General features: G+C 70.0%; 56 protein-coding genes and 3 tRNA genes (1 of these 59 running past the window's edge). 30 read left to right on the top strand and 29 right to left on the bottom strand.

Features of this window, described 5'->3' with window-relative positions; all coding sequences use genetic code 11:
- Both ABZU52_RS05085 and ABZU52_RS05080 read right to left on the bottom strand, forming a co-directional pair.
- Nucleotides 1-304: the 5' end (the start) of a HAMP domain-containing sensor histidine kinase gene (locus ABZU52_RS05085; RefSeq protein ID WP_354969870.1), read on the bottom strand. 698 nt of this gene lie to the left of the window's left edge; only the first 304 of its 1002 coding nucleotides appear in the window; the start codon lies at nt 302-304; the stop codon falls past the left edge of the window.
- Between the two features lie 68 nt (nt 305-372).
- The gene (locus ABZU52_RS05080; protein WP_354969795.1) at nt 373-1050 is read right to left on the bottom strand and encodes a response regulator transcription factor; all 678 of its coding nucleotides are present in this window, start codon (nt 1048-1050) and stop codon (nt 373-375) included.
- Between the two features lie 183 nt (nt 1051-1233).
- Here ABZU52_RS05080 and ABZU52_RS05075 point away from each other — a divergent pair, with 183 nt between their 5' ends.
- From ABZU52_RS05075 to ABZU52_RS05065, 3 genes are all read left to right on the top strand, one after another.
- A complete protein-coding gene (locus ABZU52_RS05075; protein WP_354969794.1) occupies nt 1234-1785 on the top strand; it encodes a Uma2 family endonuclease in 552 nt (183 codons plus the stop codon).
- A gap of 61 nt (nt 1786-1846) precedes the next feature.
- Nucleotides 1847-2368, top strand: a complete 522-nt coding sequence (locus ABZU52_RS05070) for a sigma-70 family RNA polymerase sigma factor (RefSeq protein WP_354969793.1) — start codon at nt 1847-1849, stop codon at nt 2366-2368.
- A complete protein-coding gene (locus tag ABZU52_RS05065; protein ID WP_354969792.1) occupies nt 2355-3614 on the top strand; it encodes a hypothetical protein in 1260 nt (419 codons plus the stop codon). The genes ABZU52_RS05070 and ABZU52_RS05065 overlap by 14 nt, the downstream gene beginning before the upstream one ends.
- A 70-nt stretch (nt 3615-3684) precedes the next feature.
- Here the strand turns inward: ABZU52_RS05065 and ABZU52_RS05060 are convergent, their stop codons facing one another.
- From ABZU52_RS05060 to ABZU52_RS05025, 8 genes are all read right to left on the bottom strand, one after another.
- On the bottom strand, nt 3685-4347 hold the full coding sequence (locus tag ABZU52_RS05060) for a DUF5701 family protein (RefSeq protein WP_354969791.1): 663 nt from the start codon (nt 4345-4347) through the stop codon (nt 3685-3687).
- 66 nt (nt 4348-4413) lie between these two features.
- The gene (locus ABZU52_RS05055; protein ID WP_030487765.1) at nt 4414-5172 is read right to left on the bottom strand and encodes a LytTR family DNA-binding domain-containing protein; all 759 of its coding nucleotides are present in this window, start codon (nt 5170-5172) and stop codon (nt 4414-4416) included.
- Nucleotides 5169-6395 (bottom strand): histidine kinase, encoded by a 1227-nt coding sequence (locus tag ABZU52_RS05050; RefSeq protein ID WP_354969790.1) that lies wholly within the window; start codon nt 6393-6395, stop codon nt 5169-5171. Before ABZU52_RS05050 ends, ABZU52_RS05055 begins: the two co-directional genes overlap by 4 nt.
- Nucleotides 6396-6465: 70 nt before the next feature.
- Entirely contained in the window at nt 6466-7728 is a 1263-nt protein-coding gene (locus ABZU52_RS05045) for an IS701 family transposase (protein WP_354969869.1), read from the bottom strand.
- A 472-nt stretch (nt 7729-8200) separates the two neighbouring features.
- The gene (locus tag ABZU52_RS05040) at nt 8201-8944 is read right to left on the bottom strand and encodes a hypothetical protein (protein WP_354969789.1); all 744 of its coding nucleotides are present in this window, start codon (nt 8942-8944) and stop codon (nt 8201-8203) included.
- A 532-nt stretch (nt 8945-9476) separates the two neighbouring features.
- The gene (locus tag ABZU52_RS05035; protein ID WP_354969788.1) at nt 9477-10064 is read right to left on the bottom strand and encodes an NYN domain-containing protein; all 588 of its coding nucleotides are present in this window, start codon (nt 10062-10064) and stop codon (nt 9477-9479) included.
- An 83-nt stretch (nt 10065-10147) separates the two neighbouring features.
- Nucleotides 10148-11719, bottom strand: a complete 1572-nt coding sequence (locus ABZU52_RS05030) for a sugar transferase (RefSeq protein ID WP_354969868.1) — start codon at nt 11717-11719, stop codon at nt 10148-10150.
- Between the two features lie 263 nt (nt 11720-11982).
- Nucleotides 11983-12843 (bottom strand): DNA-formamidopyrimidine glycosylase family protein, encoded by an 861-nt coding sequence (locus tag ABZU52_RS05025; RefSeq protein WP_354969787.1) that lies wholly within the window; start codon nt 12841-12843, stop codon nt 11983-11985.
- 24 nt (nt 12844-12867) lie between these two features.
- Between ABZU52_RS05025 and ABZU52_RS05020 the strand changes: the two genes are divergently transcribed.
- A complete protein-coding gene (locus tag ABZU52_RS05020; protein WP_354969786.1) occupies nt 12868-14136 on the top strand; it encodes a glycosyltransferase in 1269 nt (422 codons plus the stop codon).
- A gap of 277 nt (nt 14137-14413) precedes the next feature.
- Here the strand turns inward: ABZU52_RS05020 and ABZU52_RS05015 are convergent, their stop codons facing one another.
- From ABZU52_RS05015 to ABZU52_RS04995, 5 genes are all read right to left on the bottom strand, one after another.
- Nucleotides 14414-15136 (bottom strand): CDP-alcohol phosphatidyltransferase family protein, encoded by a 723-nt coding sequence (locus ABZU52_RS05015; RefSeq protein WP_354969785.1) that lies wholly within the window; start codon nt 15134-15136, stop codon nt 14414-14416.
- Nucleotides 15111-16178 carry an iron-containing alcohol dehydrogenase family protein gene (locus ABZU52_RS05010; RefSeq protein WP_354969784.1) on the bottom strand — a complete coding sequence of 356 codons (1068 nt, stop codon included), beginning with the start codon at nt 16176-16178 and terminating at the stop codon, nt 15111-15113. The genes ABZU52_RS05015 and ABZU52_RS05010 overlap by 26 nt, the downstream gene beginning before the upstream one ends.
- Complete coding sequence (locus ABZU52_RS05005; RefSeq protein WP_354969783.1) at nt 16166-16897, bottom strand: phosphocholine cytidylyltransferase family protein; 732 nt, start codon at nt 16895-16897, stop codon at nt 16166-16168. The genes ABZU52_RS05010 and ABZU52_RS05005 overlap by 13 nt, the downstream gene beginning before the upstream one ends.
- 78 nt (nt 16898-16975) lie before the next feature.
- Nucleotides 16976-17743, bottom strand: a complete 768-nt coding sequence (locus tag ABZU52_RS05000; protein WP_354969782.1) for a hypothetical protein — start codon at nt 17741-17743, stop codon at nt 16976-16978.
- Nucleotides 17740-18192 (bottom strand): NUDIX domain-containing protein, encoded by a 453-nt coding sequence (locus ABZU52_RS04995; protein ID WP_354969781.1) that lies wholly within the window; start codon nt 18190-18192, stop codon nt 17740-17742. The genes ABZU52_RS05000 and ABZU52_RS04995 overlap by 4 nt, the downstream gene beginning before the upstream one ends.
- Before the next feature lie 110 nt (nt 18193-18302).
- Here ABZU52_RS04995 and ABZU52_RS04990 point away from each other — a divergent pair, with 110 nt between their 5' ends.
- The 4 genes from ABZU52_RS04990 to corA all read left to right on the top strand — a co-directional run bounded on the left by ABZU52_RS04990 (nt 18303) and on the right by corA (nt 21901).
- Nucleotides 18303-18695, top strand: a complete 393-nt coding sequence (locus ABZU52_RS04990; protein WP_354969780.1) for a CBS domain-containing protein — start codon at nt 18303-18305, stop codon at nt 18693-18695.
- 84 nt (nt 18696-18779) lie between these two features.
- On the top strand, nt 18780-19238 hold the full coding sequence (locus ABZU52_RS04985) for an ester cyclase (protein WP_354969779.1): 459 nt from the start codon (nt 18780-18782) through the stop codon (nt 19236-19238).
- 107 nt (nt 19239-19345) lie between these two features.
- Nucleotides 19346-20440, top strand: a complete 1095-nt coding sequence (locus tag ABZU52_RS04980; RefSeq protein ID WP_354969778.1) for a PLP-dependent aminotransferase family protein — start codon at nt 19346-19348, stop codon at nt 20438-20440.
- 312 nt (nt 20441-20752) lie between these two features.
- Entirely contained in the window at nt 20753-21901 is a 1149-nt protein-coding gene (gene corA, locus ABZU52_RS04975; RefSeq protein WP_354969777.1) for a magnesium/cobalt transporter CorA, read from the top strand.
- 195 nt (nt 21902-22096) lie between these two features.
- Here the strand turns inward: corA and ABZU52_RS04970 are convergent, their stop codons facing one another.
- The gene (locus tag ABZU52_RS04970; protein WP_354969776.1) at nt 22097-22876 is read right to left on the bottom strand and encodes a hypothetical protein; all 780 of its coding nucleotides are present in this window, start codon (nt 22874-22876) and stop codon (nt 22097-22099) included.
- An 84-nt stretch (nt 22877-22960) separates the two neighbouring features.
- Between ABZU52_RS04970 and ABZU52_RS04965 the strand changes: the two genes are divergently transcribed.
- Nucleotides 22961-23491: a peptidylprolyl isomerase gene (locus ABZU52_RS04965; protein WP_354969775.1), complete on the top strand. Its 531-nt coding sequence runs from the start codon at nt 22961-22963 to the stop codon at nt 23489-23491.
- An 88-nt stretch (nt 23492-23579) separates the two neighbouring features.
- Entirely contained in the window at nt 23580-24491 is a 912-nt protein-coding gene (locus ABZU52_RS04960) for a rhomboid family intramembrane serine protease (RefSeq protein WP_354969774.1), read from the top strand.
- A gap of 67 nt (nt 24492-24558) precedes the next feature.
- On the opposite strand, the gene ABZU52_RS04955 is transcribed toward ABZU52_RS04960, so the two are convergent.
- Entirely contained in the window at nt 24559-24984 is a 426-nt protein-coding gene (locus tag ABZU52_RS04955) for a PH domain-containing protein (protein ID WP_354969773.1), read from the bottom strand.
- A gap of 181 nt (nt 24985-25165) precedes the next feature.
- On the opposite strand from ABZU52_RS04955, the gene ABZU52_RS04950 reads away from it, so the two are divergent.
- The 6 genes from ABZU52_RS04950 (at nt 25166) to ABZU52_RS04925 (ending at nt 30983) form a co-directional block, all read left to right on the top strand.
- Nucleotides 25166-26338 (top strand): acetyl-CoA C-acyltransferase, encoded by a 1173-nt coding sequence (locus tag ABZU52_RS04950; RefSeq protein ID WP_354969772.1) that lies wholly within the window; start codon nt 25166-25168, stop codon nt 26336-26338.
- Nucleotides 26339-26440: 102 nt separating this feature from the next.
- The gene (locus ABZU52_RS04945; protein WP_354969771.1) at nt 26441-27454 is read left to right on the top strand and encodes a phosphotransferase; all 1014 of its coding nucleotides are present in this window, start codon (nt 26441-26443) and stop codon (nt 27452-27454) included.
- A 111-nt stretch (nt 27455-27565) separates the two neighbouring features.
- Nucleotides 27566-28072 carry a hypothetical protein gene (locus tag ABZU52_RS04940; protein WP_354969770.1) on the top strand — a complete coding sequence of 169 codons (507 nt, stop codon included), beginning with the start codon at nt 27566-27568 and terminating at the stop codon, nt 28070-28072.
- Between the two features lie 90 nt (nt 28073-28162).
- Complete coding sequence (locus tag ABZU52_RS04935) at nt 28163-28855, top strand: response regulator transcription factor (RefSeq protein WP_354969769.1); 693 nt, start codon at nt 28163-28165, stop codon at nt 28853-28855.
- Nucleotides 28848-30314, top strand: a complete 1467-nt coding sequence (locus ABZU52_RS04930; RefSeq protein WP_354969768.1) for a HAMP domain-containing sensor histidine kinase — start codon at nt 28848-28850, stop codon at nt 30312-30314. The genes ABZU52_RS04935 and ABZU52_RS04930 overlap by 8 nt, the downstream gene beginning before the upstream one ends.
- Nucleotides 30315-30371: 57 nt before the next feature.
- Nucleotides 30372-30983, top strand: coding sequence for a hypothetical protein (locus tag ABZU52_RS04925; protein WP_354969767.1), 612 nt, complete (start codon nt 30372-30374; stop codon nt 30981-30983).
- 75 nt (nt 30984-31058) lie between these two features.
- Here ABZU52_RS04925 and ABZU52_RS04920 read toward each other — a convergent pair whose 3' ends face one another.
- Together ABZU52_RS04920 and ABZU52_RS04915 are read right to left on the bottom strand one after the other, a co-directional pair.
- Nucleotides 31059-32660 (bottom strand): ricin-type beta-trefoil lectin domain protein, encoded by a 1602-nt coding sequence (locus ABZU52_RS04920; RefSeq protein ID WP_354969766.1) that lies wholly within the window; start codon nt 32658-32660, stop codon nt 31059-31061.
- A gap of 141 nt (nt 32661-32801) precedes the next feature.
- Nucleotides 32802-35045: a hypothetical protein gene (locus tag ABZU52_RS04915; RefSeq protein ID WP_354969765.1), complete on the bottom strand. Its 2244-nt coding sequence runs from the start codon at nt 35043-35045 to the stop codon at nt 32802-32804.
- A 123-nt stretch (nt 35046-35168) separates the two neighbouring features.
- On the opposite strand from ABZU52_RS04915, the gene ABZU52_RS04910 reads away from it, so the two are divergent.
- On the top strand, nt 35169-35876 hold the full coding sequence (locus ABZU52_RS04910; RefSeq protein WP_354969764.1) for a glycosyltransferase family 2 protein: 708 nt from the start codon (nt 35169-35171) through the stop codon (nt 35874-35876).
- Here ABZU52_RS04910 and ABZU52_RS04905 read toward each other — a convergent pair.
- Both ABZU52_RS04905 and ABZU52_RS04900 read right to left on the bottom strand, forming a co-directional pair.
- Nucleotides 35862-36755, bottom strand: coding sequence for a transketolase (locus ABZU52_RS04905; RefSeq protein WP_354969867.1), 894 nt, complete (start codon nt 36753-36755; stop codon nt 35862-35864). The two genes, ABZU52_RS04910 and ABZU52_RS04905, sit on opposite strands and share 15 nt — an antisense overlap.
- Before the next feature lie 5 nt (nt 36756-36760).
- Nucleotides 36761-37456: a transketolase gene (locus ABZU52_RS04900; RefSeq protein ID WP_354969763.1), complete on the bottom strand. Its 696-nt coding sequence runs from the start codon at nt 37454-37456 to the stop codon at nt 36761-36763.
- Between the two features lie 47 nt (nt 37457-37503).
- Here ABZU52_RS04900 and soxR point away from each other — a divergent pair, with 47 nt between their 5' ends.
- Nucleotides 37504-37977, top strand: a complete 474-nt coding sequence (soxR, locus tag ABZU52_RS04895) for a redox-sensitive transcriptional activator SoxR (RefSeq protein ID WP_354969762.1) — start codon at nt 37504-37506, stop codon at nt 37975-37977.
- Between the two features lie 25 nt (nt 37978-38002).
- On the opposite strand, the gene ABZU52_RS04890 is transcribed toward soxR, so the two are convergent.
- The gene (locus tag ABZU52_RS04890; protein WP_354969761.1) at nt 38003-39001 is read right to left on the bottom strand and encodes an NAD(P)H-quinone oxidoreductase; all 999 of its coding nucleotides are present in this window, start codon (nt 38999-39001) and stop codon (nt 38003-38005) included.
- Between the two features lie 163 nt (nt 39002-39164).
- Between ABZU52_RS04890 and ABZU52_RS04885 the strand changes: the two genes are divergently transcribed.
- From ABZU52_RS04885 to ABZU52_RS04875, 3 genes are all read left to right on the top strand, one after another.
- Nucleotides 39165-39254, top strand: a tRNA-Ser gene (locus ABZU52_RS04885).
- A 316-nt stretch (nt 39255-39570) separates the two neighbouring features.
- Nucleotides 39571-40641, top strand: a complete 1071-nt coding sequence (locus tag ABZU52_RS04880; RefSeq protein WP_354969760.1) for a DUF262 domain-containing protein — start codon at nt 39571-39573, stop codon at nt 40639-40641.
- Nucleotides 40634-41290, top strand: a complete 657-nt coding sequence (locus ABZU52_RS04875; protein ID WP_354969759.1) for an MAE_28990/MAE_18760 family HEPN-like nuclease — start codon at nt 40634-40636, stop codon at nt 41288-41290. The genes ABZU52_RS04880 and ABZU52_RS04875 overlap by 8 nt, the downstream gene beginning before the upstream one ends.
- Nucleotides 41291-41629: 339 nt before the next feature.
- Here the strand turns inward: ABZU52_RS04875 and ABZU52_RS04870 are convergent, their stop codons facing one another.
- Complete coding sequence (locus ABZU52_RS04870) at nt 41630-42157, bottom strand: ImmA/IrrE family metallo-endopeptidase (RefSeq protein WP_354969758.1); 528 nt, start codon at nt 42155-42157, stop codon at nt 41630-41632.
- Nucleotides 42154-42522 carry a helix-turn-helix transcriptional regulator gene (locus ABZU52_RS04865; protein ID WP_354969757.1) on the bottom strand — a complete coding sequence of 123 codons (369 nt, stop codon included), beginning with the start codon at nt 42520-42522 and terminating at the stop codon, nt 42154-42156. Before ABZU52_RS04865 ends, ABZU52_RS04870 begins: the two co-directional genes overlap by 4 nt.
- Nucleotides 42523-42767: 245 nt before the next feature.
- Here ABZU52_RS04865 and ABZU52_RS04860 point away from each other — a divergent pair, with 245 nt between their 5' ends.
- The 3 genes from ABZU52_RS04860 (at nt 42768) to ABZU52_RS04850 (ending at nt 45321) form a co-directional block, all read left to right on the top strand.
- Complete coding sequence (locus ABZU52_RS04860; RefSeq protein ID WP_354969756.1) at nt 42768-42989, top strand: DUF2188 domain-containing protein; 222 nt, start codon at nt 42768-42770, stop codon at nt 42987-42989.
- A gap of 485 nt (nt 42990-43474) precedes the next feature.
- Nucleotides 43475-44686, top strand: a complete 1212-nt coding sequence (locus tag ABZU52_RS04855) for a helix-turn-helix transcriptional regulator (protein ID WP_354969755.1) — start codon at nt 43475-43477, stop codon at nt 44684-44686.
- A gap of 317 nt (nt 44687-45003) precedes the next feature.
- Nucleotides 45004-45321 (top strand): hypothetical protein, encoded by a 318-nt coding sequence (locus ABZU52_RS04850; protein WP_354969754.1) that lies wholly within the window; start codon nt 45004-45006, stop codon nt 45319-45321.
- 9 nt (nt 45322-45330) lie between these two features.
- Here ABZU52_RS04850 and ABZU52_RS04845 read toward each other — a convergent pair whose 3' ends face one another.
- Entirely contained in the window at nt 45331-45486 is a 156-nt protein-coding gene (locus ABZU52_RS04845; protein WP_354969753.1) for a hypothetical protein, read from the bottom strand.
- Nucleotides 45487-45629: 143 nt separating this feature from the next.
- Here ABZU52_RS04845 and ABZU52_RS04840 point away from each other — a divergent pair, with 143 nt between their 5' ends.
- Nucleotides 45630-46172 carry a YbhB/YbcL family Raf kinase inhibitor-like protein gene (locus ABZU52_RS04840; protein WP_354969752.1) on the top strand — a complete coding sequence of 181 codons (543 nt, stop codon included), beginning with the start codon at nt 45630-45632 and terminating at the stop codon, nt 46170-46172.
- Between the two features lie 147 nt (nt 46173-46319).
- On the opposite strand, the gene ABZU52_RS04835 is transcribed toward ABZU52_RS04840, so the two are convergent.
- Nucleotides 46320-47030 carry a class I SAM-dependent methyltransferase gene (locus ABZU52_RS04835; protein ID WP_354969751.1) on the bottom strand — a complete coding sequence of 237 codons (711 nt, stop codon included), beginning with the start codon at nt 47028-47030 and terminating at the stop codon, nt 46320-46322.
- A 212-nt stretch (nt 47031-47242) separates the two neighbouring features.
- Between ABZU52_RS04835 and ABZU52_RS04830 the strand changes: the two genes are divergently transcribed.
- Complete coding sequence (locus tag ABZU52_RS04830) at nt 47243-49078, top strand: hypothetical protein (RefSeq protein WP_354969750.1); 1836 nt, start codon at nt 47243-47245, stop codon at nt 49076-49078.
- 20 nt (nt 49079-49098) lie between these two features.
- On the opposite strand, the gene ABZU52_RS04825 is transcribed toward ABZU52_RS04830, so the two are convergent.
- On the bottom strand, nt 49099-49875 hold the full coding sequence (locus tag ABZU52_RS04825; protein ID WP_354969749.1) for a hypothetical protein: 777 nt from the start codon (nt 49873-49875) through the stop codon (nt 49099-49101).
- Nucleotides 49876-50200: 325 nt separating this feature from the next.
- Here ABZU52_RS04825 and ABZU52_RS04820 point away from each other — a divergent pair, with 325 nt between their 5' ends.
- Nucleotides 50201-51730: a peptide deformylase gene (locus tag ABZU52_RS04820; RefSeq protein WP_354969748.1), complete on the top strand. Its 1530-nt coding sequence runs from the start codon at nt 50201-50203 to the stop codon at nt 51728-51730.
- Nucleotides 51731-51799: 69 nt separating this feature from the next.
- Here ABZU52_RS04820 and ABZU52_RS04815 read toward each other — a convergent pair whose 3' ends face one another.
- Nucleotides 51800-52915 (bottom strand): globin domain-containing protein, encoded by a 1116-nt coding sequence (locus ABZU52_RS04815; protein WP_354969747.1) that lies wholly within the window; start codon nt 52913-52915, stop codon nt 51800-51802.
- 144 nt (nt 52916-53059) lie between these two features.
- Here ABZU52_RS04815 and ABZU52_RS04810 point away from each other — a divergent pair, with 144 nt between their 5' ends.
- Nucleotides 53060-53830 carry a CPBP family intramembrane glutamic endopeptidase gene (locus ABZU52_RS04810; protein ID WP_354969746.1) on the top strand — a complete coding sequence of 257 codons (771 nt, stop codon included), beginning with the start codon at nt 53060-53062 and terminating at the stop codon, nt 53828-53830.
- Between the two features lie 4 nt (nt 53831-53834).
- Here ABZU52_RS04810 and ABZU52_RS04805 read toward each other — a convergent pair whose 3' ends face one another.
- Nucleotides 53835-55184, bottom strand: a complete 1350-nt coding sequence (locus ABZU52_RS04805; protein ID WP_354969745.1) for a hypothetical protein — start codon at nt 55182-55184, stop codon at nt 53835-53837.
- 145 nt (nt 55185-55329) lie between these two features.
- Between ABZU52_RS04805 and ABZU52_RS04800 the strand changes: the two genes are divergently transcribed.
- Both ABZU52_RS04800 and ABZU52_RS04795 read left to right on the top strand, forming a co-directional pair.
- Nucleotides 55330-55420, top strand: a tRNA-Ser gene (locus ABZU52_RS04800).
- A 35-nt stretch (nt 55421-55455) separates the two neighbouring features.
- Nucleotides 55456-55528 (top strand) — tRNA-Arg (locus tag ABZU52_RS04795).
- The last annotated feature ends 208 nt before the right edge of the window (nt 55529-55736 follow it).

Raw genomic sequence — 55736 nt, 5'->3', positions numbered from 1 at the left:
CGCGGCGGCGCTGGTCGGCGGCGTGCAGGTCCTCGGCCATCTTGTTGAACGCCTGGGCCAGCTCGCCGACCTCGTCGCGGGAGGTGGCACGCACCCGACGGGTGTAGTCACCCCGGGCCATCGCCCCGGCGGCAGCCGTCATGTCCCGCAACGGCGAGGTCATGCCGTGGGCGAGCACCTGCGAGGTGACCAGAGCGATGCAGATGACCGTGATCGAGGTGCCCGGTGGCAGCCAGCCGATGCCGTACCAGAAGTACCCGATGGCCACGGCCCAGGAGGCGACAAGCAGCACGCCGAGCTTCATCTTGATCGAGCGGACCGGGTCCAGCGGACGGGGCAGCACCCGGTCCAGCCACTCCACCAGCCGACCGGTCACGCGGGCACCTCCAGGGCGTACCCGACGCCGTGGACGGTCCGGATCAGGTCGGCGCCCAGCTTGCGCCGGAGGGCCTTCACGTGGCTGTCGACGGTGCGGGTGCTGGTGCCCTCGGCCCATCCCCAGATGTCGGCGAGCAGCCGTTCCCGGGGTAGAACCGTGCGGGGCCGCCCCGCGAGGTGCACCAGGAGGTCGAATTCGGTGGGCGTGAGGTGCACGTCCGCGCCACCACGGCGAACCCGCCGCTCGGCTTCGTTGATCTCGATGTCGCCGAGGCGGATGGCGGGCCGCGCGGGAGTCGCGGCCCGTTCGACACGACGCAGCAGCACGTGTACGCGGGCAGCCAGTTCCCGCATCGAGAACGGCTTGGTGAGGTAGTCGTCCGCGCCGACGGCCAGCCCCACGAGCAGGTCGGTCTCGTCGTCCCGGGCGGTGAGCATCAGCACCGGCACCGGCCGGTCCGCCTGGATCCGGCGGCACACCTCCAGGCCGTCGAAGCCGGGCAGCATCACGTCGAGGACGACCAGATCGGGCTGTCCGGCGTGGAACTGCGCGACCGCGCTGGGCCCGTCCGCCGCGATCTCCACCGTGAAACCCTCGGCCCGTAGTCGGGCGGCGATGGACTCGGCGATGGTCCGTTCGTCCTCGACCACCAGTACCAGGCGTTCGTTCATGGGTCCTGACTGTAGGGAGCCGCCGTGGAGATCAGTGGTTTGCGTTGTGAATAACCTGTGGAGAACCGCTCACCCCTGTGGATAACTCCGGAACCAGGCCGGCTGGCGTGTGGGAACTCCCGAGGCTCGTTGTGGACAACCGACCGAGCTGTCAGGGTGGTCCGGTAGAGAGGAGGTGTGACGGTGACCAACCCTGCCCGGCCCGGCTGGGGCGACGCCTGGACGGTGGACGACCTCCAGAGCCTCTCCGAGGACGACCAGGTCTACGAGATCTTCGACGGGAGCCTGCTCGTGTCCTCCCATGCGGACGTCTTCCACGGCGCGGTCGCCAACCGCCTCCGCCGGATCCTCGACCGGCAGGCCCCGGACGGCGTGCTCGTCGGTCAGGACATCGGGGTGAGTGCGAATCGCTCGTCGTACTTCGTTCCGGATCTGTTCGTCGCTCGCGAGAGCGCACTGGACAGCGGCGGCGCCGCGCTCGACCCGGCCGATGTGCTCCTCGTCGTCGAGGTGATCTCCCCGAGCAACGCCGGCCGCGACCTGGTGCTCAAACGGCACGAGTACGCGGCCGTCGGCATTCCGCTCTACTGGCTGGTGGAGCCCCGCAAGCAGACCCTGACCGTGCTGGTGAACGGCGCGGGCGGCTACCGCGAGCAGGTCCTCCTTCCGGCCGGCGAGGTCTACCGCACCGACCAGCCGTTTCCCCTGACTCTGTCGCTGGTCGACATCTTCTGACCTGTCGCCCGGAACCTTTCCTTCCGCCCAGGAGTGGGACAGGTGAAGGGAGGTGGTGTTGGTGTCCGACGGGAACCTGATTGTCGAGCTTTACACCGGCTGTTTCCGACGCCTGGTGGTCCAGCTCTACGCGGTGACAGGCGATCTGTCCGAGGCGCAGGAGGCGGTCCAGGAGGCGTTCACCCGAGCGCTGGCGGCACCCGGTCGGCTCGCCCGCCTCGACAACCCGGAGGCGTGGCTGCGTCGGGTCGCGGTGAACGTCGCCCGTAGTCGTCACCGGCGGCGGCGGGTGTTGGACGGTCTGCTGCGTCGGATCGGTCCGCCGCCGGAGGTCGCCGACCGTTCACCGGAGCACCTGGCGCTGCTGGCCGCCCTGCGCGGACTTCCCGAGGGGCAGCGGCACGCATTGGCCCTGCACTACCTGGTCGACCTGCCGATCGGTGAGGTGGCGGCGACACTCGGCGTTTCGCCGGGCACGGTGAAGTCCCGGTTGTCCCGGGGTCGGCAGGCGCTGGCGACGCTGCTCACCGAGTCAGAGATCAGCGAGAGCACGAACATCGGGAGGATCGATGTCCGAACGTAGGTTCACCGGCTTCGACGTCGACACCATCGCCGACGCGGTCCGCCAGCCACCCTTGGACGATATGCGGACGGCTGCGCGAGCCCGCCGCCGACGGCGGGCCAGCGGGGTGGCTCTTGTTTTGGTTGTCACACTGGCCGGCGTGGCGGTGTCGCCACTGTTCGGCAACACCGGCCAGGGTGGATGGACCGGTCCTGACCAGCCGCCGATCAAGCCGGACCGCGGCGGCGAGTTCTTCCTGACCGGGCCGGAGTCGGCCGTCGTAGCGGGCGTGTGGGACGCCGACGCGGGTTGCTCCACGGTGCGGTTCCGGCACACCGACGACGGCGGGCGGAGCTGGACCGATGACGAGACGACCCGTTACCGCACCAGCCAATGCGAACAGGACGAACAGGGACATCCGCAGAGCAGCCCGGAGTTCTCGGTGCTCGGCCAGCGCTCCTACCTGGTCCGGGACGGCGACCAGCTCCGGCTCTCCACCGACTATGGCCGCACCTGGCGGGACGCCGATCAGGCCATGGTGACGGTGCCGTCCTTTCCGGCGAGGGCGCAGCCGGTCTTCTGTCCGTGGGGCCGGGGCTGCGGGGCGCTACGGGAACCGGTGGCGGTCTCGTCGACGGGGACGGTGTACCGGCTCGCCGGCAAGCCGCCGTCGCCCTATCCGCCCGCGAGCATCTATCCGAGTGCGGACGGAACAATCTGGGTGACCTACTGGCCGGGTGACATCGGCGTCATGGTGGTGGCCCGGAGCGTGGACCGGGGAGCCACCTGGACCACCTGGCGGCCGCCCGAGGGAGCGGACGTGATCGCGATAGCCGGGGTCAGTGCACAGGAGGCGTACCTGCTGATCGCGCCGCCACCACCGGCCGGTGCCCAGCCGATGGAGGTCGAGGGCACGTCGCAGTTGCTGCGTACCACGGACGGAGGGCGAACCTGGTTGGACATGGGCACCGACCTGCCGAACTCGTTGGAGACCCGGGTCCTCGTCGTCGGCTCGGGCGGCTCCCTGCTGCTCGTCGAGGCGGGGAACATGCAGCCCTCCAGCAACAGGTCCAAAGCCATGATCGGCCTGGATGCCGGACGACACTTCAAGACGGTCCGCGAGTACGACCGACGCGACGGGGGCGTCGGTGCCGCGCCCGGATACGCCTGGCTCTACGGCCGGGACGACATGACGACCGGCGGTGCGGACCACGTGCAGTTGACCGGCGACGGCACATCCTGGACGCGCTTCCCGCTCCCGGACTGAGCGCCGCCGGACGTGCGACGGGGCCGGTGAACTGCCACCGGCCCCGTCGACAGGGCATGGATCTTGGCCGTCACTCCAGGCCGACGCGCTCCGGGCGGGCCGAGGCGGAGCCGAGCCAGGTGTGCGGGTTGCCGTACCAGCACCAGCCCAGCTTGGGCGCGCCCTGACTGATCCACAGCGCCGGCACCCGCTTGTCGCCGCAGCGGGAGCCGATCAGCGAGAAGCACCTGTTGCTCGCCAACGAGGCCGGGTGCAGCGTGATGAAGGCGAGCCCCTCGTCGATGCTGAGCGGCAACCGGCCCTGCGCGGTGATCCCCTCCATCGCCGTCACCGGGGGCAGGTTGCGGAACTCCTCGCCACGGTCGACGTCGAAGAGCAGGTACGCCGGCCCGGCCGGCACCTCCAGCTCCTTGATCGGGTCGAAGCGGGGCAGGTCGTCCTCGGCGTAGTTCCGGTCGACGACGCCGGGCTTGCGCTTGCCGGCCAGGGTGGTGAGCTGCACCCGTTCCGGCACCCCGATCAGGTCCCGGGTGATGACCAGCAGGAACGGCACCCGGGCGTCGGTGGGGGCGGGCAGCCCGGCGGTGCCCTCGACCGCCCTGGCCCGCAGTGGTGCGACCAGGTCGCGGAAGGCGCTCTCGGTCAGCCCGGCGAGGGTGGGGTAGCCGAGCTGCACCAGGCGGTCGAGTTGGCTGTCGAACTCGGATTCGGCGTCGAACGGGGTCTCGGTCACGGCAGGCCTCCCGGAAGTCGTACGGACTAGCGTACAACGTACGGTAGCGCTGCTTCCATTCCTGGCTCAGCGACTCCAATCCTGCTTCGCGGCCCTGACCAGCTTGTCCTTCAACTCCCGGGTGTGCCGCCGACTCACCGGCAGCTCGGTGGAGTCGATCACCACCACGTAGCCGGAGTTGACCAGCCGCAACTCCGCGATCAACTTCAACTGCACCAGGTACGACCGGTGCACCCGGACGAAACCGGCATCCGCCCAGCGCTCCGCGAGCGTGGCAAGCGAGACCCGCACCAGGTGCGACCCCTCCGCGGTGTGCAGGCGGGCGTAGTCGCCCTGCGCCTCCACCCACCGCACCGCCGAGCGGGGCAGCATCCGGGTGGTCCCGGCCAACTCGATGGGGATGGTCGGGTCCTCCTCCGCGCGGGCCAGCGCCGCCGGGTGCGACGGCACCACCCGTGAGCCGATCACCCGTCGCAGCGACTCGGCCAGCCGATCGGCGCGAACCGGTTTCCGCACGTAGTCGGTGGCGCCCAGATCGAAGGCGTCCACCGCACCGTCGTCGTACGCGGTGACGAACACGATCGCCGGCGGCCGGGCGAAGCGGCGCAGCACCCGGGCCAACTCCATGCCGTCCAGGCCGGGCATCCGGATGTCCAGGAAGACCACGTCCACGTCGCCGTCGCGCAGCAGCCGCAGCGCCTCGGTGGCATCCCCGGCCGTGTGCAGCCGGGCCACCCGGGGGTCGGCCCGCAGGTGGTACGCCAGCTCGTCGAGCGCGGGCGGCTCGTCGTCCACCGCGAGCACCCGCAGGAAGCCGGTGGTCACGACCCTGCCCGTACGCCCGGGTGGAACTTCGGCACCCGCATGCTCACCTTCGTGCCCGAGCCCAGCCCGGTCTCCACGACCAGGCCGAACCGGTCACCGAAGACCGAGCGCAGCCGCTCGTCGACGTTGGAGAGGCCGACGTGCTGGCCCGTGTCGTCGCCCGGGTCGCCGGTGCCGCGGGCCAGCTCGGCGATGCCGGCGGTCAGCGTGGTCGGATCCATTCCCACTCCGTCGTCCTCCACCGTGATGTGGCATTCGGCGCCCGCGTCCCGGGCCTCGATGCTCACCATGCCCGTGCCCGGCTTGCGGGACAACCCGTGGCGAACCGCGTTCTCCACCAACGGCTGGAGGCAGAGGAACGGCAGCGTCACCGGCAGCACCTCCGGGGCGATCTGCAACCGCACCTGCAACCGGTCGCCGAACCGGGCCCGCTCGATGGTCAGGTAACGGTCGATCGACCGCAGCTCCTCGGCGAGGGTGGTGAACTCACCGTGCGCCCGGAACGAGTACCTGGTGAACTCCGCGAACTCCAGGATCAGCTCCCGGGCTCGCTCCGGATCGGTGCGCACGAACGAGCCGATCGCGGTCAGCGCGTTGTAGATGAAGTGCGGGCTGATCTGCGCCCGCAACGCGCGGACCTCGGCGCGGGCCAGCCGCTCCCGCGACGAGTCCAGCTCGGCCAGGGCGAGCTGGTTGCCGGCCCAGTGCGCCGTCTCCAGGGTGGCCTGCACCAACCCCGGGGGTGGTGGACTGTCGGCGACCGCCACCAGCGCGCCCACCACCCGGCCGTCCGCGCCCAGCAACGGCGCGACCACCGCCCCGCGGATCGGGCAGTCGACCCGGTCGCAGTGCAGCTCCTGCTCATCCAGCACCGTCGAGCGGCCGGTGACCACCGTCCGCTGGGCCGCCGCGAGCAGTTGCTCCCCGTGGTGCGTGCCGCGCCCGTCGAGGGCCAGCAGCCGGTCGGCGTCGGTGAGCGCCAGCCCGGCCGCGCCCACCAGCGACCGCAGATGGCGTACGGCCTTCGCCGCGCCCGCCTCGCTCAACCCGGTCCGCAGCGGCTCGGCGGCCAGCCCGGCGGTGTGCAGCACCTCGTAGGTGGCCCGCTGGGTGGCGGTGGCGATGCCACGGCGGGCCCGCAGTCGCAGCACCGCCAACAGGGCGGCGGTCAGCGCGGTGACGAGGGAGACGACGCCGACCACGGCGGAGAGGTTGGCAGCCACGCAGCGATCCTTGCCCCTGCCGGCTCGTCCGCCAAGCCCTCAGGGCTAGTACGACAGCCGCCGTTCGAGATCATGGCTGAAGTTCGAGGTCGAGGCGGCGTGTGTAGTGGGCTTGTCGGGCTCGGGCTTGATGGCGGCGTCGCCAGCCTGACCAGTGCAAACGGTGGGCGAGGTCGCTGATCGGGCGGATGAGGCAGGCGTTGATCAGGCGGCGGATCTCGTTGACGGTCAGCTTGATCAGCCTGGTGTCGCTGGGCTCGTCGTGGGCGTCGGCGGCGCAGATCGTCAGGACGGCGAGGGCGGCCAGTGCGAGGGTGGTGAATCGGTGCCAGGAGTCCCAGCGGCGGACCTGGTGCTGGTCCAGGCCGACTTGGCCCTTGGCGGCTTGGAAGGCTTCTTCGACGGTCCAGCGGATGCCGGCGACCCGGACGAGCTGGGCGAGGGTGGCCGGTCTGGGAGCCCAGCAGCGGTAGAAGGCCAGCTCACCGGTGGTGGTGTTCTTTCTGATCAAGATGCTGTGTCGGCCGCCGTCGTCGGGGTCGGCGTCGGTGCACACGTCGTCCAGCCAGGCCCAGTCGTAGAAGCGCGGGCCCTTGGATCCGGCGCCGGCGCTGCGGCGCTGCCACGCCGAGGCGGGTAAGTCAGCGGCGATGTGGTCGGCGCGGACCCGGGTCTTGCCGCCGTCGATCGGCACCAGGTGACTGCGGGACACGGCCAGGACGTAGCCGATCTCGTGTTCGCGCAGGCCCGCGCGGAAGACACTACTGTTGCCGTAAGCCTCGTCCGCGGCGGCCCAGCTGGCCGGCACTCCGGCGTCGAGGGCCGCGGTGATCATCTGCGCGGCGAGTTCCGGCTTGGTGGCGAACCCGATCTCGTCGGGCACGCCGGCAGCCTGGCAGCGATCCCGGTCCTCGGTCCACGACGCCGGCAGATACACCCGCCGATCGATCAGGGTGTGCCCATCGGCGCCGGCGTAGCCGAGGAACACCCCGACCTGGCTGTTCTCGATCCGCCCCGCCGTGCCGGTGTACTGCCGCTGCACCCCGACCGTGTGCATGCCCTTCTTCAGGTCACCAGTGTCGTCAACGACCAGGACCGCGTCCGGGGCACCGAACCGGCCGGCGATCAACTGCCGTAGGTCGTCGCGGACGGCGTCGGCGTCCCACACCGCCCGGTACAACAGTCGCTGCATCGCATCTGGGCTGGCGTGCCCGGCCTGCTCAGCCAACTGCCAGCACGTCTTCACCTCAAGGTCAGCCAGCAGCCCCGTCGCGAACTGCCGCGCCGCACGACGCGGCTCCACCCGCCCGAACCGGCCCGCGAAGCACCCCAGCACCTCACCCAGCACCCGATCCCACCGAGCAACAGCTACGCTGTGGCACGCGGCCACCGCCAGATCTGAAGTTATGTCCACAACGTACAGACGATCACGCGGTGGCCGCCTCGCGTCCACCGTCAGCGGGGCCGTCGGCTCGGCTGAAATGGACGCTGCACCTGCCAGATTTTACAACGTGTCATACGCCTTATCGGCACTTCGGGCTGCTGCGTTTCCTTGATTTTCTTCTGCGAGGCCCGCCGATAGGAATACGCATCCCGTCGCTGTCACGACCAGGAAGAGCATGGCGACTCCCCAGAGCCGGTGGACGGGCATCGTGAGGAGAGCAATCACTGCAGCGATGAGCAGGAGCAGTAGTCCGCCCCGAGTCTTGGCGTTAGACATAGTGGCGATCATATCACCTGCGAATTAGGGCGACCGAGGGTCAGCGCGCTTGACGCTGACCCTCGGTCTCAGTCTACCGGGTTTGCTACAGGTAACTCGCTGTGGTGGACTTCCTCAGCTTGCTACCGCCGTTCGAGTAGCTAATGCTGAAGAGGCCCCATGCGGCAGAGGCAGAAAAGCCGGGCGAACCGTCCTGGTTGTGCTCGAACTGGAATTGCGCCCCGAGCTTGGTCGAGCCGCACCCACTGGCGCCGGTCTTATTGAACGTCGCCTTAAAGTAGCCGTTATCCGTCAGCAGCTTGAAGCCGCTGACAGTATCACGAATTCCGAAGATGGGGCTTCCGTTCACGCCGCCATCGTCGATATAGGTCGCGCTCGTGTGGTCGGCTCCGGTGTAATCGGCGGCCTTCCTCGTCAGTGCGCCCGTGCGGAAACAGCCGCCGCCGCCGAGGTTGGTCTGGATGGTGGCGACGTCGTCCGGAGCGCTACCGTTGACGTAGTTGTCGCGGAAGTTCCAGGAGCCGGTGACCACGCGGTTGGTGTTCAGATCGTAGTTCAGCGTCATGGCGACGCTGAACGCATCCGTCGGTACCGCGAGCACACCGAAATCAGAAGGCGCTGACTTTGCGGCGGCTTCCCGCGATGCGAGGACCGTCTCGGCTTCAGTCGAGGTGAGGTCTCGATCGATTCCGTTTACACGCACCTGCATCGGCGGAAGGCCGTACTTCGTCAGAAGCTGGTCGATGCCTGTGTAATCCGTTGGGTGCTGACTCTGGTAGGCGTCAATCTCAGCCTGAGCGGCGATTCGCCAGTCTTGGGCGTTTGCCACCGTGTGCCCGGTAGTTGAAACTGCGATTGCACTGAGCACGGCAACGGCAGTCCGCACTCCTACAGAACGGTAATTCACTCCCCAGTCTCCCTACTATTGACGAGACGTAAGGGCTATTCCTGCACGAGACAAGTGCCCGTCTGAGCTCTACGTTAATAGAGTGTGACGTGCCTTGCCTCCGCGCAAATGCCCCCGTTGGAAAGATCTAATCTCATTCACGTAACGCTGTCAACCAGCCACTTTAAGTGATTGTTGGTCGTCACTGACCGTTCCCGAGAGATGTAAGTCGACTTGTCTGGTTTGGTGTTCGTTGGGCAGCAAGCGAAGGCAAATTCCCTAAGAATTTGAGGTTGGCAAACCGTGGCAGGCTTTCACGGATTGTTACATCCGGATCTCGCAAATCACGGATAGTTACTACGGTCAACCCGGTGGTCATCTCTCCGCTAGCTAGTAGGGCAGGGTTGAGGCCCGGGAGTCAGGCGGGACGAGGTGGCGACGCGACCGCCGTGTACGCCGATGTCTTTGCTGGCCCTCAGCTCCACTTGGTGGGGCGGGTGTAGCTGCGTCCGGTCTCGGGGTCCGCGACGATGCTGGGCAGCTGGGCGTCTCGTAGGGCTTGCTCGCGGATGAAGAACTGGCCGAGGTCGCCGATGCTGGTCAAGTGGCTGGATGCCTTGGTGTTGCCGGGCGGCATGGCGAGGTAGATCCGTTGGGCGGGGTTGACCGCCCGCACTGTGGCCAGTGCTGGGGCGAGGTCGGTGTCGGCGCTGACGAGCAGGGTGGTGTCCGCGATGCGCAGGGCAGCGTCGGCGACCATCATCGCGCCGAGTGCGACGTCGGTCCCCTTCTCCTCGTAGCTTCTGTACTGCCGGCCGCAGCCGCAGCTGTAGCTCTGTCCACAGCGGCGGCAATCCTTGATCGTCCGCTCCTTGAATCGCCCGAGGTGCACGGTGAGCAGCCCGCCGTTGCGGATCTTCATGGCCTCGATGTAGCTGGTCTGGTTCTGGGCGGCGGCCGGCTCATTTTTGACGTGTATGGTTGGTCCATACGACGCCGAGAGATACGGCAGGAACGGCCCCCCAACGGGGGCCGTTTTTTTGTCCGGATTGCCGTTCGTCACCTTATCGCTACTGTCCGACGGCCTCGACCCGGCCGGCTATCGGCTGCGTGAATACCGGTGGCTTCGAGCCCCTTGCCGCAGGGCTAGTACGCGCCCTTGCGGGCGAGCACCACCCCGACGGTCCGCCACAGGATGCTCAGGTCGTACGCGAGGGACCAGTTGTCGACGTAGTAGAGGTCCAGGCGGACCGACTCGTCCCAGGACAGGTCGGAGCGGCCGGAGACCTGCCACAGGCCGGTCATGCCGGGGCGGACCAGCAGGCGGCGGCGGACGTCACCGAGGAAGTCGCCGTCGTCGGCCGGCAGCGGGCGGGGCCCGACCAGCGACATCTCGCCCCAGAGCACGTTGATCAGCTGCGGCAGCTCGTCCAGCGAGGTGGCCCGCAGGAAGCGGCCGACCGGGAAGACCCGCGGGTCCTCCTTCATCTTGAACAGCATGCCGTCGGTCTCGTTCCGGTCGACCAGGCTGGCCAGCCGGTCCTCGGCGTCGACGTACATGGTCCGGAACTTCCACACCCGGAAGGTGCGCCCCTCGTGCCCCACCCGGGGCTGCCGGAAGAAGACCGGCCCACGGTCGGAGACCTTGATCGCCACGGCGATGGCCACGAACAGCGGGATCAGCAGCAGCAGGCCGAGACCGGCGGCGACCCGGTCCATCAGGTTCTTGGCCAGCAGCGCCGGCCCGGAGAGGGTCGGTTCCTCGACGTGCAGCAGCGGCAGACCCTCGATCGGGCGGATGTGCACCCGGGGGCCGGCGATGTCGGTCAACTGCGGGGCGACCACCAGGTCGACGCCGGAGCCCTCCAACTGCCAGGCCAGCCGGCGCAGCTCGCCCGGCTCCGCGCTGGCCGACCCGCAGACGGCGATGGTGTCCCCACCGACCTCACGGACCAGGGCCAGCACGTCCCGCCCGGCGTACACCGGAACCGGGGTCGGCATGCCGCGGGCCGCCGCGTACCCGTCGGTGATGTGGATGGCGACGGGCATCAGCCCGGCGGCCGGGCTGCGGGTGACCGCCGCGTAGACCTCCAGGCACTCGGGCAGGGTGCCGACCAGCACCATCCGGTGCGCGGCCTGGCCGGCCCGCCGCCGGATGTAGTGCAGCGCCCACCGGGCCACGAAACGGCCCCACAGGATCAGCAGCAGCGCCCCGAGCAGGGCCGTGCCGACCGTCCAGCGGGACAACTCGGTCTTGGTGGCGAAGGCGAGGAACGAGACACTCGCGGCGACCGTCACCCCGGCCCGGATCACCCGCTTGAACTCGTCCGGGCCGAGCCCCAGATAGCGCCGGTCGTACGCCCGGTTGCTCCAGAGAATGACCACCCAGCCGAGCGGGAGCAGCAGAAAGGAGATCGTGTGGAACCAGGTCGGGTCCTGCTTGGTGCCGGAGAACCCGGAGGCGGCCTGGTCGAAGAGCTGAATCGCGATCCAGCTGGCGAACGCCGCCGCGCCGAAGTCGAGCAGCAGCAGGATCGCCGTGTAGGGGCGGTGCCAACGGGAGACACGGCGTCGCGCCCTGGTCCACGCCGACCGAGGGACACCGTTGTGGGACGGCGGCGTCGGCGGCTGGATCTCGAAGCTGTCGACGTGCCGCACGAGTCTGCTCCGGCCTTCGTTGGTTACCGGGCGCTGGAGGCTTGCCGTCACCTCACCCATGTCCTCCCGCATGACACGGGCCGCTCACTCGGCGTGAGGGCCCGGTCGCCCACCGTCCCAGTCTCCCACGTGGGCTCCGACCGGTCGCCGCCCCGAAGGAGATTGGCGACCGATGGTGCCGGCGGGATCTGGCCGGCTCCGCACCATTTCAGAAGCCGGGGACCGGGCCACTATACCGATGGATGCGCGCGTGGCGAGAACGGCGGACCGGAGCTTCCACTCAGTGAGGGCGATTCCGCTCCGTAGTCACGGAGTGGAATTACTCACCGTACGAGACGGGACAACCGACGGTCAGCGAGCGGCTTGCCGCCGGTCTGGCAGGTCGGGCAGTACTGCAGGCTGGAGTCGGCGAACGACACCTCGCGCACGGTGTCCCCGCACACCGGGCAGGGCAGCCCGGTGCGCGCGTGCACCTTCAGACCGGAGCGCTTCTCGCCCTTCAGCTCCGCGGCCCGCTGACCGAGGGACCGCTCGACCGCGTCGCCCAGGACCTGCCGGGTGGCGGCGTGCAGGGTGGCGATCTGGGCGTCGGTGAGCCGATCGGTGATCGCGAACGGGGACAGCTTCGCGGCGTGCAGGATCTCGTCCGAGTACGCGTTGCCCACCCCGGACAGCACCGACTGGTCGGTCAGCACCCCCTTGACCTGCCCCCGCCGGCCGCGCAGCCGCTCGGCGAAGGTGGGCAGATCCGCGGCGAGCGCATCGGGGCCCAGCTTGGCCACCCCGGGGACCGCCGCGAGGTCGGTGACCAGATACGCGGCCAGCTTCTTCTGGGTGCCCGCCTCGGTGAGATCGAAGCCGGACCCGTCCTCCAGGCGTACCCGCACCGCGATCGGGCCCTTGCCCGGCCGCAACGGGGTGGTGGTGGGGAACCCCTCCCGGTAGTGCAGCCAGCCGGCTCGCGCCAAATGCACCACCAGGTGCAGGTCACCCTCGAAGCGGACATCAAGGAACTTGCCGTGCCGACTGGCGTCGACGACCGCCCGACCGGCGACCTCGGTCGGTGCCGGCTCGTACGTTTTCAGGGCGCTGATCGCGGCGATCTCCAGCCGATCGACGCGCCGCCCCACCGCGCGCTGACGCAGGTAACCCGCGAGCGCCTCAACCTCCGGTAGTTCGGGCACGACACAACGGTAGCCTTCTTTCCCGTGAGAATCGTGGTGGCGCACAACCGGTACCGGGAAGCCCAGCCGTCCGGTGAGAACACGATCGTCGACTCGGAGATCGCTCAGCTCACCGCCGCTGGCGTCGAGGTGCTGCCCTTCATCCGCAGTTCGGACGAGATCCCGTCGATGTCGAAGGCGGCGAAGGCGCTGCTGCCGATCTCGCCGATCTGGGCGCCGCGCGCCCAGCACGACCTGAGCCGGCTGCTCACCGAGCACCGACCGGACGTTCTGCACCTGCACAACCCGTACCCCCTGCTCTCGCCCTGGGTGGTGCGGACCGCGCACCGGCACGGCGTGCCGGTGGTGCAGACGGTGCACAACTACCGGCAGGTCTGCTCGTCGGGGATCTACTTCCGCGACGGCGTGATCTGTCAGGACTGCAAGGGTCGGGCGCTGGGTGTGCCGGCGATCAAGCACCGCTGCTACCGCGACTCGGCGGCGCAGAGCGCGCTGATGGCGACCACCCTGGCCGTGCACCGGGGCACCTGGCGCTCGGTGGATCGGTACGTCGCGCTCACCTCGGCCATCGCCGACCACCTCCGCGACTACGGCATTCCGGACGAACGCATCGTGGTGAAGCCGAACTCGGTACCCGACCCGGGTCGGCCGGCGCCGCTCGGTGACGGGTTCCTCTACATGGCCCGGCTCTCCCCGGAGAAGGGCGTCGACCTGCTGCTGGACGCCTGGCGTCGGCACCCGGCGGGCTCGCTGGGGACGCTGCGGGTGGCCGGCGACGGTGAGCTGCGCCCCCTCGTCGAGGCAGCCGCCGCCGAACGACCCGACGTGGTCTACCTCGGTCAGCTCGACCGGGCCGGCGTGCAGGCCGCGGTCGAGGCGAGCGCGGTGGTGATCGCCGCCGCCATGTGGCATGACGTACTGCCCACCGTGATCATCGAGGCGTTGGCGAGCGGCCGGCCGGTGCTCGGTACGGCGTTGGGCGGCATTCCATACCTGGTCGGGGCCGACGCCCCGCACGAGCCCGCCGGCACCGGGCCCGCCGAGATCGCCTCCGCGGTCGCCGGGGGCGGCGGCTCAGCCATGCCGGCGGGGATCGGTCTGGGCGAGGCCGGTTGGGTGGTCGCCCCGGAACCGGCCGCGCTCGCGGCCGCCCTGCCGGTCGCCCGCGCCGGCGCGCCCGGGCTGACAGTGGCCGCCCGCGCCCGCTACGAGCGCATCTTCCACCCCGACGTCGTCACCAAAAAGCTCATCGAGGTGTACGCGGGCCTGGCCCGCACCCCCAACCACGTCTGACCGCGCGATCGCCGACGCGCCCCGCGCCCGCGTCCCCACGCGTCAGCACCCGCCGTCGCTCCGTGCCCCTCCTTCGGGGCCGACCTTGAGCGGGTGCCGTGCCGTGGGTCCTGGCCGGCCGGGGATCTGCGCGCAAGATCCGCGCAACATCAGGGATGTTGGGGTCTCCCACGGGCCGGAGGCAGCAACTTCAGGGAAGTTGAGCGGATTTTGCGGGCGGGCCGCCGGGCGGACGAGCAAGCGGGCGCGGGGGGACGGGTCTGGGTGGGCGAGGAGGTCAGCGTAGGGAGGCGCGGGCCGAGAAGGCGATGCTCGCGAGCAGGAAGCCGCCGTTGACGATGGTGAAGGCGACCATCACCCAGAGGACCAGCGCGGGGGCCACGGCGAGCACCACTGCGGCCACGAAGACCACCGCGCCGTAGTCGCGGACCAGCTTCACCAGGCGTACCGGCAGCGAGGTCGAGGTGACCATGCTGGCCGCGTTCGGGCCGGCCTGCATCACCGACGTGACCAGGTTGACCATCCAGGTGCCCGCGAAGGTCGCAACGAGCCAGGTCGGCGTGGACGGCTCCTGCGCCACGGCGGTGGCGGCCAGGGCCGCTACCAGGGCGATCTGCGCGGCCACGTCGCAGAGCACGTCGACCCGCGCGCCGGCCGCGCTGCCCTGGCCGGTCACCCGGGCCAGCTGCCCGTCCGCGCAGTCCAGCGAGTACGCCACCTGCCAGCCGATCAGCGCGAGCAGGCCGACCACCCAGGCCGGTACGTCCCCGTCGGCGACCGGGCCGGCGAGCGCCACCACTGTGACCGAGGTGGCCAGCCCGAGCACCAGGTTGGTGATGGTCAACGCGGTCGGTCGCAGCCCGAGCCGCTGGGCGACGAGCGCGAAGACGGCCCCCAGCCACTGGCTGATCGACTCGCTGAACAGGCCGCCGCCCCGGTTCACCCGGTGGAAGTCGGCGACGGTGGGACGGGGGTCAGCCAAGCTGGTCGCGGATTGCACCGGCGTAGTCTGCCAGCCGTTCCCGGGTCTCGGTAGGCGACAGTGCCAGGTGTTCGAGGATGGTGTACCGGTCCGGCCGGGTACGCGGCGCGAACTGCACCGCCTCGACGAACTGGTCGTCGGTGAGCGTCACCTCGGCGGGGAGCCGGGGCAGACCGTGCCGGGCGAGGCAGGCCGACATCTCACCGAAGCGGCGGAGGTCTCCGCGCAGCCAGGTGCAGAACAGCGCACCCAGCCCGGCCAGCTCACCGTGCGAGGCGGTCCCCGGAAAGAGCGCGTCGACCGCGTGCATGATCTCGTGGCAGCCGCCGCTGCACGGACGGCTGGTGCCGTCGACAGCCATCGCCAGGCCGCTGGAGATCAACGCTTCGGCGAGGACGATCACGAAGGCGTCGTCGCTCATGTCACCCGGGTGGTTGAGCACCGCTTCGGCGCCCGCCCGGGAGAGCGAGGCGGCCAGCCCGTCGACCGGCTCACCGCGTACCTGTCGGGACAGCTCCCAGTCGGCCAGCGCGCTGATGTTGCTGACCACGTCGCCGATGCCGGCCCGGTTGTGCCGGTCCGGGCCGCTCTCCACGAAGTCCAGGTCGACGATCACGCCGATCGGGATGTGCACGCCGTAGGAGCCCTTGATCCCGTCGGTGATCAGGCTGGCCACCGGGGAGGCGATCCCGTCGTTGGCGAGGCTGGTCGCCACCGACACCATCGGCAGCCCTCGGCGGGTGGCGGCGTACTTCGCCACGTCGATGGTCTTGCCGCCGCCGATGCCGACGACCGCGTCGTACGACCGGGAGCGCAGTTTGCCGCCCAGGTCGTCGGCGGCGTCAAGCGTCCCGCCGGAGACGGTGAACACGTCCGCCGAGCGCAGCGACGGTCGGATCAGCTCCGCGATCTGCGCGCCCTGACCCGGGCCGACCACCACCGCGACGTCGCCCCCGGAGGAGATCCGCCCGTCGGCCAGGATCGCGCCCAGGTCGGCGACCGCCCCGCGTCGCACGTCGATGTGCAGCGGGGTGAGGACGCTCCGAGCTAGTAGCGGCACGCGATCTCCCGCGCGCGGGCCAGGTCGGCGTGGTTGTCGACCTCGACCCATGGGACGTCACCGATCGGAGCCGCCCGCACCTCCCCGCCCCGGTCGGCGAACTCCTGGTAGCCGTCCTCGTAGTAGAGGTTCGGGTCGCGTCGCCAGGTCGCCTCCAGCGCGTCGGCGAGGGCGTCGGCGACCTGCGGCTCGATCAGCGTCGCGCCGATGTACTCCCCGTACGCCTCGCCCGGGTCCATGATCTTGGTGATCCGGGTGAGCTGGCCGGCGGCGTCGAAGGTGGTCTTCATCTCCTCTTCGGCCAGCGGCTTGAGGGTGTCCACGGCGAGCAGGATGCCCGGCCCACGCTCGGCGAGCAGGGTCTTCTCGATGCTCACCGGGTGCACGGTGTCGCCGTTGACCAGCAGCACCCCGCGCGCGAAGTACTCCCGGGCCAGCCAGAGCGAGTAGGCGTTGTTCCACTCCTCGGCCTTGTCGTTGTGCACCAGGGTGAGCGTGACGCCGTACTTCTTCTCCAGGTCCGCCTGGCGGGAGACGACCGCGTCCGCCGCGTAGCCGACGACGATCACGATGTCGGTGAGCCCGACCTCGGCGAGGTTGCCCAGCGCGATGTCCAGGATCGTCGTCTCGCCGTCCACCGGCACCAACGCCTTGGGCAGGGTGTCGGTGTACGGGCGCAGCCGTCGTCCCGCTCCGGCCGCGAGCACCATTCCGATCATCGCGACATCCTCCCTCGTCCTGCTCCCGTCACCGCTGGAGGATAGCCCCGGCCGGGTGGGCCGCTCCGGCCAACCGGGTCAGCCGGGCAACGCCGCCAGGTCGGCGAGCATCGTCAGGCGCTCCTCCGGGCTGAGCACGGCGTACGGGCCGGCGGCCCGCCGGTCGGTCTCCAGTTCGATAGCGAGCCGCTCGGGACCGGCCGGCAGGGCGGTAATGCTCGACGCGGTGTGCCCGGCGGCGGTCCAGGCGGCGGCGTGCGCGTCGGCCCGGTGGTGGCGCAGCGTGCCGAGCCGGTTGAGCAGCAGCACGCCCGACGGGGTGCCGTCCGGCTCGTACGGGGGCGCCAGCGCGGCGAAGGCCGAGCCGCCCGGGTCCCCCTCCTCGTCGGCCAGCACCAGGGCGTACGACAGCAGTCGGCCGAGCATGGCCACCAGCCGGGCCACCCGGTCGTCGTGCCCGGCCCACAGTTCCTCGGTGACCTCGGCGTGCACCTGGTACAGCTCGGCGAGGAAGGCGGCGCCGCGCTCGGTGGCGGAGAGGGCGCCGTCCGGGCCTCGGTAGATCATCCCGTGTGCCACCTGCTTGTCCACGGTCCGCCGGCAGACGACCGGGTCCTGGTAGCGGGTGATCGCCGCGAACCCCTGCCCGTCGACGGTGCCACCGGGCGCGGCCAGCCGGGTGCGCAGGTCGACCAGGAAGCCGGTCGCGGTGACTCCGCCGTAGCGCTGGGACAGTTCGGCGCCACCACCGTCCCGGCCGGCGAGGATGCCGGCGCGGAAGGTCCGGTCCACGGCCGGTGCGAGCAGCCCGGCGATCCGGTGGGGCGCCAGCGCGACGGTGTTCACAGACCGATCGACCGCAGGACGGCGAAGCCCTCCTCCGCGATCCGTCGGATCAGCCCGTCGTTGACGTCGCGGTGCTCGTCGAGCACTGCCACCTCGTGTTCGGCCAGCCAGCGGTACTCGGTGTGCTTGCCGGCCTCCAGCGTCGGGCGGTCGAGGTCACCGTCGACGCGGACCAGGAAGTCGTACTCGATCCGGGTCAGGCCGTCGTCGCCGACGTAGCTGTACTCGCCCACCTGGCCGAGGACGTGCGAGAGGACCCAGCCGGTCTCCTCGGTGACCTCCCGGCGCAGCGCCTCGTCGATGTCCTCGCCCGGCTCCAGGTGACCGCCGACGATGTCCCAACAGTTGGGAAAGAGGCGTCGGTGTGGTGAGCGGCGCTGGAAGAAGATGCGGCCGTCATGGTCGACGATCAGCGCGCCGGCGCAGCGCAGGGGCTCGGTGGACACCATCCGACAGTAGCCAGCGCCCGCAGCTTGTGCGATGCCGCTCTTGTCCCGGAAACATCCACCCACCACCATGTCCGTACCGAATGCCCACCGTCCCAAAGGGGTGATGCGTGATGCAGGTACGGGATGCGATGTCCAGCCAGGTCCTCGTCGTCGGTCCGGAGCACACGCTCCGCCAGGCGGCCCGGATGATGTCGGCCCGCGGTGTCGGGTCGGCGGTCGTGATCGACCCGGATTCCGAGGGCGTGGGGATCATGACCGAACGCGACGTGTTGAAGGCCATCGGCGCCGGCCTGGACTGCGACGTGGAACGCACCGGCGCCCACCTGACCTGGGACGTGGTCTACGCGGGCCCGGAGTGGACGGTGGCCGAGGCCGCCGCCGCGATGGCCCGGGGCGGGTTCCGGCACCTGGTGGTGCTGGACGGCCGGGAGGTGGCCGGCGTGATCTCCGTGCGGGACATCATGCGGGTCTGGGCGGAGAGCCAGGCGGTCGCCACGACCTGACCGGGGGGTGGTGTGCCGGGCCTGATCGATGGGTAGACATCCCTTGCGGGCGCGGAGGTGCCGTGGCCCGTGGGGGAGGTCCCGATGCGCGACGCGGAGCGGCTGGTCGAGCAGCAGTACGCCATGCTCCTGCGTCGGGACGTGGCCCGTCTGCCGGATCTCTACGCCCCGGAGGCGTTCTACGCCATGCCGGGTGTGACGGTCCGTCCGATCGAGCTGCCCGCGCTCCTGCGCACCTGGACCGGCGCCTTCCCGGACCTGCGGATCGACCCGATGGGCGCGGTCCGCACCGGCGGTGGCGCCGCCATCGAGGTGCGGCTGACCGGCACCCACACCGGCACCCTGCATTCGCCGTACGGCACCGTCGCGCCGACCGGCCGCCTGGTGAGCTGGGAGGTGGCCGACGTGGTCCGGGCCCGCAAGGGTCGGATCACCGCCTGGCGTTCCTACTTCGACTGGAGTCAGCTCCTCGACGCGCTCGGCGTGCAGCTGGAGGGACTTTCCCGGGCCGCGCAGCACGACGCGCTCGCCCTTCCGGTCTGATCTGCCGCCGACCCGGAGGAGTGCTGTCACCCGACCCGGTGGCTCAGGATGCGGACATCGCCGTGCCGACCGCGCGTTCCCCGCCGCCGCCCGTACGCTCAACATCCATGACCGCCGAGCAGTTGATCTCCTTTGCCCGTGGGGCTCCCTCGCTGGACATCGTCGATGTCGAGGGCCTCAAGGCCGCCGCCGTCCGCGCCTTCGACGCCGACCCCGCGGGGGTGACGGCGTACGGCACCTCCGTCGGGTACCTTCCGCTGCGAAAGTGGATCGCCGAGAAGCACGGGGTCGAGGCCGACCAGGTGCTGGTCACCAACGGGTCGCTCCAGGCCGACGCGTTCCTCTTCGACCACCTGGTCCGCCCCGGCGACGCGGTGGTGGTGGAGCGCCCGACGTACGACCGGACGCTGCTCAACCTCCAGCGGATGGGCAGTGAGCTGCACAGCATCACCGTCCAGCCGGATGGCCTGGACACTGCCGAGCTGCGCAAGCTGCTGGAGTCCGGGGTGCGACCCCGGCTCGCGCACGTCATCCCGAACTACCAGAACCCGGCCGGCATGACGCTCTCCCTGGAGAAGCGCCGGGAGCTGCTCGACCTGGCCGCCGAGTACGAGTTCACGATCTTCGAGGACGACCCGTACGCGGACATCCGCTTCCGTGGTGAGGCGCTGCCGTCGATGCTCTCGCTGGACACCCGCAACGTGGTGGTGCACGCGTCGAGCTTCACCAAGACGGTCTGCCCGGGGGTGCGGGTGGGTTACCTGATCGGCCCGGCCGACCTGATCGCCGACATCGCGAAGAACGCGACGAGCCTCTACATCTCCCCCGGCATGGTGGCTCAGGCGATCGTGCACCAGTTCTGCGTCTCCGGTGACATCGACCGCTCGATCGAGACGGTCCGGGCGGCGCTGGGAGAGCGGGCTCGGGTGCTCGCCGAGTCGTTGCGCCGGCACCTGCCGCAGGCGCGGTTCGTGGAGCCCGACGGCGGCTACTTCCTCTGGGTGGAGTTCCCGGAGGACGTGCTCGTCGACCGGCTCGCCCCGGCGGCGGCCGAGCGCGGGGTCGCCGTGGTCAAGGGCAGCGACTTCGTGCTGGACGGTGGGCAGCACGCTCTCCGACTGGCCTTCTCGGCGGTGACCGCCGACCGGATCGACGAGGGTGTCCGCCGGCTCGCGGAGGCCGTCGAGGCGGTCCGGAGCTGAGATATCTGTCGGGTTCCCGACAGAAAGACGATGCCGGCCGTCCCGGGGCTCCCCTCCGGGCGGCCGGCTGGCCCACAATGCTGCGAGCGTCACCCGGTCAGCTGTGAAGATCACCGCCCGGCCTCCGGGCCGGGTTGACGCGGCAGCACAACCTCCCGCCCCCACAGGTGCCGGGTGGGCCGTGTCGTCCCCGCACACCCCCCGATGCGGCCCGGCCCGCCCGGCGCCGCCCCCACGCGACCGCCGTCACACCGGTCCTCGACCGCAGTCGGCGTAGCCTGCAAGCCGCAGCTGAACGCGGGAGGTGACGCGATGACGGATCGGACAGAGCGGGACCGGACGACACCGTCGACCACCGGTCGGGTACTGCGACCTCGGGCGTGGCCCTCCCCGGTCCGGGCGATGACCCGGATCCTCAACGCCGACGGCTCGCCACCCGTCCCGGCCCCGACCGGCACCGACCGCAGCGCGGTGGTCGACTGCGCGCTCTACGTCGACGGCAAGCGGCAGCCCGGCGACTGGACGTACGCGGAGGCGCTGGCCGCGGCCCGCCGCGAGGAGCACGGCTTCGTCTGGATCGGCCTGCACCAGCCGGAGCTGGCCGAGATGACCGCCATCGCGGAGACCTACGGCCTGCACGAGCTGGCCGTCGAGGACGCGGTCAAGGCCGAACAGCGCCCCAAGCTGGAGCGGTTCGGCGACGTCGTCTTCCTGGTGCTGCGCACCGCCCGGTACTGCGAGCACACCGAGCTGACCGAGAACTCCGAGGTGGTGGAGACCGGGCAGGTGATGCTCTTCATCGGCCCGAACTTCGTGATCAGCGTCCGGCACGGGGACGCCTGCCGGCTCGCCCCGATCCGGGCCGACCTGGAGACCAAGCAGGAGTTGCTGCTGCACGGCCCGTGGGCGGTGGCGTACGGGGTGACCGACCGGGTGGTCGACCTCTATCTGGAGGTGGCCGAGCAGATCGAGGACGACCTGGACGTGCTGGAGGCGGAGGTCTTCGACCGGCACGGCCACGGGCGGATCCAGCGGATCTACCAGATGAAGCGGGAGCTGGTGGAGTTCAAGCGGGCGGTGGTGCCGCTGCAACGGCCGCTGATGACGCTCACCTCTCAGGTCAACCGGGACGTGCCCAAGGAGATCCGCAAGTACTTCCGGGACGTGCAGGACCACCTGAGCCGCACCGTGGAGCAGGTGAACTCCTACGACGACCTGCTGAACTCGATCCTCCAGGCGCGGCTGGCCCAGGTCACCGTCGACCAGAACAACGACATGCGCAAGATCGCCGCTTGGGCGGCCATCGCCGCGGTCTGGACCTCCATCGCCGGCGTCGAGGGCATGAACTTCGACAACATGCCCGAGCTGAAGATGACGTACGGCTATCCGGTGGCGCTGGCCCTCATGCTCGGCGTCTCGCTGGCCCTCTACCGCTGGTTCCGCCGCAACGGCTGGCTCTGACGCGCGACGCGGAAGCGCCGCTCACGCGGTAAGCGCGGCTCGCCCGGGAAGGCGCCGCTCACGCGGCAAGCGCCGCTCACGCGGCAAGCGCCGCTCACGCGGCAAGCGCCGCTCACGCGGCAAGCGCCGCTCACGCGGAAGCGCCGACGAGCGGGGGCAACCCGCTCGTCGGCGCCTGACGCACTGCCGCTGACGTCAGCGGCGACCGTTGGTGCGGGCCGTGTCCTTGCCCAGCGCCTTGGTGAGGTCGTCGGTCGGCCGACCGGAGACGTCAGTGGCGCCCTCGGCCACCGACGGGACCTTGTCGGTCGGGCGGACACCGGTCTGCTTGGCCGGGGCGGTGGTGCTGGCGCTGGAGCCGCCGGCCACCGCCGAGCTGCCCGCGCCGGCCATCCCCGTCGCGCCGGACATGGCCGACCCGTCGGAACCCTTGGTGGCGGACGGCGTACGCACCTCGATGGAGTCGACCTCGTCGCGCATCGGCTCCAGGGTGCTGCGGGTCGGGTCGTACTCGGCCCACTCCTGCTGCTCCCGGCGGCGACGCAGCGCGACCGCGCCGGCCAGACCGGCGATGGCACCCGCCGCCAACAGGCCGGTCATCATCGAGCCGCGGCGACGCGGCTGCTTCTTCTTACCGGTGATCCGCATGGTCTTCGACTTGGCCTTCCTGGTCATCGGCCCTGCCTGCGCGGCGCCGTCACGAGCGGCCGTCGCCAGCGGTGCCAGCGTGGTGAGAGTCGTCCCCCAGCCGGTCGACGCGCGGTCGCGTACCTTCGCCGCGGTCGGCCCGACGTAACCCCGGGCCACCTGGACCCGCGGGCCGACGGTCGCGCCAGCGCCCTTCGCGGCGTGGTTGGCTGCCAGCATCAGGTGGCTGATGCTCTGGTTCAGCTCGGCCTTCGCCAACTGCCCCTGGGACTTACGCCGCCCGAATCCAAACACGGTCCTACCTCCTGGGAGTTGTTCCTTCGTCATCCTCCACCTTCGGATGCCTCCGCACTGCCAGATCGGGCACATGGGAGGATCCGCATGGAACTGACCAACAAGTGAGGAGTACCCGTGGCCGAGGCTGTCTACGCCACCCTGCACACCAACGCTGGCCCGATCCGGCTGGAGCTCTTCCCCAACCACGCGCCGAAGACCGTCCGCAACTTCGTCGACCTGGCCGAGGGCAACCGTGAGTACACCGACCCGCGCACCGGTCAGCCGGGCAACGGTCCGTACTACGACGGCACCATCTCGCACCGGGTGATCAGCGGTTTCATGGTCCAGATGGGCGACCCGACCGGCACCGGTCGGGGCGGACCGGGCTACAAGTTCGCCGACGAGTTCCACCCGGAGCTGCGGTTCGACCGTCCCTACCTGCTGGCGATGGCGAATGCCGGACCGGGCACCAACGGTTCGCAGTTCTTCATCACCGTGTCCCCGACGCCGCACCTCAACAACCGGCACACCATCTTCGGCCAGGTCGCCGACGAGGAGTCGGTAAAGGTCGTGGATTCGATCGCGAGCACCCCGACCGGTCCGAGCGACCGTCCGCTCCAGGACGTCGTCATCGAGCGGGTCGAGATCGAGCGGTCCGGTTCCTGAACGACCGGCGAGGTACCTTTGCTCGCATGATTGAGCGCTCCGGAGCACGGCCGGTGGACCGCGCGGTGGTGGACGGAGGGTCGGCCCGGTGAGCGAGTCTCCGCCGACCACCCCGGTCTGCTACCGGCACCCCGGTCGGGAGACCTACGTGCGGTGCACCCGCTGCGACCGGCCGATCTGCCCGGACTGCATGCGGGACGCCTCGGTCGGGCACCAGTGCCCGGAGTGCGTCAACGAGGGACGTCGCAGTGTCCGGCCGGCGCGTACCGCCTTCGGCGGCGGTACGGCCGGCCGGCACGGCTATGTCACCAAGGCGCTGATCGCCGTGAACGTGCTGTTCCTGCTGCTTTCCATCGCCTCCGCCCGGGGCGGGGACGCAGCGGTGGGCGGCTCCGGCTTCGGCGGCCTGATGGGTGGCAGCACGCCGCTGACCGAGTGGGGTGCGGTGCTCGGCCGGGCCTACCTCTCCGACTACACCCTCGGCGGGATCGCCGAGGGGCAGTGGTACCGACTGGTCACGGCGATGTTCCTGCACTACGGCGTGCTGCACCTGCTGCTCAACATGTGGGCGCTGTGGGTGCTCGGCCGGTCGCTGGAGGCCAACCTCGGGCGGGTGCGGTTCGCCGCGCTCTACCTGATCGCGGGCCTCGGCGGCAACGTGGCCGCCTACCTGTTCAGCAGCCCGAGGGCGGCCACCGTCGGCGCGTCGACCGCCGTGTTCGGTCTCTTCGCCGCGCTGATCATCATCGAGCGCCGGTTGGGCCGGGACATCTCCCGGATCATCCCGATCCTGGTGATCAACCTGGTGTTCACGCTGGCCGTGCCGGGCATCTCCATCCCCGGGCACCTGGGCGGGCTGGTGGTCGGCGCGCTGATGGCGTTGGTGCTCGCGTACGCGCCGCGTGATCGGCGGACGTTGGTGCAGGTCGCCGGTGGGGCGATCATCCTGGCGGTGCTGCTCGCGCTGGTGCTCTTCCGCACGGCACAGCTACTCGGCTGACCTCTCGGTCGAGATCTTGGAAGGAAGGTGCCGCCAGAGGGGCGGTTTCCTTCCAAGATCTCGGGTGTCAGGCGCGGCGGGCGGCGCGTAGCGTGGCGGCGACCTCTTCCGGGGTGGTGCCCAGGTCGTACCGGCTGAAGAGGTGCAGTGACTCGCCCGCGTCGATCTCCAGGACCTCGGATGTCAGCCCCAGTCGTGGTCGCCGGTCCACGTTGATCGCCTCGATCGCCGACCAGGGCAGCAGCCGGCGACCAGCGAACCCGCGGATGACGGTGAGTCCTGCCGAATTTACCGCCAGCCGGACCGGTGCGATCAGGTCGCGTACCGCCCAACCGGCCAGCGCGGCGGCGGCCAGGGCGGCTACCGCCAGGCGCACCGGGTCGCCGTCGGCGAAGAGCAGCCCGAGCGCGACGAGCAGGACGGCCCCGGCCAGCTTCGCCGCCGGCAGGCTCGACGGCACTCGCCACTGTCGGACCAGGGAGATCTCATCCACCCGCCCAGCATGCCAGCGGTCCGCCGGATCGTAGCCCCGTGCAAGTCGATCATGGAGTTGTGCTGCCCCGCATATGGTGCGAAGCGGTAACTTCTGCCCACCACAACTCCATGATCGACGCCAAAGGGGTCTGGGGGCAGTGGCGTAGGATCGGGGCAGCCCAAGTTACCGGGGAGTAAACATGAGTGACGCGGTCATCGTCGGCGCGGTACGTACCCCGGTCGGCCGGCGCAAGGGCAGCCTCGCCAGCATCCACCCGGTCGATCTCTCGGCGCACGTGCTGCGCGCCCTCGCCGAGCGCACCGGGCTCGACCCGGCCCAGGTCGACGACGTCTTCTGGGGCTGCGTTTCCCAGGTCGGCGAGCAGTCCTGGAACATCGCCCGCAACAGCGTGCTCGCCGCCGGTTGGCCCGAGTCGGTGCCCGGCACCACACTGGACCGGCAGTGCGGCTCCAGCCAGCAGGCCCTGCACTTCGCCGCCGCGACGGTGCTCTCCGGCCAGGCCGACCTGGTGGTGGCCGGCGGGGTCGAGTCGATGACCCGGGTGCCGATGGGCTCCAGCGTGGCCGACGGCATGCCGTTCAGTGACCAGCTGCGCGCCCGCTACCGGGGCGTCGAGGGCTTCGCCGACGACGCGCCGCTGCCGTTCAACCAGGGGGTCGGGGCCGAGCTGATCGCCCAGCGGTGGCGCCTCTCGCGTACCCAGCTCGACGAGTTCGCGCTGGCCAGCCACGAGAAGGCGGCCGCCGCGCAGGACGCCGGCGCGTTCGACCCGGAGCTGACCCCGGTGCCGCTCGCCGACGGCGGCAAGTTCGCCGCCGACGAGGGCATCCGCCGGGAGACGTCGTTGGAGAAGCTCGGCGAGCTGGCCACCCCGTTCCGCGCCGACGGCGTGGTGACCGCCGGGTCCGCGTCCCAGATCTCCGACGGTGCCGCCGCCCTCGCGGTGACAACCTCCGACTGGGCCAGCCGGCACGGCCTGCGCCCGCTGGCCCGGATCCACACCGCGGTGGTCGCCGCCGACGACCCGGTCACCATGCTCACCGCACCCATCCCGGCCACCGCGAAGGCGCTGCGCCGCGCGGGGCTGGGCATCGAGGAGATCGGGGTGTACGAGGTGAACGAGGCGTTCGCCCCGGTGCCCTTGGCCTGGCTGGCGGAGACCGAGGCGGACCCGGAGCGACTCAACCCGCGCGGCGGGGCGATCGCCCTCGGTCACCCGCTCGGCGGTTCCGGTGCCCGGATCATGACCACCATGCTCCAGCACATGCGGGACAACGGGATCCGCTACGGCCTGCAGACCATGTGCGAGGGCGGCGGCATGGCCAACGCCACAATCGTCGAGCTGGTCTGACGCTGGCGGCGACCGCGGGCAGCCACTCGCAGGGCGTGGCCCAAGCCGCCGGAGCGGGAAAACGCTCGCCTCGACGCGGAAGGGCCGCCTAGGGTGCCCAGCGTGACGACGATCGCCGGTGAGCGTGTCCCCGACTGGTCCAGCGAGCAGTGGCAGCTGCGGGCCCGGTCCTGGGTCGACGTGCAGCTGAGTCGGACCGGCCGACGGGTGACCGGGCTGGTGGAGCCGAGGGTGCGTCCCTGGTCGCTGGTGTGGCGGGTGCCCACTGACGACGGCCCGGTCTGGTTCAAGGCCAACAACCCGGGCACTGTGCACGAGGCGGTCCTGATCGCGGCGCTCGCCGAGTTGACGCCCGACCGGGTGCTGACCCCGATCGCGGTGGACCAGGCGCAGGGCTGGTCGCTGCTGCCCGACGGCGGCGAGTCGTTGCGGGACGTGCTGGCGCGCGACCCCGACCTGGCGCACTGGGAACGGGCGCTGCCCGGGTACGCGGCGCTGCAACTGGCCAGCGCGTCGCGCGCCGAGGAGCTGGTCACCCTGGGTGTGCCGGACCAGCGTCCGGAGGTGCTGGCCGGCCTCTTCGCCGAGCTCCTGGACGATCATGATGCGCTGCTGATCGGTGCCGAGGGCGGGCTCGGTCCGGAGCTGCACGAGCGGCTGCGGGCCGAGCTGCCGTCGTACGCCCAGCGGTGCGGCCGGCTCGCCGAGATCGGCATTCCGGCCGCCGTGCAACACGACGACCTGCACGACGGCAACGTCTTCGCCGGCGACTCCGGGTACCGCTACTTCGACTGGGGCGACGCCTCGGTGGGGCACCCGTTCGGCACGCTGCTGGTGACCCTGCGCTCCATCGGGCACGCCAGAAAGCTCGCCGCCGACGACGGCCAACTGGTTCGGCTGCGCGACGCCTACCTGGAGGCGTGGACCGACCGGTACGACCGGCGGACCCTGGTCGAGGCCGCTGACCTAGCGATCGGCCTGGGGCCGGTGAGCCGGTCGCTGTCCTGGCGTCGGGCACTGGACACCGCCGAGGAGTCCCGCGCCGAGTACGCCGACGCGGTCCCGGGCTGGCTGGAGGAGCTGTTCGCCGCCAGTCCCCTTCAATCCAACTCCTGACCATGATCCGTCAGAGTCGGAAGTCGGACAGGCAGTGCGACAGGCGGCGTGGAACTTCCAAAAAAGCCCGGTGACCCACGTCACCCCGCTGGGGAGGTCGTTGGGCAGGTCATGGACGTCTTCTCCCGAACGTTCCTTCCGGCCGCCGCTGAGGCTGGCCTGGCCGTGCAGACGGTGAGCCGGCACATGCCGGTCTTCCGGCGCTGCGTCGGCTCCGGTGACGCCACCATCCTGGTCACCCGTTGCAGCCGCCCCGACCGCCCGGTCACCGGCGACTACCTGTTGTTGCTCACCCACCGTCGGCTGGTGGTGACCCAGCAGACCCGCCTGCTGCACCGACTGCGGCTGCACCTCAACACCGAGTTGCGCGAGCTGAGCAACGTCACCTGGAGCCCGGACCCGCGGCTCCAGTCGGTGGAGATGGCGGCCACCGCGATCGACGGGATCCGTGAGCGGTTCCTGATCCGGACCAGTCACCCGAAGCAGGTGTGGCAGCTCGACGCGCTGCTCAACCAGGCGTTCCGGACCCGCCTGCGGCCGTCCGGCGCGCGGGTCGTCGCCAGCATCGGTGACGCGTCGGCCGTCACGCGGCCCGGCATGTTCGCTCCGTCCTGGTGAGCTGACCCCGCATCGGGCGTCGCACCGTCTTTACCGAACCCGAACACACACCGATCGCGCCGAACCTTCGCGGTCGGCAATCATGGGCCGGTGACCGTCGAACCACCGCATCGCGGGCTCGTCCTCGTCGTGGAGGACGAGCCGGCCATCGCCGACCTGGTCCGGCTCTACCTCACCCGGGACGGGTTCGGCGTCCACCTGGAACGTGACGGCGAGGCCGGTCTGAGCGCGGCCCGCCGGTTGCGCCCGGTGGCCTGCGTCCTGGACATCGCCCTGCCGGGCCTGCCCGGCACCGAGATCTGCCGCCGGCTGCGCGAGGCCGGCGACTGGACCCCGGTCATCTTCCTCACCGCCCGCGACGACGAGGTGGACCGGGTCGTCGGCCTGGAGTTGGGCGCCGACGACTACGTCACCAAGCCGTTCAGCCCCCGGGAGTTGGTCGCCCGGGTGCGCGCGGTGCTGCGCCGTTCCGCCGGTGGCCCGGAGGGCGCGGACCGGCCACGCGTGGTGGGCCCGGTGACGCTCGACCCGGCGCGCCGCACGGTCACCGCCGCCGGTACCCCGGTGCAGCTCACCTCCACCGAGTTCGACCTGCTGGCCCACCTGATGGCCCGGCCGGGCCGGGTGTTCAGCCGGGAGGAACTGCTGGCCGGGGTCTGGGGTTACGCCGCGCACGCCGGCACCCGGACGGTGGACGTGCACGTCGCCCAGGTGCGGGCGAAGCTCGGCCCGGCGAGCGTGATCCGGACCCATCGCGGCGTGGGGTACGCGGTCGATGCCTGACCACCCCGGGCACGTCGAGTCGCCGACCATGGCCCTGCCGGTGGTCGGCGCCGGCCCACCCGCCGCACCTCGACGAGGCCGACTCGGCCGTACGCTGACCGCCCGCGCGGTGCTGGTCACCTGCGCGGTGGCGCTGGTGTCGGTGCTCGTCACCGCCATCGTCGCGGTGCCGTTGGCGATCCGGGGCGCGGAGCGGAGCGAGCAGCAGGCGCTCGCCGCCCAGGCCCGACTCGCGGCCGAGGTGCTGCGGACCCGCCTCGACCGGGGTCGCAGCGCCGACGAGGAGCGGCTCATCCAACAACTGCGTGACCAGGGCATCGACGCGTACCTGATCCGGCGCGGGGCGGTCGACCGGTCGGGTCTGCCACAGCGGGTGGTGCAGCGGATCGGGCAGGGCCGCAACGTGTCGGCCCGCCGCTCGGTCAACGGTGAGCGCGCCCTGGTCGAGGGGCGGGCCCTGCCCGGCGGCAACGGGGTGGTGCTCTCCCGTCCGCTGGCCAACGGGCTGTGGGCCCGGGTGTTGCTCAGTCTCTGGTTGCCGCTGCTGGCCGGGTTGACCGCCGGTGTGGTGGCCGGACTGCTGCTGGCCCGCCGGCTGGCCCGGCCGATCCGCGTCGCGGCCACCGCCGCCGCCCGGCTGCGCGCGGGTGACCGCGACGTGCGGGTGCCGGTCGAGCCGCCGGACGAGGTCGCCGACCTGGCCGAGGCGTTGAACGGGCTGGCTGCCGCACTGGCCACCAGCGAGGGCCGGCAGCGGGAGTTCCTGCTCTCCGTCTCGCACGAGCTGCGCACCCCGCTGACCGCGATCCGGGGGTACGCCGAGGCGCTCGCCGACGGGGTGCTCGGTGCCGACGACACGGTGGACACCGGTCGGACGATGCTGGCCGAGGCCCAACACCTGGACCGGCTGATCGGTGACCTGTTGGCACTGGCCCGGCTGGAGGCCGCCGACTTCCCCCTCGAACCGGTGCCGGTGGACCTGACCCAACTGGCTGTCGACGCGGAGCCGACCTGGTCCGGTCGGTGCGCGGCGGTGGGCGTGCCATTCCGGGTGGAGACGCCCGGTCGGCCGGTGCCGGCGTACACCGATCCGGGACGGATCCGGCAGGTGCTGGACGGGCTGCTGGAGAACGCGCTGCGGGTCGTACCCCCGGGGTCGCCGGTGGTGCTCGCGGTCCGGCCAGCCGGCGCGGACCCGACGCACGGCGGCGTGTTCGAGGTTCGCGACGGCGGGCCCGGCTTCACCGACGACGACCTGGCGGTGGCCTTCGAACGCGGTGCGCTGCACGAGCGGTACCGGGGGGTGCGCAAGGTGGGCAGCGGGCTGGGGTTGGCGCTGGCCGCCGGGTTGGTCCGCCGGTTGGGTGGGGAGATCGTCGCGGGGCACGCGCCGGAGGGCGGTGCCGCCTTCACCGTCCGGCTGCCCGGTGATCCTTACCTGACTCGAACGTCGGCCTGACGCTCCGCTCGTCGTTCCGGGGAAGGCTGAGGGCTCCACTGACAGAGAGGGAGAGTCATGCCACGTTGGGGTATCGCCACCGGCACCACGGCACTGTTCGCGGCGGTCGCGCTCGGCGTCAGCGGCTGCGGCGCGGCCGAGGTGGCCAGCCAGCCCGCCCGGGATGTCGCCGTCGAGGTCGCCGCCGCCATGGGGGTCGAGGGTCAGGCGCTGACCGCGATGGGCTTCGACGCCGACGACCTGGACGTACTGACCGTCGCCGCACCGGCCACCCCGACGCCGGGCGCGTCTCCCAGCGCGCAGGAGAAGGTCCGGGAGAAGGCCCGGGAGAAGCGCGGCGAGGAGTGGCGCAAGCGCCGCCAGGCCCGCGTGCTGCTGCGCAGGAACACCCTGCACGGTGAGGCGGTGGTGAAGACGAAGGACGGCGGTACGCAGACCGTCGCCGTCCAGCGCGGCGAGGTGACCGCGATCGACGGCGACTCGATGACCGTCAAGTCCACCGACGGCTTCACCATGACCTGGACCTTCGGCGACGACCTGCGGGTGGTGGAGCGGCGTGCCACAGTGCAGCCGAGCGAGGTAAAGGTCGGCGCGACGCTCGGCGTCGCCGGCGCGAAGGACGGCGACAAGGGCGTGGCCCGGCTCATCCTCATCCCTCGCGCCAAGTGAGCGAAGGGGCCCTGGTCGACGCCAGGGCCCCTTCGCTCGTCAGCAAACGCGTTCTCGTCAGCGGACGCGTTCTCGTCAGTAGACGCGGGAGCCGATGAAGTCGTCGTGACCGTAGCCGACCGGGTTGGCAGCGGTACGGGCCTCGAACGACCACTGCTGCCGGGTGCTGCTGGAGCAGCTCGCCAACCGCAGGCGAGAGCTGCCCAGCAGCGGGTTGTCGAACGCCACGCAGAGGTTGTTGGCGCTCGCCGGCCTGATCTGGTTACCCACGAAGACGAACTGCTGCGCACCGGTGCCGTTGCAGTCGTAGATGTTGACAGCGGTGCCGGCGGTCATCGAGCTGTTGGTGACGTCCAGGCAACGGTCGTGGGACAGCTCTGAGTGCAGCGACCGTCGGGCCGAGTCGTACCAGAAGCCCTGGTTGCGCCCACCGTGGCAGGAGTACGGCTGCTGCACGGTGCCGTTGCGGGAGTCGTACCCCTTGCCGTCGACACAGGTGCCGGTGGCGAGGTTGCGCAGTTGCTTGAACTCCAGCAGCCCCGGGTAGAGCACACCGCTGCCGGTGCTGGCCGGGTCGACGCAGCTGGCCCGCTGCTGACCGGAGTTCCAGAACTGGGTGATGCACTGGGCGAACATGCCGTGCCCCCGGACGTTGGGGTGGAACGACTGCCGGGCGGCGTTCTCGTTCCAGATGCCGACCTCGATGTAGAGGCCGCGCGCCGAGGTGTTGTCGGTGCACACCTCGTGCCCGTGGAAGAGTCGGCTGGCATCCAGGTAGCGGGTGCCGGTGTTGGCTGCGGCGGCACGCAGCGCCGACTCGAACATCGGCACCGCCTTGTTCCGGGCGAACGCCGCGTCGGCCAGGTAGAGCAGACACCCACCGGAGTACCAGCCGGGGAAGTTCGGGTTGTCCTCCACGTCGGGGCTGCCGGGGCTCGGGTACGACATGAGCACCAGCTCGTAGTCCGACCGCAGGTAGCCGGCGTTGGTCATGGTCTGCCGGATGTCGGTGAGCGCCGACTCGACGGCCCGCCGACTGCCGTCGGTGCGGATCGTCCACTGGTCGGTGTAGGTGGGGTAGCAGGCGCCCTGGAAGAAGACCCGCCGGATGGCGCAGTCGGTGGCGACCGGGCCGAACTGGATGGTGCCGTCACCGTTTGCGCCGACCACCACCCAGATCAGCTTCACATGGGTGTTGCGCGCCTTGATGCCCAGGTAGTCGCCCTGGTTCAGCTCGTTGTGCTGGGTCGGGCCGCCGGCGATCAGGTTCCAGGGGGTGGCACCCGAGCAGGCGATGTTGTACTGCGCGTCGGAGGTGATGCCGGTGCGGAACACCGCCTGGTCGTACGAGCGGTCGCACCAGTTGCCGTCCTGGTGGGTGCCGGGGACGTAGTTGCCGACGCCCTCACCGGAGATCTCGCTGTCACCCATGGTGATCAACGCGGTGCGCCGTTGGTCGATCGGGCGGATCGCCGGGCTGCCGTAGAGGGCGGTCGCCTCGGCGGCCCGGATGGCTTCGAGGTTGGCGGGGAGTGGTTGGACGGTCGGGCGGTCGGCGGCGGTGGCGGGGGTGGCCGGTCCGGCGAGCATCGGTAGCACGAGAGCGGCGACGGCGACGGCGACGGTGATGGCCCGTCGTCGGGTCGCGCGTTCGGGCCTGGCGGAGACAGCAGGCATCGACGCACTCCTTTCAGCTCAATCGCGGGATGTCGATTGAGTTACCAGACGGTAACGTGCGGATCAATAGATGTGAATGCGCCTCAGATCCTTGCGCGGGGAATGCAGAACCGCCCGGATCGGACTATCCGGGCCGCTGGCTCAGCGGCCGGGCGGCAGGGCGTAACCGACGTAGCCGCGGAACTCCAGCCGCCAGCCGGCCGGGACGAGCTTGGCGCAGGCCGCCTGGTTGCCGGTGCAGACGATCGCGTCGACCGAGGAGGGATCGGCCGGCGGTCGCTCCGGCAGTACCGACTGCAACGCGACCAGGTCCGGGGAGTCGCCGTCGGGCTGCCGCAGCAGCAGCCACCACGGGTACTCCCAGTTGTCGTTCTGCTGCACCAGCCCGATCCGCCGCGCACCGCTGTCCCGCACCGCGGTCGCCGCCCAGCGGAACTCGTCGGCCCACTGCGGGCGGCGCAGGAACCGGGTGTCCCAGTCCGAGGTGGTGAAGACCGAGCCGGTCCCGACCAGCCGACGCGGGAAGCCGTACGACAGCGCGAGCACCCCGGCCAGCGCCGAGGTGGCCAGCACGGTGACGGCGGCCAGGGTGGCCACCGAGCGACGCCCGCCCGCCCGGCTACAGAGAAGCGCGTCCAGCCAGAGGCCGGCGAGGGGTACGGCGAGCACCACGGCGTAGAGCAGCAGACGGTTGCCCCACGGCTGCCACTTGATCATCGCGGTGTGCAGTAGCACCGCCGTCAGCACCACCACGGCGTACGCCCGCAGCGACCCGGCCCGCTCGGGAGCGATCCGCCGTGGTCGCGCGAGCGCGATCACCGCGCCGATCACCGCCAACGCGCCGGCCAGCGGAAACGCCACCCGGTCCTCGTCCGGATACCAGGCCGGCTCTGGAAAGAGTTCCCGACCGAAGGTGATCGCGCGGTCCTGCGGGTCGACCCCGATCGCCTCGGCGCCGCTGATGATCACTTCGGCCCCGGCCCGACGCAGCGGCGCCAGCGGCGTGTCGAACGCGGTGTGCCCGATCCGCAGCGCGTTGACCACTATCGACGCCGGGTCGTGCCGCTCCATCGGGATGGACTCACGCAGCCGGGGCGGCCCCAGCGGGTGCCCGAACTCGGCGGTCACCCGGGCCAGGAACGGGCCGACCACCACCGCCGCGACCAGCAGGATCAGCACCCAACCGCCGACCGTACGAGCCAGCCCGCCAATGTGCCAGGACCGCCGCCCTCCGTCCGCCGCCGGACCAGCCGCTGCCAGACCCGTCGCCGCCGGACCCGCCAGCGGCGCTCCCACCGGTGCCGCGTTCCCGGTCCGGGCCAGCCTCAGCTGGGCCAACCCCCAGAGCACCAGCAGCGGGCCCACCGCGATCAGGCCGCTGGTCTTGGTCACCGCGGTCAGCCCGGTGGCCGCACCGAGCCCGAGCACCGTGCCCCAGCCGGTCTGTCGACGCAGCCCGTCCAGCACCAGCGTCGCCGCGCAGGCCACCCACGCCGCGCAGATCAGGTCGGTCTGCGTGCTGGTGGCCTGGAGTACCGCCATCGGCGTGGTCGCCAGCACGAACGCGGTGAGCAACTGGGCGCGCCGGCCGCCGCCGAGCTGCGCGGTGATCCGTGCGGCCACCAGCAGACAGACCACTCCGGCGGCCCACTGCACCAGGTTGTACAGGTGGTCCCCGCCGGTGAGCAGGCGCAGGTGCAGCAGCAGATACTCGGCACCGGGCGGGATGGTCACCTGCCGGTGGATGGCGGTGGGCCAGAAGTCCAGGTCGCCCTGGGCCACCCAGTGCTCCACCTTCGGCAGGTGGTACGTCTGCGAATCGAAGTTGTTCGGCTCGGCCAGCAGCGCGACCAGCAACTCCACCAGGACCAGTCCGCCTACCGTGCCGGCGAGCAGCCGCTCGCCCGGCCGGGCCGTACGCCAGGTGTCGACCGCCGCGGCGAGCAGGCCGGCGGGCCACCGACCGGCCCGGGTCGGTGCGAGGTCGGGTTCGCCGCGCTCGGCGGCCGGGGCGGTCACGTCGGGCCCGGCACCGGACACCACCGCACCCACCGGCACCGGCCGCGGCGCAGCACCGACCGGTTGCGGCGCGGCGGCGGACGGCTGCCCGAGGTGGGCGGCCCGTCGCCAAGGCAGACCGGCCGCCGTCGCGGCAGCGACCAGGAAGAGCAGCCAGGCGATGGCGAACGCCTGTCGGGTCAGCGCGTGCGACGCGCCGAGCACCTCGACGACGAGCACCGCGTAGGCCCCGCTGAGCAGGACGGCGCGCACCACGGCGAGCCGCAGCGGTGCCACCGCGCCAGCCTCGCGTGGCTTCGCCGCGACGGTGAGCAGGAGCATCGCCGCGGCAGGAACCGCCGCGAGCAGGGAGCCGGCAGCCGACATGGCGGAAGTAAACACCATTGATCTGAACCCGCCACGACGACTGCCCCACGGTGGCGGTACGCGGTTAACAAACCAACCAGGCTAGGCTATGGCCGACGTGTTGCCGCCACCGTGGAGATCCCCGTGAAGCTCTCGATCCTCATGCCGGTCTACAACGAGGAAGAACGCATCGCGGATGCCCTCAAGCAGGCATTGGCGGTGGACTATCCCTGCGAGATCGAGCTGGTCGTCGTCGACGACGGCAGCCGGGACGGCACCGGCGAGGTCCTCGGTCGCGCCGACGACGCGCGCCTGCGGGTCATCACCCACCAGCGCAACGCCGGCAAGGGTGCCGCCATCAAGACGGCGGTCGACAGCGCCGAGGGCGACTACATGGTCATCCTCGACGCCGACCTGGAGTACGACCCGCAGGACATCCCCAAGCTGCTCGACCCGGTGCTCGACGGGCGGGCCACGGTGGTCTACGGCAATCGCACCTTCGGCAGCCACAGCGCCTACAGCTTCTGGTACGTGATGGGCAACAAGGGCGTCACCATGGCGGCCAACGTGCTGTTCAACTCGTACATCGGTGACCTGGAGACCTGCTTCAAGCTGATGCCGGTGGCGCTCTACCGGTCCCTTGAGGTGCGCTCGCGCGGCTTCGGCATGGAGGCCGAGGTGACCGGCAAGCTGCTGCGTCGCCGGATCCGGCCGTACGAGGTGCCGATCAGCTACCGGGCACGCGGCCGGGAAGAGGGCAAGAAGATCACCTGGAAGGACGGCGTCGAGGCGATCTGGATCCTCGGGCGCGAGCGCGCTCGCCGCCGCCCCGCCGCCTCAACCGCCAACTGACCCCAGGAACGCGCCGATCGACCGCCGCAGACCGTCGGCGTCCAGACCATGCCACCGGGCGTGGTCAGCCGGATCGCCGTACCGTCGCAGGTCGGTCTGACCCACCCCGAGGGCGAGCAGCCGGTGCGGTACGTCGGCGAGCGCCCGGCTGACGACCGCGCTCGACGTTCCCGCCAGGTACGGCTCGACCAGCACCACGTCGGTGTGGACGAGCGCCCGCAGCCCTCGGGTGTCGAACGGCCGGGGCGTGTGGGTGTACGCCACCGTCACGTCCATCCCCTCGGTGGCCGCCAGGGTGGGGTCGAGCATCGGTCCGACCGCCACCACGAGCGGCGCGTTCTCCCCGCCCCGCCGGAGCACCCGTAGCCGGGCGGCATCCGGGTACGCCTCGGCGTTGCGCTGCTCGCTGAGCCGCAGGTAGATCGGGTCGTCGGTGGTCACGGCGGTACGGAGCAGCGGCGTCACCTCGTCGGGGTGGCCGGGCACCCGGACCGTCCAGCCGTCACCGAGGGAGTCGAAGAGCGCCACGTCCCCGGGCGACTGGTGGGTACGGCCTGCCGCCGACCCGTCGTACGACGCGCCGATGCTGACCAGGACCGCGCCCACGCCCTGGTGGTCCAGGTCCAACTTGATCTGCTCGTACGCCCGGTCCACCAGGAACGTCGCGTACGAGTGCGCGATCGGACGCAGCCCGGTCAGGGCGAGCCCGCCGGCCACCCCGATCATCAGTTGCTCCCGGATCCCCACGTTGAGCACCCGGTCCGGGTGTCGGTGCCCGGCGGCAGCGAACTGGCTCACCGAGATGTCGGCCAGCACCAGTGCGGTACGCGGATCCTCGTCGAGGAGCGCGGTGGTGGTGTCGATGAAGGCGGTACGCATGTCGGTCATCCCTTGCTCTTGATGCTGGCGACCACCAGGTGCGGATGTGGTGGCCGGTGCCCGGTCAGCGCCGCGTACAGGTCGTCGTGGTTCCGACCGTCGACGGTGTCGGCGGTCCAGCCGTTGACGGTGAACCGGCTGGCGATGCCACCGGCCCACCCGTGGCTGGCCGACGAGTTGTCGACCACGACCGCGGTGAGGCTGTCCAGGCCGGTCGCACCCGCGTACGCGATCGCTTCGTGGTTGGATCCCTCGTCCAGTTCGGCGTCGCCGAGCAGCACGTACACCCGGGGTTTGCGCAGCCCCTGGGCGCGCAGGCCGAGCGCGGTGCCGACGGCCAGCCCGAGCCCGTGCCCGAGCGAGCCGGAGCCGATCTCGACCCCGGGCACCAGCAGCCGGTCCGGGTGGTGGCCGAGCCGGCTCTCCGGCCCGGCCAGGTCGTCGAGCCAGCCGTCCGGGATGAAGCCGTGCGCGGCGAGCACCGCGTAGTAGGCGGCCGGGCCGTGGCCCTTGGAGAGCAGGAACCGGTCCCGTTCCGGGTCGTCGACGGTGTCCGGAGTGACCCGCAGCACCCGGTCGTAGAGCACCTGGAGCACGTCGATGGTGGAGTGCGCGCTGGGTGCGTGCTTCTCGTCGCCGGTCAGTCGGCGGAGCAACCCGGGCAGTCGGGCGCTGCTGTCGTTGGTCAGTGTGGCGGTCATGCCACTACTGTGTGAGTTGAAGTGCACTTCAACTCAAGGACCTGGTGATGCCGGATTTGTTGACGATCGGTGAGCTGTCCGCCCGCTCCGGTGTGGCGCCGTCGGCGCTGCGCTACTACGAGCGGCTCGGGCTGATCCGCGCCGACCGTACCGGCGGCAACCAGCGCCGTTATGCCCGCGCCGAGCTGCGGCGGGTCGCCTTCATCCGGATCTCCCAGCAGGTCGGTGTCACGCTCGACGAGATCCGGGAGGCACTCGACTCGCTGCCCGAGGCCCGCACCCCCAGCCCGCAGGACTGGGCGCGGCTGTCGGCGAGCTGGCGGAGCCGGCTGGACGAGCGCATCCGGCTGCTCACCAAACTCCGCGACGACCTGGACGGCTGCATCGGCTGCGGCTGCCTGTCCCTACAGCGCTGCAGGCTCAACAACCCGGAGGACACGCTGGCCGGCGAGGGCCCGGGGGCCCGGCTGGTGCTGCCCCGACCGACGGACGCCCCGACCCCGGCAGGCTCGCTCAGCTGACGGCGAACCCGCCCGGCAGGCTCGCTCAGCTGACGGCCGAGCCGCCACCCGCCGGGCGGGTGAGCAGCACCTTGCCGAAGTGGTCGTTCGACTCGACGAGCCGGTGCGCCTCCGCCGCCTCGGTCATCGGCAGCCGCCGGTCCACGATCGGCCGGACCCTGCCCGCCTCGACCAACGGCCACACCTCGTCCCGTACGCCCTGCACGATCTCCGCCTTCTCGGCGAGCGGACGGGACCGTAGCGACGTCGCGGTGACGCTCGCCCGTTTGGTCATCAGCGCGCCGAGATCCAACTCGGCCTTGCGCCCACCCTGCATCCCGATCACCACGAGCCGGCCGCCGATGGCCAGCGCGGAGACGTTCCGCCCCAGGTAGGCCCCACCCATGATGTCGAGAATCACGTCCACGCCGCGCCCGTCGGTGACCCGCCGGACCTCCTCGACGAAGTCCTGCTCCCGGTAGTCGATCAGGTGAGCCGCGCCCAGCTCGCGCAGTCGGGCGTGCTTGTTCTCCCGCGCGGTGGTCAGCACTGTCACGCCGAGGGCCGCCCCGAACTGAATGGCGAAGGTGCCGATCCCGCTGCCCCCGCCGTGCACCAGCAGCGTCTCGCCCGCGCCGAGCCGCGCCACCTGGACCAGGTTCGACCAGACCGTGCAGGCCACCTCGGGCAGCGCCGCCGCGTCGACCGGGTCGCACCCCGGCACCGGCAGCAACTGCCCGGCGGGGACCGCGACCCGCTCCGCGTACCCGCCGCCGACCAGCAACGCGCAGACCTGCTGCCCGACCGCCCAACCGGCGACCTCCGCGCCAACCTCCGTGATCACCCCAGAGCATTCCAACCCGGGGTACGGGGGCGCGCCCGGCGGCGGCGGGTAGTACCCCTGCCGTTGCAGCAGGTCAGCGCGGTTCACCCCGCTGGCCCGCACGTCCACGATCACCTCGTCCGGGCCCGGCTCCGGGTCGGGCACCTCGGCCCAGACCAGCGCGTCGGGTCCACCGGGCTGCGGGATCGTGATGGCTCGCATAGGCCCAGTCTTCCCGATCTCACCGGGGGCCGCAGGCGCACACCCTCCAGCCCACTGTGGACCGGCCAGACCGCCTGGTCGGCGCATCGGGGAGGGACGGCGGGCCGCCGAGAGCGAGCCATGGCAGACTGTGCGTGGCCGTACGCCTGCGGGTGACGGTCCGGGAGGGTTCGCCTAGTGGCCGATGGCGCTGGTCTTGAAAACCGGTAAGGCAGCGATGTCTTCGTGGGTTCGAATCCCACACCCTCCGCCATCTTGGACAGCAAAACGCACCCTGACCAGCGCGAACGCTGGCCGGGGGTGCTTCCGTGAAAGGCGAACAGGTCTCACTCCGTCCCGTTCAGGGCCGCCAGCTCTCACTCGTCCTATAAATGGGCGGTAAAGTGTCGCCGGCCGGTCGGACGCTCTCCTGCTGGTCGAGAGTGGCTAGCGCTCTGATTGAGTGCACCGGAGATTGATACCGCCGATCTCGTCCTTGCCGTCAGCAAGCCATGAGCTGAGACCTGCAGCGCTAGAACTTGGCGAATCCGCTCTGTAGGATCTACCGCCAGCACACGTTAGGAGATGCCGTGCCAACAGCCACTCCGACAGATCAAAGAACTCAGCTTTTTGAGCAGCGCCGGACGGTGGACTTCGACACCTACGACGTGACGGTTGACGAATTGCTGCGGCGGGTCACTAGACACCGGATTGATGTCGCCCCAATCTACCAGCGCCAGTTCAGATGGGATCGCCAACGCCAATCAAGGTTGGTGGAGTCCGTCCTTCTCGGCATTCCAGTTCCCCCACTCTTCATGGCTACCAACAACGCGGCAGGCATGCAAAATCAGTGGGAAGTTGTAGACGGGCTGCAGAGGCTGCTGACGCTCGTAAACTTCGCTGGGGATGCGGAAGCCAGGGTTGCCACGGGAGTTGGCGAGTCTCCGTTGCGTCTTACTGAGGTGGAGAAGTTAACCACATTCGAGGGAGCGGTCTTCGGTGATCTGCCGGACGACATTAGAACCACATTCGAGGACCGCCCACTCAAGGTTATTGTACTGAATGATAAAAGCGACCTTGAAGTGCGATACGACCTCTTTGAGCGCCTGAATACAGGAGGCATTCAGCTTACGCCGCATGAGATTCGTGAGTGTGTGTTTCGAGGCGAGTTTGTTGACTTGTTGGTTGAGCTTGCCGAGAGCGAGGATTTCAAGACCGTCGTTGTGTTGCCCGAGTCGCGACAAAAGGACGGCACACCGCAGGAGTATGTACTCCGCTTTTTCGCCTACCTTGAGCGCTACCAGGCCTTCAGTCACTCTGTCATCGATTTCCTCAACTGGTATATGAGGGATTCATACAAGGAGCCACAGGTCGATTTTCGGCGTGAACTATTCATGCGAACCTTCCGCTACCTCGCGTCGGTCTTCCCGTCTGGCATTCGATCCAGGTTGAACTCCACGCCGGTCAACCTGTACGAAGCGCTTTCCGTAGGCGCAGCCCTTGCCCTCGCGGAGCGCCCCTCCCTGCAGCCCCCAGGCGATATGACATGGGTGGGTTCGGCGGAACTGCGGGCGCTTACGACTGGCGCTACTAATAGCCGGACCCGCGTTGCGGGCCGCATCGAATACTGCCGTGACCGGTTTCTAGAAGCCGATGCTTAGATGTGACGCCGAGCGGGCCGAATTTCAGCAGCGGATTGCGTCGATTCGCCTACTCCTCGATGAGGCTCACCCGCAGGGGCACGCAACAGCGATTTCTCGGGAGGTGAGGGGAATTGCGATCGTGCTGCTATATGCGGCCTACGAGAATCTTTTAAAATCGGTTTGCAGGTCCACCTTGGAAACTGCAGCGCGGCTTCGGGTAGGCAACCGTAGATTGCGGCCGGGGCTGAAACTAATCGCCGCCTATGGAAAATTCCAGGCAGTGGCTTCTTCGAAACCTACGACGATTTGGAAAGTGGGGTTTGATGTAGTGGACACGTTGCACGAATCACAGCAATGCTCCATCCTGCCGAACACCTTTCCAAACGATGGCTCAAACTTCAGGCAGTCGCAAATCTCCACCGTCTGCAAAGTACTCGGCCTCTCGGATCCTGCTCCCGTGTTAAGGGAGGCGTGGGAAAAAGTGAACGCGGTTGTCGCGGAGCGCAATTCGATTGCACATGGCCAACGCGCACCAGGTGAGGTTGGACGGAACTACTCATTGGCGGAACTCACTGACCTGGTGGATATTTGGGAAGTTAGATGGAATGACTTTCTCGACTGGCTCGAACAATCGGCTTCTAATCGTGACTTCTTCCGGACGCCTTAGCGTGTACTGCCCAAAGGGGGACGAGGGGGTGCGCTTACAGGGCGCCGTCCTGGAAGTCCTGCCCAGGGCGGTGGTCGTCAGCTAGGCTGTCCGCCACGACCCAGTAAATCGCCCTCTAGCTAGCGGCAGTGCTGGTTAGAGGGCGTACTGTTTCCTGTGCAGGTTGAGTTGGCTATGCATTCCTCGAGGCCGCGCTTGACCGCACTACCTACACCTGTCAGTTGCAGGCACATCCCTGAGATTCGCAAGTGTCGTCCGATTCGCCTGCTGCTCTCTTGAAGATAAGCTATTTCCCGCAGCAATTGGCGGACCGGCACTGCGTGTCGGCTGACTATCGCATTAAGCAGTGATCACATTCAGATTGATCAGGCGATACCCCATAGCCTCGTTGCTTACGTCGAAAACCCGTGCCATCCGTGCAATTAACTCATCGCGGGACTGGAAGTCATCGGTCTCAAGAAGGATTCTCAGTTCCTGGACAATCAATTCATGTGGCATAAGTATAGCTGCGGCGAAGCGGTTCGCCTCAATCTCCTCCTTGTCGCTGCCCATGCTTGATACCTCGTCCCGTTTAGCGATGTAAACAGAATGGTCTACTACTAAGGATCTCGACGAATGTAGCTCTAGATGCCCCAATTCGTGCGCGATAGTGAAGCGTTGCCTGCGGGGGCTTGTGGCGGTATTTACTCCAATTATCTTCATCTCTCCTTGGCGTAACGCAAATCCCGACTCGGTACCGCTGAAGTGATTTCGAGCGATGGAGGCACCCTCGCCCGCCGCGATTGCTTCGATTGGTACTGGTGCTATTAGGGCATTGTGTCTCGCTAGCAACGAGACAGCGCGCTGTTCAATTGGATGATCGATCATCGCTCGTCCTCCTGTCGCGGCCGGATGCCAAGTTGAGCGATCGCCCCCTGAATGAAATCGCGAGTTGCGGGGGACTCATTCTGTAGTTGCGCAGACCACATCTCTAATTCTGGTGACCCGCCATGGATGCCCTTGGCGGAAAATAACTCCTTCGGGTCCACATCCAGTGCGCCTGCCACCAGGACTAACACATGCACCGCTATCCTCTGCCGGCCGGCCTCGATATTGGCTATCGATGATCGAGTCATTGAAGCCCGCAGGGCGAGGGCGGCCTGGGTCACGCCCGCACGCATGCGGGCCTCACGAACCCGTCGGCCGACATCCTGATAGAAGCGATCGATGGCGTCGTCCGACGTCCCGGTCATTTGTTACTCCTCGTGCACATTACCGGACAGTACCAGGAGTGGTTTGTATCCGTGTCACGCTGACGACCGAATGTGCACAGGGTTGACACTGCCTCCGAGATGACCTAGCGTCTGGTGTTGTACACCAACACGTTGGCAGTCGACTGTCGGCGTAGTGCACATCGGTGTCCATCCTGGTCGCTGATGTTCATGTGGCGTGCCCCTGGGGTGGGCACGCAAACGACCAACCTTAAGGGGGGCGCCTCATGGCGCGAAAGATCTACTGGGTCAAGCCAGCCGGGGGGTGGTGGCAGGTAACGCATGCCAACAGCGTGCTGTCGAGCCACTACACAAAGTCAACGGCCGTCGAGGCGGGGCAGAAGGTGGCGAAGGACAACCAGCCGAGCCAGCTTCGGGTTATGAAGGCGGACGGAACATTCGACTACGAGTACACCTACGGCGCTGACCCGTACCCGCCGGTGGGGTAGGTCATCGCTGATCTCGGCGGGCCCTCGCGTAGAGGCGTGAGGGCCCGCCGTTGCCAACTCAGATTCTCAGAGAGAAGAGGATAAGCATGGCTAGCAAGGGAAGCTCGAAGTCTACCGGCGCAGCGGTAGCTCGCAAGGCATCTGCGGTGTTGCGGGACGGACGGTCTTCTGCCCGCACTCGCAGCGTAGCCGCTAGCGCACTGTCGCAGGCTTCTGGCAAGGGGCGCGGTAAAAGTAAGTAGGAGGATGATGGTCGGGGCGAGGCTCACGCGGCCCCGGCCATCAATCCTGGCACTTTGACGGGGTGGACTGGGATGCCGGCCCCCGGCCGATCGCCGCAGTAGGGTGGCCATCCTTGGTTGCAAATCCTTTCGGCTCCACCCTGCTGAATTGGACCGGTCGAGGTTTTTGCCTAGGGATCGACGGGTGCCTCAATGCGGCGTACGGTCGGGGTACGCGATGTACCCAATACGGCGAGGTGCCTCATGGCGGATCAGCAACCCACCCCTGGCCAACGCGTCGAGCGGCTTCGTCGAGCCGCCGGCCTTTCCCGCGAACAACTCGCCGGCCTCGCCGGGCTATCGCCGACCACCATCAAGTTCGTGGAGAACGGGCGTCGAAGCCTGACGTTGCGGGCCGCCCAGCAGATCGCGCCGCACCTCGGCGTACGTGACCTCGGTGATCTGTTCGGGCCGCAGGTGACCCTGTCCTTGGACGGCCGACCTAGTCACCCCGCCATCGGCGATGTCCGTCGAGCATTGACCGCCTGGCACATCTCCGTCTCTGGCGAACCAGAGTCCCCCGACTACTTGCGCGGCGCTGTCGACTCGGCGTGGCAGACCTGGCACACCTCTCGGCACCAACGCACCGAGGTGAGCGTCATCCTTCCCGGGCTGCTCGAAGCCACCCAGCGAGCGGCCCGCCTGCACACCGGCGACGACCGGCGTGCCAGCCTCGCTCTGCTCGCCCAGGCCCATCACCTCGCGCAGGCTTACCTCGCTTGGCACGGTGACCGCGAGCTGTGTTGGCTGACCGTCGACCGCGGCATGGCTGCGGCCCTCGATGCCGATGACCCCCTCGCCATTGCCCAATCCACCTGGTACGCGGCGCACCTGCTGCGGGCGGTCGGTCGCGGCGACGAGGCGTTGGAGCGGTTGCAGGAAGCTCGCGGTCTGATCGAGCCCCGAGTCGCCGATGGCGGGGATGAGTGGGCCGAGATGCTGGCCGACCTGCACCTGTGTACCGCGTTGACGAAGGCCCGCACCGGTGACCAGAGCGCCTGGTCCGACTGGGATGCGGCTCGCCGGGTGGTCGAGCAGGCCCTGCCGGCCGGCTTCGTCGGTCTTCGCACCCGAGTGTCGCGGCCGTTGGTCGACGTGTACGCGGTGATGTGCGCGGTAGACCTGGGCGATCCTGACGAGGCGCAACGTCGGGCGCACTCGCTCGACCCGGCGTCCATCCCGTCGACCGAACGGCGGGGTCGGCACTACGTCGAGCTTGCCCGCTCTGCCGACCTGGAAGGGGCGAAGGAGGCGACCCTTCACCTGTTGGGTCTCGCGGAGTCCACCTCTCCCGAGACGGTCCGATATTCACCGGCGGCTCAGGAGTTGGCAGGCCGGCTGGCCCGGGAGGCGCCGGCGGCCATCCGCGCCGAGGCGATCCAGTTGGAGAGCCGGATCGCGGTGCCAGACCTGTAGGGGGTACCTCCTGTCGCTGGGTACGCTGCGTACCCTTTGCGCCTGTCGATGCTGCCTAGCGTGTTCTCACGATTGCAGTGGGTGCGCGGCCTTGCCCGGATTCGAGGCGATGGCCGCAGCCCCCTGAGACGGGAGGGCACCGCGATGATGTGGCCGTTCAATCTGCTCCGCCGGCGAGCTAGGCGACTGGCGGTTCCTGCACCGCCGGGTGCCACTGGTCTGGCGATCCAACGGGCAGAGCAGGAAGCTGCCCAGGCACGGTTGTTGGCTCAGGCCCGCCGCCGATCCGCCGAGCATCGTGACAGCGGTGCCGGCCGATGATGGGCGAGGTCGACACCACTGCCAGGGCGGCCGCGCAAGCCCGATCGGCACAGGGTCAACGGGCGGCCGCCGTCTTGGCCAGCCGCCTCGCCGACCAGCACCTCCCGCGACGGCCCGAATGGATCTGCGGTAGCTGCGAGCAGGACACTCCATGGCCTTGCGCTCCGGCCCGAGTACGCCTGTCCGAGGCGTACGGCCGGGATCGGATCGGGTTGTCCATGTACCTGGGCAGTCTGCACGCGGTGGTGGTGACGGAGTTGCCCACGGTCGCCGCCGGCGAACTGTTCGAGCGCTTCGTTGGGTGGGCGCGCTGAGCGTCCCGGTCACTCCGGCGGGTCGGTGGCCCGCTCTTCCCGGCGGATCGTCTCCTCGGCCAGTCGCTCGACAGCGCGTCGGCGTTCGTCGGCGGTGGCCTGTTCGTCCCGGCGGCGGAACGCGGTGATGACGGCCACCACGAAGTCCCGCCGGATGCCGGCCACGATGTCCCCCTGCGGAACGTTGCCCGAACTCCAACGTAGCTCCGCAAAACCACAGTCGGTCAGCGCGTGCTTCCGGTCGTCGGAAGGGCCGTGGCGGGGTAAGAAGGGGCTGGTATCTCCGCACACCGGAAGGACGCGTCCCGATGACCCTGGAACGACCGATCGCCCCGGACCCGTACGAGCTGCTGCCGACGCTGCCGTCGTTCACGCTGACGAGCGACGACGTGCAGAACGGCGAGCCGATGGACGCCCTTCACGCGCATGGCAGCACCGGGGGCGACAACACCTCGCCGCAGCTGACCTGGTCGGATTTCCCCGCCGAGACGAAGAGCTTCGCGGTGACCTGCTACGACCCCGACGCGCCGACGGGCAGCGGTTTCTGGCACTGGGTGCTGGTGAACGTGCCGGTCAGTGTCACCCAGTTGCCCACCGGCGCCGGTGGCGCGGCGGGCACCGACCTCGGTGGGGCGTTCTCGGTCCGCAACGACTACGGCGAGCAGGGCTATGGCGGGGCGGCGCCGCCGACCGGCGACCGGCCGCACCGGTACGTCTTCGCGGTGCACGCCCTGGACGTCGACCGCCTGGACGTGACCCCGGACGCCAGCCCCGCCTACGTCGGCTTCAACCTCACGTTCCACACCCTGGCAAGAGCGGTGATCCGCCCCACGTACCAGATCAAGGAGTAACCCGGGAACACCGCCCAGTCTCGTCGATCATGGAGTTGTGGTGGGTGACAAAGAACCCGGCAAGCACCAAACCGGGCACCACAACTCCATGATCGGCCGGGCAAGCGGGGCCGGGCAAGCGGGGCCGGGCAAGCGGGGCCGGGTAGGTCAGGCTGGGACTCGGGCTACGGCGAAGACGGACTGGCCGAACGGCGGGAGGACGAGCTGCTCGGCGGCCTTGGTGGCGGGCAGGACGACTGTGTCGTAGACCTTGACCATCGGGCCCTCCTTCGGCATCAGCCGGAAGACCTTGGTGGCCATGAAGTAGCCGATCAGCCCGAGCGCGTTGGCGTAGTGGATCTTCTCGAGGGTCAGGCCGGCGTCGGTCATCGCCGCCCCGAGCGTCTTCTTCGTGTAGCGGCGGACGTGGCCGGTGGCGATGTCGGCCGGGCTCATCGCGAACTGGAACGCGGGCACGATGATGATCACGGCACCGCCGGGCCGGACCAGGTCGCGCATGCTCTGTAGCGCGCCCACGTGGTCCTCGATGTGCTCCAGGACGTTGTACGAGACGGCGGCGCTGTAGTTTCCCCGGTCGCTGTGCGGCAGCAGCATCTGCCGGACATCGATGTTCGGACGGTCGGCGAGGCGCTCCTTGAGCTGCACCAGCCGGTCCGGGTCAGCCTCGGTGGCGGTGAACCGGGGCAGCCGCTCGGACCATTCCAGCGCGTAGTCACCGAGACCGCTGCCGATCTCGATCGGGTCGTCGCCGAGGTACGGCACGGCCAGTTCGATGAACCAGCGGCGGTGGTTGACAGCGGTTGCCAGGCCTTCCAGCACCTCGGACTGCACGCGCTGATCCCCAGTGATTTCTGCCATGCGTCGATTCCTCACGATATGAACTCGACCCGTGCCTGGACCGACAGAGTGAATCATCCGCTGGGACGGCGAAAGAATCGGGGCATCGGGGTGGCCGAATTGTGGTCGGGGGGTGGGTTCGTGATCGGCGGTCGGCGAACCCGGCACATAGTACGGCAGTACCCCGAAACATGTCACGGCGGTGTCATACGCTGACTACCCTATGAATTGTCATGACTACTCCTGAACCGGACGTGCCCAGTAACAGCGGCGGCCCGGCCGCCGCATCGTCGGCGGAGGGGGCCTCCGGTGCCGTTCGGGCTTCCCGCAAGGGGAAGTGGGCCGATCTGGCCGCCGTGCTGAGCTTCGTGGTGCTCGGCTTCTGGGTCACCGGTCGGCTCTGGCTGGACCCGGGCAGCGATGTGCGGGACAACCCGTCCGATCAGTCGCAGTTCGAATGGATGATGGCCCACGGTGCGCGAGTCGTCACGCACTTTGCGTATCCGTTCCATTCCAATCAGATGAACGTCCCCGACGGCGTGAATTTGATGGCCAATACGTCCGTATTATCCATTTCATTGCCAATGACGCCGGTCACCCTGCTGTTCGGGCCGCGGGCGTCTTTTCTGGTCTTTCTCACCGTCGGCATGATTGCCACCGCGACGGCCTGGTATTTCCTGCTCTCCCGGGTCCTGATCGGCAGCCGGGGGCCGGCCTGGCTGGGCGCTGGCTTCTGCGCGTTCGCGCCGGCCATGGTGTCGCACGCCAATGGGCACCCGAACATCGTGTCCCAGTTCGTCGTCCCGTTGATCATTTGGCGCACGCTGCGACTCGGCGATCCGGGCCGCTGGCTGCGCAACGGTGTCCTCCTCGCGCTGGTCATCGTGTGGCAGGCATTCCTCAACCTGGAGATCCTGCTGATGACCGCGATCGGGCTCGGCGTGGTCATCGCTGTGCTCGCCCTCGGCCGCGCGGATCTGCGGTCGCGGGCCCGACCCTTCCTCGCCGGGCTGGCCGTCGCCGCCGGGGTCGCCGGGCTCCTCCTGGCGTACCCGCTGTACGTCCAGTTCTTCGGACCGGACGCGTACTCCGGGCTGTCCCGGCTGATCCGCGGCTACTCCAGCGACCTGGCCTCGTTCGTCGCGTACTCCCGGGAATCGCTCGCCGGCAGCGCGCGCACCGCCGCGGGCCTGGCCAAGAACCCGACCGAGGAGAACAGCTTCTTCGGCTGGGCGCTGGTGGTGCTGGTGATCGCCCTGGTCTGGTGGCTACGCCGCTCGATCGTGGTGCTCGCGCTGGCCGCGCTCGGGCTGCTCTTCGCGGTGCTCTCGCTGGGTCGGGAGGTCCGCTTCAACAACCGGGGTACGGGTGTGCCGGGGCCCTGGGCGGCGCTGGAGAACCTGCCCATCCTGCACTCGGTGGTGCCGACGCGCTGGGCGCTGGCGATCACCCCGATCATCGGGCTGCTGCTCGCCTACGGCGCCGAACGTGCCCGCGAGTTGGCCGCCGCGCACCCGGCCGCCCGCGGGCAGGTCCGCTTCGTCACGGCGACCGTGCTCACCATGGCCCTGTTGCCGATCGTCCCCACCCCACTGCCGGTGGCCCGCCTCGACCCGGTACCCACCTTCGTGACCAGTGGGGCCTGGCGGCCGTACGTGACAGGTGGGCGCAGTGTGGTCACCCTGCCGTTGCCGGACACCACGTACGCGGAGCCGCTGCGCTGGTCCGCGGCGACCCGGCTGGACATGCCGCTGGCCCGTGGCTATTTCCTCGGCCCGGACACCCGCCCGAACGCCGACCCGCCGAAGGTCGCGCTGTTCGGTGCGGTTCCCCGCCCCACCAGTAGCTTCTTCGCCACCATTCGGCGTACCGGGGCAGTGCCGCCGATCACTCCGCAGAGCCGGGTCCAAGCGGTCGACGACCTGCGCTACTGGCGGGCCGGGGTGGTCATCCTCGCGCCACACGAGCACGAGGACGCGCTGCGTCGGGGCATGACCGAGCTGACCGGGATCCAACCGGTCTTCACCGGCGGCGTGTGGGTGTGGGACGTCCGGTCGTTGACCGACTGAGCCGTACGGCCCGGCCCGGTCTAGCGGACGCAGCAGCCCTGGCAGACCTTCGGCCGGGGCAGGGTGAAGGCGAGGCAGCAGGTGCGCCGCTGCACGGTCGGCTCACCGGTTGGCCCGGGCACCAGCTCGATCAGGTCGGTCAGGTCGAGCGCGCCGAGCAGGGTGTCGATGCTCTGCACCGTGGAGCCGGGCAGGGCGTCCGCGGCCCGCAGGATGCCGTGCGCGATGCCGGAGGCGACCGAGCCGAGCAGCGTCCGGGTGCCCACCCGAACCTCGGACTGGATCGCCGTGATGAGCGGTGCCAGGTGGGCGTCGAGCAGGGACGCGCGCAGCGCGGCCAGCAGCTCCACCTCGTCGGCGACGACCCGCACCTCCGGCAGGCCGGCGAGCGCCAGCGGATCGTTCGGCAGCACCGCCACGGTGGTGCCCCGGCGCAGGCCCATGGTGAGCAACTGCCGGTGGTCCTCGAAGTGGATCAGCAGGTCGGCCGGGTTGAGCAGCGGCACCCGCCGGGCAGAGGCCCAGCCGAGCACGACCGGCAGTGCGGCCCAGTAGCTGTACGACTTCCAGGCCAGCGCCGCGCAGGCGTGCGGGGTGCCGCCCCAGCGGACGGCGGCGCCGTTCAGCAGCTCCGGCAGGCGGCTGCCGTCGATCAGGGTGGTGGCGGGTGCCCAGCCCAGCTCGTCGTCGACCAGCAGGCCCCGGGCGAGGCCGGGGAGGTCGTCGGTGCCGAACATGGCCCGTAGCGCTGCGGTGACCGGTGCGAGCGGCGTGGTGGCGGCCTCCCGCCTCGGCATCACCGCTGTCACCTGAGTCGTCCCCTGTCTGTGTGACCGAGGAGTGCGCCCCGGCGGACGAAACAGCGTCGTCCTGAGCTAAGGCTAGCCTAACCAGGCCCGGGGGCGTAAGGGAAGCCTCACCTTGGTCACAGCCGGGAGGTCCAGGTCACCCACGTGCGGTAGGAGTAGCGCTCCGCGTACTACCCGCAGTCAACGCAGGAAAACACCGCCGCAGGATCGATGGTCGTCGGTGAACTGTCAAGCGGTGTGTCGAAAAGATGCCACATGCGTGTGTGTCCAGGTACGGAACGTGAAACTTAATAGCCCCGGCCCGAGGAAGCTGATGACGACCTCACCCCTCGAACGGGCTGCCGACTCGTTCGCGGCCGAGCTCGCCCGGCAACGGACGGGGCGCGGGCTGTCCAAGAAGCAACTGGCCGTCCTGATGGGGTTCGACCCGTCCTACGTGAGCCACGTCGAGGGTCGCCGGCACCGCCCGACCGAGGACTTCGCCCGCCGCGCGGAGGCCGTCCTGGAAGCCAGCGGCGCGATCTGGCAGCGCTTCCGGGAGTACGACGACCTACGGCACGCCCGGGCGGGTCAGCCGCACCGCGAGCCGCACCTGCCAGGGCAGTGGCTGCCACCCGGCACCGGGCTGGTCGTGGAACGGGAGCTGGCCACCCTCACCCACACCGACGACGGCTACCGGTGCGTCATCCACCGCGAGCTGTACAACGCCGGCACCGAGCCGGTCACCCGCTACCTGGTCCGGGTCGCCGTCGACCGCTATCCGAACGACCCCGGCCGCTCCAACCGGCACCACCGGGAGCACCCCCTCACCTTCGCCGAGCTGCAACTCCAGGCCCGTCGAGACGACGGCGGCGGCGACCCGGAGCCGATGCACTGGCGTGCCAAACACGATCGGGACGCGTTCAAGGAGATCTGGCTGCTCTTCGAGAACGGGGAGCGGCGCTTCCCGCTCTACCCGGGAGACCGGGCCATCATCGAGTACGCGTACAGCGTCGGGCAGGACAAGTGGGGCCCGTGGTTCCAGCGGGCCGTCCGGCTGCCCACCCGGCAGCTCGCCGTACGCCTGGACCTGCCGGTGGCGCTCGACCCACAGGTCTGGGGCGTGGAAACCTCGCTCAGCGCGGAGGAGGGCCCGCTGCGGACGGCGCCGCAGCGGCACGACGAGGGCGACCGGGCGATCTACGACTGGCAGACCGACGACCCCCCGCTGAACGCCCGCTACCGGATGCAGTGGCGTTTCCGCGCTCGCCCGGACACTGAACCGGACATCGGCCCCGGCGGCGCCCGGGTCCGACCCAGCGACCGGATGCGCGGCCTCGGCATCGTGCAACGCGGGGACGACCTGCTCCGCCAGCGTGCCCGCCCGTTCGACCTGCCCGCCGAGGAACACGTCGCCCGTGACGTGGTCGACCGGCTCACCATGGCCCTGGCCCGGCTCGACGAGCTGCACCCGTTCAGCAAGGGGGTGGGTGTCGCCGCCCCGCAGTTCGGCATCGGCCGTGCGGCGGCCGTGGTGCGGCCCCCCGACCGGTCGGCAGAGCCGGTCGTGCTGCTCAACCCCCGGGTGGTCGACGCCGACCTGGAGACCGACGAGCAGTACGAAGGCTGCCTCTCCTTCTTCGACCACCGAGGTCTGGTGCCCCGGCCGCTGCGACTGGACGTGGAACACGCCCAGTGGGACGGCAGCCGGATCATCACCTCGTTCGAGTTCGGCATGGCCCGGCTGGTCGCCCACGAGATCGACCACCTGGACGGCCGGCTCTACGTCGACCGGATGGCACCCGGCGTGCCGTTGGTGCCAGTGGAGGAGTACCGCGAGACCGGGCACCCCTGGCGCTACTGACCAGGAAGGGACCGGGGCGCGTGCCCCAGGGGGCAGGGGGCACGCGCCCCGGTGTGGGGGGAGGAACGTCTAGAGGTCACCGAAGGTGTCGTAGCGGATGTGCGGAGACGGCACCTCGTCCGCGGCGAGCACCCGCAGGGTGGACCGGACCATCCGGGCCGAGCCGGAGACGTAGCAGTCGTGCGTGGTCCACGGGCCGTACCGGGCCACCACGTCCGGGATGTCGCCCTGCTCGCCGTCGAAGTCCGGGTCCTCACTGCACGCCGGGGTGACCGACAACCACGGGTGTACGGCCACCAACTCCTGCAAACCGGCCAGGCCGTACAGGTCGGCCGCCTGCCGGGCACCGTAGAAGACGTGCACCCACCGGGTCCGGTTGAAGGTGGCCAACTCCTCCACCAGCGCCTTGATCGGCGCCAGCCCGACGCCGCCGGCCACGCAGAGGATGTCCCGTTCCGAGGCGCGGTTCAGGGTCATCGACCCCATCGGCGCCGCCAGCCGGAGCAGATCACCCGGCCGCACCCGACGCACCAACGCGCCGGACACCCAGCCGGCCCCCGGCGACCGCACGTGGAACTCCAGCACGTTGTCGTCGTTCGGGGCGTTCGCCACCGAGTAGTTGCGCCACACCCGGGGGTGGTAGCGCGGCACCTCCAGGCTCACGTACTGCCCCGCCTGCCAGCGCAGCGGATGCTGCAACGCCCGGCAGGTCAGCAAAGCGGTGTCCGGGCCGTACCGCTCGTGGGTCAACACCTCGGCGTGCCAGAACGGCGGGTCGTCGTCGGCGGCCGCGCCGGCCACCATCAGGCCGGCGATCGCCGCGTACGCCTCCCGCCACGCCTGGTCGTACTCCAGGTTCCAGCCGTCGCCGGCGATGCTGCGCAGCGCGTCCAGCAGCGCGACGCCCATCGTCGCGTAGTGCCGCTCGTCGACGTGGTACTTGCGGTGGTCGCGGCCCAGCGCCCGGAGAAACTCGTCGAAGCTCTCCGGGTCGTCGACCGTGTGGATCGCCGCGATGATGGCTTCGAGTAGGCGGTCGCCCTGGCCGGTCATCTGCACCGGGAAGAGTTGCCGCAGGGCGGGGTCGAGCAGGAACAGCCGAGCGTAGAAGTGACCGCTCAGCCGGACCCGGTCGTCCTCGACCAGGGTCCAGCTCTCCTTCAGCAACCGCGCGAGGTTCTCCACGGACGCTCCTTCTCCAGACGGCAACGGATCGGGCGCCCATAGAATCTCCACGGAGAGTGTCGACTGGTCGCACAGAATGTGCGATCGGCTCATGGTGACCGGTCGGCGGTGCCACCGGCGCCGCCCGTCGGGCAGAGTGGTGCGGTGACCGTTGAGCTGACCCGCCCGGTGTCCCGCCGACTGCTGGGCACCGAGACGCTGCTGGTCCTCGGCCTCTCCCTCGGCCAGTCCGCGGTCTACGCGGTGGTGTCGATCATCGCGAAGTTGACCGCGGGCGGCCCGCTCTCCAAGCAGACCGCCTCGCTGAACACCTCGGCGTCGGCCCGACCCTGGCTGGACCTCACGTACCAGCTGCTCGGCATCGTGTTCGCGCTGCTTCCGGTGCTGCTCGCCGTACACCTGCTCAGCCGTGACCCCGGCGACCCGGCACGGACCCTCGGCCTGGACGCCCGGCGGCCCGGTCAGGACGTGGCGCGTGGGGCCGGTCTGGCGGCGCTGATCGGCCTACCCGGGCTGGCGCTGTTCTGGGTGGCGGCCCACCTGGGCCTCAACGCCACGCTGGTGCCGGCCGCGCTGCCGCCGGTCTGGTGGGCGGTCCCGGTGCTGATCCTCTCCGCCGTGCAGAACGCCGTGTTGGAGGAGGTGATCGTGGTCGGTTACCTGGTCACCCGGCTGCGCCAGCTCCAGTGGCGGCTGGCCGCGATCATCGCGGCCAGCGCGCTGCTGCGCGGCTCGTACCACCTCTACCAGGGCTTCGGCGCGTTCGTCGGCAACGCGATCATGGGCGTCGTGTTCAGCCTCTTCTACCTGCGCACCCGCCGGGTGATGCCGCTGGTCATCGCGCACACAGTGCTCGACGTCTTCGCCTTCGTCGGCTACGCGCTGCTGCCCAGGGAGTGGTTCGACTGGCTCTGACCGGTCAACGCCGGCCGGGTCGGTAGACGGCCACCGTCCGGGCCGCGAGCCGGTCGGCCGCCGCCGCGTCACCCAGCGCCGCCGCGAGCACCGCCGCGCCCGGCAGCAACCGGGCCACCAGCCGCAACGCGACCCAACCGCCGGCCTGCGCGGTGAGCGGCGCGGCCAGCCGCCAGGCCGCCTCCGCCGCCCGTGGCCACGCCTCCTCCACCGGGTCACCCGCCGTCTCGGCGGCGGCCACCGCCGCCGCCGCGCTCGCCCGGTCCGGGTGCACCTGGGTCAGCACCAGCAGGTCGACGGCCCGGTCGGGATGCGTCGGGTCCTTGCCGTAGGCAGCGGCCAGGTGCAGCACCAGCTCCGAGTGCGTCCACAGCACCGCCGCCAACTCGGCCAGCGGCGCGAAGAAGCCAGCCAGCGCGGCGGTCGCCCCGCCCGCACCCGCCGAGCGGACGAACCGCCGGGTCGCCAACCGGGCCAGGCCGTCCGCCGAGGCGTCCGGATACCGGGTGCGCAACCCCGCGGCCCACAGGGCCGCGCCGGGCCCGAGCGCCCGCACGGCGGCCAGAGCCAACAGCTCCGGCGCGAACCCGGGGTGATCGAGCACGCGCGCGGCGACCGCGCGCAGCTCCGATTCCGGGGTACGCCCCAGCGCCGGCTCAGCCTGCGGTGCCGTGACCTGGGCGGGCGCCGGCTTTGTCGGCGTGGTGCTCTTGCGCGGTGTCGCCGCGCGCCTGGTGGTGCTTGCAGCTTTGGTAGGCGTCACAGCGTCGGCCAGGCTCGCGGTCTCGGTGGGGCGGGCGGCCTCGGCGGGGCTCGCAGCTGTGGTGGGGGTGGCCGCCTTGGTGGGGGTCGCGGCCTTGGTGGGGTGCGCGGCCTTGGTGGTGTCCGCGGCTTTGGTGGGGTTCGCGGTGCGCTTGCGCGGTGCCGGCGTGGTCGGGGTCACCTCGGCGGGCGTCTCGGCTGCCTTCCGTGGGGCAGCCTTGCGAACGGGGGTGGTCCGGGCCGTCGGCGGCGTCGGTGCGACGCCCGTTGCCGGGCCCGGGTGGTCGCCCTCCGGCTGCTCCAACTGCGCCGCGCTCGCCTCGGAGGTCAGCTCGGTCGGTGCGCGTCGGGGCTGTCGAGGCAGGGGGCGGTCCGGATCCGGTGGCTGGAAGAGCACCGCCGGGGCAGCCTTGGCCCGTCGAGGACGCTGGCTCGCCGGATCGGCAGCCGGCGGTGCCGCTCGCTCAGGCACTACCGGCTCGGTGGGCTCCTCGGCCACCGTCGGCGGCTTGAAGGTGGCCCGTGGGGAGCGCCGACGCGCTCGCTCAGCAGGCTCTCGACGTGGCGACTCGCTGGGCGGCTGCTCCTGCATATCGATGGAGCGTAGTCCCGATCACGCCGGCGCACAGCGTGGAACACGGGGACGGACGGGCTCTGGTGCGCGTACCCCGGAAGTCGTTTTGCTCCCGGTGGGTGGCGACCTGTATCCTCGGGCGCGGTGGTCTGAGGATCACCAGGGAGACTTCGCCTAGTCTGGTCTATGGCGCCGCACTGCTAATGCGGTTGGGGTCTTAAAGCCCCTCCCGGGTTCGAATCCCGGAGTCTCCGCGCAAAAGCCGGGTGTGTACACTGGCTGAGCACAAGCGCCCGTAGCTCAATGGATAGAGCATCTGACTACGGATCAGAAGGTTAGGGGTTCGAGTCCCTTCGGGCGCACAACGGCTTATCAAGCAAAATGCCCCTCCGTCCATCGACGGAGGGGCATTTTGTCGCGCGCCCATGGGGCGCCCCGGGCGGACGCTGGCGGACCCTGACTGCGAACGGCGGCGGGGGGGGGCGGGGCTCTTACGGGGAGACCCGAACCGGAGGATGGCAGTGGGTGGTCGCGAGCGGGCCGCCCCCCGCCGGCGGGCCCCCCCCCGCC

Origin of the sequence: Micromonospora sp. NPDC005220, from assembly GCF_040607895.1 — a bacterium.
In the GTDB taxonomy this organism is placed as follows: domain Bacteria; phylum Actinomycetota; class Actinomycetes; order Mycobacteriales; family Micromonosporaceae; genus Micromonospora.
The sequence above is the reverse complement of the archived record's forward strand: the minus strand, read 5'-3'. Positions and strand labels throughout refer to the sequence as shown.

What these genes read in the sequence shown, in the direction of transcription:
- ABZU52_RS05080 (WP_354969795.1), bottom strand. Translation starts at nt 1,050, where the DNA reads ATGAACGAACGCCTGGTACTGGTGGTCGAGGACGAACGGACCATCGCC.
- ABZU52_RS05065 (WP_354969792.1), top strand. Translation starts at nt 2,355, where the DNA reads ATGTCCGAACGTAGGTTCACCGGCTTCGACGTCGACACCATCGCCGAC.
- ABZU52_RS05030 (WP_354969868.1), bottom strand. Translation starts at nt 11,719, where the DNA reads ATGGGTGAGGTGACGGCAAGCCTCCAGCGCCCGGTAACCAACGAAGGC.
- ABZU52_RS05005 (WP_354969783.1), bottom strand. Translation starts at nt 16,897, where the DNA reads ATGATCGGAATGGTGCTCGCGGCCGGAGCGGGACGACGGCTGCGCCCG.
- ABZU52_RS04995 (WP_354969781.1), bottom strand. Translation starts at nt 18,192, where the DNA reads ATGGTGTCCACCGAGCCCCTGCGCTGCGCCGGCGCGCTGATCGTCGAC.
- ABZU52_RS04990 (WP_354969780.1), top strand. Translation starts at nt 18,303, where the DNA reads ATGCAGGTACGGGATGCGATGTCCAGCCAGGTCCTCGTCGTCGGTCCG.
- ABZU52_RS04985 (WP_354969779.1), top strand. Translation starts at nt 18,780, where the DNA reads ATGCGCGACGCGGAGCGGCTGGTCGAGCAGCAGTACGCCATGCTCCTG.
- ABZU52_RS04980 (WP_354969778.1), top strand. Translation starts at nt 19,346, where the DNA reads ATGACCGCCGAGCAGTTGATCTCCTTTGCCCGTGGGGCTCCCTCGCTG.
- corA (WP_354969777.1), top strand. Translation starts at nt 20,753, where the DNA reads ATGACGGATCGGACAGAGCGGGACCGGACGACACCGTCGACCACCGGT.
- ABZU52_RS04970 (WP_354969776.1), bottom strand. Translation starts at nt 22,876, where the DNA reads ATGACGAAGGAACAACTCCCAGGAGGTAGGACCGTGTTTGGATTCGGG.
- ABZU52_RS04950 (WP_354969772.1), top strand. Translation starts at nt 25,166, where the DNA reads ATGAGTGACGCGGTCATCGTCGGCGCGGTACGTACCCCGGTCGGCCGG.
- ABZU52_RS04940 (WP_354969770.1), top strand. Translation starts at nt 27,566, where the DNA reads ATGGACGTCTTCTCCCGAACGTTCCTTCCGGCCGCCGCTGAGGCTGGC.
- ABZU52_RS04930 (WP_354969768.1), top strand. Translation starts at nt 28,848, where the DNA reads ATGCCTGACCACCCCGGGCACGTCGAGTCGCCGACCATGGCCCTGCCG.
- ABZU52_RS04925 (WP_354969767.1), top strand. Translation starts at nt 30,372, where the DNA reads ATGCCACGTTGGGGTATCGCCACCGGCACCACGGCACTGTTCGCGGCG.
- ABZU52_RS04920 (WP_354969766.1), bottom strand. Translation starts at nt 32,660, where the DNA reads ATGCCTGCTGTCTCCGCCAGGCCCGAACGCGCGACCCGACGACGGGCC.
- ABZU52_RS04915 (WP_354969765.1), bottom strand. Translation starts at nt 35,045, where the DNA reads ATGTCGGCTGCCGGCTCCCTGCTCGCGGCGGTTCCTGCCGCGGCGATG.
- ABZU52_RS04905 (WP_354969867.1), bottom strand. Translation starts at nt 36,755, where the DNA reads ATGCGTACCGCCTTCATCGACACCACCACCGCGCTCCTCGACGAGGAT.
- ABZU52_RS04900 (WP_354969763.1), bottom strand. Translation starts at nt 37,456, where the DNA reads ATGACCGCCACACTGACCAACGACAGCAGCGCCCGACTGCCCGGGTTG.
- soxR (WP_354969762.1), top strand. Translation starts at nt 37,504, where the DNA reads ATGCCGGATTTGTTGACGATCGGTGAGCTGTCCGCCCGCTCCGGTGTG.
- ABZU52_RS04890 (WP_354969761.1), bottom strand. Translation starts at nt 39,001, where the DNA reads ATGCGAGCCATCACGATCCCGCAGCCCGGTGGACCCGACGCGCTGGTC.
- ABZU52_RS04875 (WP_354969759.1), top strand. Translation starts at nt 40,634, where the DNA reads ATGCTTAGATGTGACGCCGAGCGGGCCGAATTTCAGCAGCGGATTGCG.
- ABZU52_RS04870 (WP_354969758.1), bottom strand. Translation starts at nt 42,157, where the DNA reads ATGATCGATCATCCAATTGAACAGCGCGCTGTCTCGTTGCTAGCGAGA.
- ABZU52_RS04865 (WP_354969757.1), bottom strand. Translation starts at nt 42,522, where the DNA reads ATGACCGGGACGTCGGACGACGCCATCGATCGCTTCTATCAGGATGTC.
- ABZU52_RS04860 (WP_354969756.1), top strand. Translation starts at nt 42,768, where the DNA reads ATGGCGCGAAAGATCTACTGGGTCAAGCCAGCCGGGGGGTGGTGGCAG.
- ABZU52_RS04855 (WP_354969755.1), top strand. Translation starts at nt 43,475, where the DNA reads ATGGCGGATCAGCAACCCACCCCTGGCCAACGCGTCGAGCGGCTTCGT.
- ABZU52_RS04850 (WP_354969754.1), top strand. Translation starts at nt 45,004, where the DNA reads ATGATGGGCGAGGTCGACACCACTGCCAGGGCGGCCGCGCAAGCCCGA.
- ABZU52_RS04840 (WP_354969752.1), top strand. Translation starts at nt 45,630, where the DNA reads ATGACCCTGGAACGACCGATCGCCCCGGACCCGTACGAGCTGCTGCCG.
- ABZU52_RS04835 (WP_354969751.1), bottom strand. Translation starts at nt 47,030, where the DNA reads ATGGCAGAAATCACTGGGGATCAGCGCGTGCAGTCCGAGGTGCTGGAA.
- ABZU52_RS04830 (WP_354969750.1), top strand. Translation starts at nt 47,243, where the DNA reads ATGACTACTCCTGAACCGGACGTGCCCAGTAACAGCGGCGGCCCGGCC.
- ABZU52_RS04825 (WP_354969749.1), bottom strand. Translation starts at nt 49,875, where the DNA reads ATGCCGAGGCGGGAGGCCGCCACCACGCCGCTCGCACCGGTCACCGCA.
- ABZU52_RS04820 (WP_354969748.1), top strand. Translation starts at nt 50,201, where the DNA reads ATGACGACCTCACCCCTCGAACGGGCTGCCGACTCGTTCGCGGCCGAG.
- ABZU52_RS04805 (WP_354969745.1), bottom strand. Translation starts at nt 55,184, where the DNA reads ATGCAGGAGCAGCCGCCCAGCGAGTCGCCACGTCGAGAGCCTGCTGAG.